Consider the following 57,671-nt stretch of genomic DNA (forward strand, 5'->3'; position numbering starts at 1 on the left):
CACTCTCGCTCGATATCACTCGATCAAGTACCTGAGAGGTATAAAGTGGCAAAAATAACATTAACGCATTAATCCCTGAGCTAAACCAGAAAATGAACCAAAACGCACTCTTGCACTTCTCTAGACAAGTATATAGTATACTTTGCTTTAATTCCTTTTTTATTGACGGAGTGATTTCCACAATCTTCCTTTTATTTAATTATATGTACCATATATAGTTTTTATTTCAAAAGTATTAACAGTTATTGCCTTACCATATCATTAATGTAATAAAATATTAATGATATGCGAATATAAACTTTTTCATGGAAATTTAGCAAGGCTATCTAATTTCTTCTCTACTATAACCTTATACGATAGCCTTGCCAATTGTTCTACGTTTTTCTTATCTACTACTCAATGACAGTTCTTACTATCACTCCTCTGAAAGTTGATGCTATCAGAGTCAGTGACTACAATCTGCATCTATTTTCCTCTTTCTATATGATCAGGAAGTATTACATATTCCAATGATCTAGCTGTAATTGCTCTTTTTCTCACACAAGATGGACTTGAATATACCCTTGGTCTATATCTTTCGAATTTAAAACAGTCAACAGTAATCCCCTCCTCAAAGTTAGAAAGTATTAGAGATGGAGATTTACTAACTTCCTTATCACTCACAGGATTATTTGCACTACCATAACTCACATGACGCGCTGCACTATGATTGTTACCACACTCTTCTCTTGAGGTTGAACTGCTTGGATTAAAAGGAGTCGAAAATATTGAATACCCATTGGTATCACCAAATCGTTTTATCAACCCACAGTTTTCTTCATTCATTTTTGTAATATTCTCGTGATTAGCACCTTCTGATAAGCTTGATGAAGCGATAAGATCTTCTTTTTTCTTACTAAAGATATTGCCTATTTTTAGCTTAGTTGCAACATTCTTGAATTTGTTTTTCGGAGCTTTTGGTTTAATTTCTGAATTCTCATTTATAGTAATTACACATGATGGATTATCTAACTTGTCCATTGTATTTTGTACTCTACTGTTGCGTCTTGAACACAGACTAAGTTTTGCTGTTAAATCATTCAAAACAGGTGAACTTTTTCTACCTTCTAAAGACTTATTCGAACATAGTAGTGCACTACCACCCCTACTCATTTTCTGAGGAGAAATATTGAGTTTGTCTTTACTCTCTAATCTAGTTTCATGCGTAAACTTGTAAAGTTCATTTTCCAATCGTGAAATATCTTCTGCATTCTTTATTAATAGTTCCAATATTGAGTTGTATTCCTCCAAATCATGATCCCCTACTTTTGTCTTAGCTAACTTTCCTGTAGCCTCTTCAATTCTGTTCATTTTTTCAGTATAGTTTTCTATCTTACGTTTAACAGGTTCTTTTTGAAGGCCAATCACTAAGTTGTATAAGATAAGTAAAAATGATATCGAAGAAAATGCAATGGAAATCCAGGTAGGAATTTCTTCCTTTTCAGATTCTGCATTATTATACTTAATGCAAACAGAAATAATCACACTTGATATTGACATGGCCAGATTATAGTAGTCTAGAAGCTTTTTGCTTCTTTCTTGATCTTCCATATTAAGTTTATCATATTTCCTTTTTTTGTTTTCCCTTATTTCATAAAAGAAATCTAAAAATAACCTCAAGATATTTGTGTCACCATGTTTAAAAGCATAATCTAAAGCTGTTTTTTTTGCATTATCCTTTATATCAAAATTTATCTTTTCATTTAAAGTTTTCTCTCCGGTGCTGATTGTTAGGTAGAATAAGGCTTTAATAGCTTTTTCCCTTAAGTGCTCATTTTGTTTACGCTTTTCTAAAACTAACTTTTTCAAAAATTGACCTTGCTTAAAATCCTCATTTATAGTTTTTTCAAAATCATTATCACTCATTACAAGATAGTGTAATGCTGTTCTTCCAGATTTAGATACAACATTTAACATTTTCTTATTATAGGGGTAATGATTATCTTTCATAAAATATTCTATTAACTCAGCATTAAGGCTCATGGCAGCTAAATGTAGAGGTATAAGCCCTTGACTGTTTGTGTTAAAAAGTGGTACTGTGTTCCTAATAGTTGACTTAGCAATACTTTCAATAACATACTGAGGGAATTCTATGTCGTTGGCAAGAGCAGCCATGTGTAACGGTGTATTGTCATTTTCATCATATAACACTTTGATGCTAGCAGCCACCTTTTTACCTACAAGTTCTTTTGACACAAATTCAAGACATTCCTTATTGCCGCTCAAAATAGCTGCAAATAACAACTTTTTTTGTGTATTTTGTTCTAAAAAAATACCCTTTGGGCTTTTTTTTACCAAATACTTAACGCATTCTACTCTTCCACTGAGGATAGATAAGTGTAGTAAAGTTTGTCCATCCTTATTTTTCTTACTTAATATTTCTCCCACTCTCTCTTTTTTAAAAAGGTGCTCAAGGCATGATTTATTACCAACACGTGCTGCCATATGAAAGACGGTGTCACCGTTGCTATTCTCACGCAAAACCTCTTGATAAACGTCAAATTTCTTCTCTTCCAACTTTTTTTCTATCATGCTTAAAAACGATAAATCAAGTTGGGCAGCAAAATGTAAAGGGGTGTTTCCTTCATTATTACTCTTATTTACTTGCATGCTTCTGTCTATTAATAGACTCACACATTTTTTTCTTAGTTCTGTTTCTGTATTACTCGATAGAGCTAAGTGTAGGGCCATATTTCCTTTGTGTGTTTCTGTGCTTAAATCGTAATCAGGAAATTTCTTGAGTAAAGATGTTAGACAATCATACTTCCCGTACATTGCAGCTAAATGTACAAGATCTCTTCCATAATCACCTTTGGATTGAAGTATGCTATTTCCTATATTTTCATAAAATAGGTCTATACAATATGAATTACCATGTATAATAGCAATATGTAAGGGGGTGTTACCTTGTTTATTCTGAACAATTTTTGCACCTGATTGAGTAAACAATTTCATTAGCTGGTTATTTCCATGTTTTGCAGCTATATGCAATGGGGTGTTACCATCTACATTTTCTTGATTAATTTCACTTTTTCGTCTACCTAAAAATTTTAGATGCTCTATAAGAAAATTTATGGCATTTTCTTGAGTTTCTGAGTTACCTACAATCTTATGAAAAGGATTCTCATTATATTTATTTTTTAAAAATTGTACTTGATTATCAATGAAGAATTTTATGCACTCAGCATTTCCAGATTGCACAGCATAGTGTAATGCGTTATTTCCATATTTATCTGTTTTAATTTTCTCCCTATCAAAAATTCCTTTTGCTGTCAATATTTCTTTTAAATATTCTAGGAGGTTAGGACTTCCGCTTCTGGCAGCATAGTGTAACTCGGTTTTATTATTGGTAGTGCAACTAAAATCTGCTTCATTTTCTATGAGAATTTTCAAGCATTCTTTATTGCCAGATTTAGCCGCATAGTGTAGTGGTGTTTTACCATCTCTATCTTTATTCCTTACTGCTTCTTTAATGTCAAAATTAGAATTTTCTATCACAAAACATAAAATATCTTCTTTACCCGACTCAGCTAAATAATGTAGAAGTGTTTTATCATTACTATCTGCAAAATTCTCCAATTTTATAATCAATTCTCTGCCCATACTAAGAATTAGAGATACAGCTATTTCAACATGAATATCATAATTCCTATTTTTCTTTTGTTCTTTCCTAATTCTTTCAATAGCCACTGTTAATAGCGAAGAACCATCATTACTTATTATATTCCATCCATCTTGACGAAATTTTTCAGCTAATGAATCACTTATATTTTCTGCTAAAATCCTGCTTTTTATACAATCAAGATTATTAGTACATATATTATAGTTTTCTTCTTGAGTTACTTTATTAATATAATCATATATGATTATTAGGTCTTGCTTATTGACTTTATCTTCTGAATTGCCTTGTAATGAAGAGAGGTCTATCTCACTAATTGCTCTGGCCATAACAACGTTTCCCGCAACAAATAAACCTGAACTGAGTGTCTTTGCGCTTGTACTAGATTTAGCTTTGAAAACACTAATAACTGTGTCAAATTTATTTTTGAACATACTGTACCTCATAAATAATAATGCCGGTAAGGCTTTAGTAGATACCACTGTAATTTTTAAGCCTACAAAAATTCACCAGCGGCCGCATTATATAGTAGATAATTTTTTGTGCTAGTAATATTTTTCTAATTCCCACTTTGGCCTTGGTGCAAAGTCAAGAGAGTCTACATAGCTTCTCTGTAACCTTTCAATTCCTGTCCATCCAACCATCACTGCATTGTCTGTACATAAATTGCTTGGAGGAGAAAGCACGTTCAAGTCTATGTGCTTTTTTAATCTCTCTTTCAGGAAATTATTTGCTGCAACTCCACCAGTAATTACAAAATCATTGATTTTAATATTTAAAGATACAGCGATACCAATAGCATTTCTGACTCTATCGAGTAATATGTCGCTAATACACTCTTGAAACGAAGCACACATATCACACACATCCTGTTCACTCATTACAAATTCTCGTGCTAAGTTTTTTACCGCTGTTTTAATTCCAGAAAATGAAAGGTCACATCCAGAACGTTTTATCATTGCTCTTGGCAGCTTAAATCTCATACCATCACCTTTTTTAGCTAACTCTTCAATTAATGGACCTCCCGGATAGCTTAGACCCAGCGTTTTAGCGACTTTGTCAAATGCTTCTCCTAATGAGTCATCAAGCGTTTCTCCAAGTTTGATGTATTTACCTACATCCTGTGCAATTAAAAATTGGCAGTGACCACCTGATATCAGCAGGACTAAAAACGGAAATTCAACCTCATATAGTAGCCTAACAACTAACGCATGTGCTTCTAAGTGATTAACTGCAATAAACGGTTTTTGTGTTACGTGTGCAATTGCTTTAGCCATCATTGTACCAATTATTAATCCACCTATGAGTCCTGGTCCTGATGTTGCTGCAATTGCATCTAGATCACAAAAGTTAAGGTTAGATTTTTCCATAGCACTTTTTATTAAACCACTTAAATGCTTCATATGAGCACGTGATGCTATTTCAGGAATCACTCCACCGCACTTTTTGTGCTCTACCTGAGAAAGAATTTCGTTAGCAAGCACTTGCTTATCACTATTTACAATCGCAACTGCAGTTTCATCGCAACTTGTTTCAATCGCTAAAATGGTTTTCATATATATTTGAACTCTTTAAATTGCGAGAACTATAACTTGAAATGTTGAAGAAGTGAACTTTGTTCTGCTGAGCTAATTATCATCTTCAAATATAGAACCAATTTTTTTGCTTCCAGGAGAAAATTTATTAGTCCAACTGCTTTGTACTTTGTTTATATCTTTAAAAGCAGTTTTATCGCTATATTCCTTTACTTCTTTATCTATTCTCTCCATTATTTGTAGATCCAGGTAGCTCTTTTTCCATTGGTTAGTAGCAAGAAATACTCTGTTTAAATCTTGAGTGCGAATTAGATATTCTTTATCTTTAGGATAAACTTCCTGAGCCCAAGCAAACAGCTCAAAATAGCGTGCGAATAACTCAGACGCACGTGATTTTGGAGTTTGGTAAACTTGTATCTCCTTAAATATAATTTGACCAATAATTTTTTGTACCAGAATATTTGACTGCTTTAAGTTCTGCTCAATATCCTGATAAACTTTATAGAGAAATTCTTGCTCTAAGCTTAAGTTCAGTTCATTTTCAACCATATGTGAAAGTTCATGTACTATGATGTAAGGATTTGACCTTCTTAGCACAATAACATACTTATTTAAACCAGAAGAACGAATTGTCTTACACACTCCCTCTTCCATATCCACTAATCCTTCTTGATATATTTCAAACGAGAGTCTAGTTTGCTTTATTATTGACAAAGTGAGGTTTAATGTATTTCTAAACTTCTCAAATTGATAGAGATATTTGACATATTGTATTACGTTTTCACTATTTCCTACTTGAGTTGCTTGTTTTATTAAGTTCCTGATTAGCATGCTTCATTATTAAAGGAATTTTCTTTATGCTCAAGAATTATAAAGTGTTTTCAGGAAGTATAGCTAAAAAAGTTTAATTTACTTACATTCCGCTACTTATTATTAGCCAAGAGGTATCACGTCAGTATGACTTAGGAATGTACTAGATATAAAAGTGCAATATCAAATATATTTTACTAAAAATCAATCAACTTTTCACATGTTTGCTCTTCATAAAAGAAGCTCAATGTTATCGTAGTACCAAGTTTTGCTTCACTTTGAATGTTGAAAGTCCCACCCATTAACTCTACTAATTTCTTGCTTAGAGGTAATCCGATACCTGTGCCTTCGTTTCTATATCCCGAATCTGCTTGGCCAAAAACGGACATAACTTTATATATGTCCTGCTGCATTATCCCTATTCCATTATCATGAAACTCAATAGTTAATAAATTTTTTTCTATATTCTCTTTAATAATCATTCTTATTAAACCACCTTGAGGAGTGAACTTGATTGCATTTGATAACAAATTTATTATAACTTGCTTCATTCTTTTGGGATCGGCGATAACTAATAATTGTTTATCAGATATCTCTTTCTTTAAACTAATCCCTGTTTCTTTTAGTTTAGGTGATAACATTTTTAAGCACGAATCTATTATCTTATTCAGATTAAACTTCACTTTCTCTACTGTTAAACTACTTGATTCAGCTTTAGAAAAATCGAGCACATCATTAATCAAAGCAAGTAAATGTGTACCAGCATTATATATATCGTCTACGTATTCCTTGTATTTAGAGTGATCTACAGAACCTAAAGTTTCATTTTTGATCAACTTTGCAAATCCAATAATAGCATTAAGAGGTGTACGCAACTCATGTGTAACACTTGCAAAAAATTTTATCTTATTTGCATTTTCTTGCTCTAATGCCTCTTTAACCCTTTGTAATTCAATATTAGTTTTATGCTGCTTGGCTAGCATTTGGGTATTGGAAAAGTGCAAATAAAGCATTATTAGTATTAAGATAACCAGTAATAAGCCCATTAATATTGAAAATAGACTATATACCATAATATAAGAGTCATTATAGCTTTGAATGATCTTCAAAAAAAATGAAGGCTTAATGTCATCTTCATGAAATATAGGGAAAGTAGAAGTTAATGTATTTCCTGTAGCGTAAAATATTTCTTGATTGCTTAGCAATTTATCAATTTCATCATTTGTAAGCAACTGGTCATAGTCATGACCTTGAGTATTAAAATTACTGAAAATTACTCTGGCATTTTGATCATACAGTATTAAGCTAAAATTTCTTACTTTGCTTACTGATTGTAACAATTCAGCACGCAATTTTACCAACTGGTTTATGTAATCAAAACTGTTATATTTAATATGATGTTTTTCTATTAGTAAATAATGATATTTTTTTATTATACTATTTTCCAATAGATCTTTTAAGTTTGCATTTGAATTACGGTAAAAAGAAAGAAAATTATTCTTTAATGAATAACTGCGGTATATTGTGCCCAATAAAACCACAAAAATTAATAAGAATAGCGAGATAATTTTTGTATATCTATTTGTTTTTAGTGTAGTAAAAATTAATTTACTTAATTTATACATATTCTTCTCATTGTGAAATAACGTCTTTTATGGTATTAATAAAAAATTAGCATATCATACTTTTATGACAATTTCTCCTATCTTGCCAGTTTATTCTCCTATTAACATAAATTTTTCTTATGGCAAAGGTATTTACTTGTATGATATCGATAATAAGCGCTATATAGATTTTCACTCTGGAATAGCTGTTAGCAGTTTAGGTCATGCCAACCCACGATTAACTGATGTCCTAAAATTACAAGGAGAAAAACTATGGCATATATCAAATACCTATAATATATCTACTGCCAACAAATTTGCAGAAAATTTAATAAACAACAGCTTTGCTAATACTGTATTTTTTGCAAATTCTGGATCAGAAGCAGTGGAATGTGGACTTAAAATCGCTAGGGCCTATCAAAATGGAAAAGGTAATAAAAATCGCTATAGAATTCTAACATTTCATGGTGCATTTCATGGAAGGACATTTTTAACTTGTGCAACAAACGATAGACAGAAATTTTCTGAATTACTGAATCCTTATATTGACTGGTGTGATAACATAGAGCCCAATATTGAGAGTGTAAAGAAAGCAATTTCTAATGGCATAGGTGTTATATTAATAGAACCAATACAGGGACAAGGTGGTATTAAAGTAATGAGTGAAGTCTTCATGAAAGAGCTAAGAGAACTATGTAACGAAAACGACATACTGCTATTTTTTGATTGCGTTCAGTGCGGTGCTGGCAGGACAGGAAAGTTATTTGCATCTGAACACATAGGAATTAAGCCTGACATATGTGCTCTTGCAAAAGGAATAGGAGGAGGTTTCCCTCTGGGGGCTTGTCTTGCAACTGAAAAGGTTGCTAAGTACATGGCGGTCGGTATGCATGGTTCTACTTTTGGTGGTAATCCACTTGCAACTTCAGTAGGTAATGCTGTATTGGATGAATTGCTCGGCCCTGGCTTCTTAGAAAATGTTGAAGTTAGAGGTAAGTCTTTAAAAAACAAACTAGAGGACTTAGCAAGCAAGTTTCCAATGATAGAAGAAGTGAGAGGAAAAGGGTTGATGCTAGGAATAAAAGTAAAAATGAATAACCAAAAATTTGCAGAAGAGCTAAGTCACCGTGGTTTACTCACTGTTGGAGTAACATCAGATAACGTTGTAAGAATCTTGCCTCCACTCATTATCACTGAAAAAGAGATTGATGAAGGCATTGAAATCCTCACTCAGTATTTATCTGAAAAGTTCTAGTTAAAAACTAAACCTTCCTGCTCACTAGTTGTTGGCTGTATCAAAATTGCAGATAAAGCAGTAGATACAACTTTATCAGCTACTTCATTTGTACACTTTGCCTTTTCCTGTTCTCTTATCAGTGTAAGCTCATTTATATCACTTAGTGAGTCAAATTTTGTTATATCCTCAAATATAAACGATTGCACGATGTCTTTCGGAATATTGAGAAAAGCCGAGTTACCAAGCGATAATGTCATATCTAACAAACTTTTCATTGAGCCGTTTCTCAAAACACATTTAGACAGTTCTCCTAAAAGAATTGGCACTCCAAAAATAAAAAATGCTCCTCTCACTAAATAGGTCGTTATTTCATATAACAATGCACCACACAAGAGTGCCAGTGGTCCAAATACTATAAAACCGCAAAGTAAAGGCAATTGCATGGTCTGACCTGATGATATTCTACCTATAAGCTCCATTGAAATTATAAACCCAATAAGTAACATAGCTCTACCTAGATATGTCCTTTCTTTAGAGCGTTTGTTAAAGTTTTTCTCACGTAACTTAGAAAAATCATTATTGACTCTTACGTCAAAAATATTATGGCCATTTTTTAATTTGAGCTCCAAGTTCTCTATTCCATGACGCCACTTATGGCACCTTACAACTTCATTAATTACCATACTAATTCGATCATTGATCTTGCATAATTTGCTTTCTTGATATAAATCTCCTTGATAATACTTTTCTCTAAATTTCACACAGTCTAATTTCTTTAAATCAGATAAAAAATCTTTAATTTCTTGTGCCATTTTATCAGTATCACCTCTGTAGCCTACAGCTTTCAAAATTGCTGCTAAGTGTTCATTTTCAATTTGAGCAATTGTTCTATCTAATGCACGTATATATTGCTTGGATTGAAAATATGAGATGATTTTTTCTTTACATCTATCCTCATTGCCTTCGTACAAACTATTTCTTTTGAAACTGCTGTCATGTTCTTTGGCAATTTCTAATGCATGAACCAATACATTTTGCGCCTTCACACTACTTTCACAGTGACAGTTTCTGATTATGTGTACATACGCTCTTGCACTGGTATCTCCAGATTTATCTATATTGTACGCTTTAGCCAAAAAGACTAAATAGTCAAACCCTGCCCAAAGATAATACATTACCTTTGTTATAGCACTCCCCACAGAAAATAAAGCTGAGCGTGTGCAAGATAATTTACCGTTGTTTTTAATTCTGTTCTCATATGAACGAAGGTATGCCTCTGTACTTTTTAAAATCCTATGTAAATCTTGTTCTGTCTTTTTGACATCAAAATCATTTATATCATGAACTTTTTCATACGTTTCTTTTATCAAATCACTAGAAAACTTCTTCAGAGCTGAATCATCAATATTTCCTAATGCATCAATATTTTTACTAATATAGATTTCTATTTTTCTTCCAAGTTCTTCTCCCATTCTATTTTTTAGCAACTTATTGTATTTATTAGTAGCTGGAAACAAAACTTTCTGACAAAATTTCTGTGGTTCCTTTTTAAAATTTGCTAAGATCTTATTCACAAATAGCTCAACTTCTTCACCTGCAGCAGCGAAAAACCATGATTGTCTGCTCTCATTACGCTCTCTATTTCTTCCAAGATTCTGTAGGGCTTCAGATGGATTATTGAACTGACTAACCGAATCTGCAAATATTGATGCAACATGATTATATTCACTATCAAATCCACGACCTTTCGATCCATCTATAACCGTTGTCAACGCATATTTAGCCAATGAATCAAAATCTCTTTTTTCATAATCACAATAAATAGTTCGATATTTACCTATTTGATTACGTATTATCGCTGAAAAGGGTCTATTTTCTCCAATACCAAGATCATTTTTCCCAATTCCTGCAAAGATACATTTATTTTGTTTGCAGAAATCAATGAGACTATGTAGTATACCTTCCTCTCTTTCCATGAGGTCATGGAGCTCTTTGCTTAAGCGCCAATTATCAACTATTAAGCTGCATTGCTCATTATCACTTTTACTCAGTGCTTCAATTACTGTCTTTATTTGCAGTAAGAGCTCATCTCTAGCAAATTGCTCACTAAAGCCTTTTCTCTCTAGGTAGCTTATAATATTGTTATCATTAGTGGTGCTAACATTCTTTTTAACATCTTCTATCAATTCACTCAAACCTTCTCTTCTTTTTTTATCTAAAGTAATATTATCACACTTCATTAAATATGAGAGAGTAAGATCGATCATTGAATGCATTACTCTATATTTTAGATATTCAGCAGTACTACTGAAATCCACCTTTTCTTTTAATTCAGATATCTGCTCTTCTGTCAGACTAGGATGTTGCTTTTTAACGCAGCTTATAAAGTTCGCTTCGCGTAACTTGAGCCTATAGTCTTGATAAGACATCCCTTCAGGCTGAAATTTATTATACACTTCATAACGTGTACTACCTTCATATACTAAATTATCTCTACCCTGCAACGCAAAGTTAAGATTAACTATACTATTTACATCATCAGCTAAAAGCAGAGCACTTTCTCCAATTGGGCTTTGCACATTCCATCTTATAGAAGTTAATAAATCATCGGTATCAACAAGCTTATTGTAATTAAAAACTTCTTCGCTCTCTTCAACATATTCATGAGCTGGGCTCGATTTTTCTCTAGTAAATAAGCTACGCACGTTAGCAAGAAATCTAGAAAGCAGTTCTTTTGACTCTACACCAGTTGCTTTAGTTAGTACCCACCAAATTGGCAACATTACTATACCAAATATAAACATAGAAATTGTATAATATAAGTTTCCAATCAAAGCAGAATACAGCCAATAATCTGAAGTGAGACCAATTACGGCAGCAACATTACTATTTATAATAGGAAACAATATAGCTAAAGATATTATGGAGGTAGTAACATTAACTGCAAACGCTTGATTGAAATTTGCTCTTCTATTGGTTTTTGCAATAACACTTGCTGTTTCGATAGCGTTTGCAATACAACGTCTACTCAATCTTGTCGGGCTGATAACTTTTCCGCATCTATTTAAAATCCTTCTCTTTGGTGTTGCAGTGAGGTAAGTCGTAGGATATTTCTCATCAAGCTTGCACATGTTCTCAAAATCCTGCTGCTTATTAATACTGTCTGCTTCATCAACACTAATCCACAACTTGGTATTTTGGTCTTTTAATTTCCGATCATTTTCTTGCTGTAATAGCAGGTCATGTGTTATTATAATTATTGTAGGTTCAGTTTCCTGCAGTGCATTTTTAATTTCCTCAGCAGTTTTGGGTGTCCTAATGTTTACAGTAAATGCACTACTCATCATTTTTTTAGCTTGGTTTACTAGATCACTGTTTGGTACTGCAACCAGATGATGAAACCCTGCTTGGGCTAGTACATGGCTCCACATTCCAATATCGTAAGTCTTGCCAAACCCAGTTTCTGCATCGATCAGAACATTACAGTTAGTAGTAGAAGGGTTGCGTAAATGTTCTAATGCCTCTTCAACAACAGGTTTACGACGTGCTACTATTATAGATTCCTTTGTATCATCAAGTTTTATAGATTCACCTTTTAGCTTGCAGTTGATTTTTTCTAAGCTACTTATAATACTTTGCTTTTCTTGATTGCTGATGGAACTCACACATTACCCGCTATAATTATTACAATATTAATTGTATGTTAATTCAGTAAATTGTCAATTCTATGGACAAAAAGCTGATTTCAACTATCATATTAATATGAATATATGCCTCGGAATAATTACTTCTCCTCATGGAATCAAAGGAGCTGTCAAAATAAAAACCTTTACTGAAAAGCCCGAAAATATTTTCCTATATGGTGAACTAATAATCGGAAGTGAAAATTATAAAATAAGCTTGGTGTCTGTTGTCAGTAATAATTTAGTAATAGCAACAATTAGCGGTGTGAATTCCCGTAATGAAGCAGAGCTTTTAAGAAATAAAAAGTTATATATAGAAAGAGATAAGCTACCACAGTTAAATGATGAGGATGAATTTTACCAAGATGATCTTGTGAATATGGAAGTAAGACTAGAGAGTAATGAATTATATGGCTATGTGAAGTCTGTGAATAATTTCGGCTCGGGGGATATATTAGAAATTTTGGTTATCAGCACAAAAAAAAACATTATGTTATCTTTTACTAAAGAAGTATTTCCATACATCAACATGAAGGAAAGGTATATAGTAATCAACATGCCAGAATTCATTGGCCAATAAAAATTTTGATATTTGTATAAAGTTATTTATAATAATCAGACCAAATTAAAAGTGTAATTATGGCAGAAAGGGCTAATGATATCAGGCCAGGTCAGGTACTAGAACATAACGGTGGTTTATTTTCGGTTATAAGTATTATGCATACTCAACCTGGTAAGGGTGGTGCTTACATACAAGCTGAAATGAAAAATATCAAAACTGGAGCAAAGCACTATGAAAGATTCCGCTCTGATGCAACAATCAGAAGGGCAATTTTAGATGAAGAGGAATATGTTTATCTCTTTACTGAAGGGAATATCGTAAATCTTATGCATCCAAGTAATTACGAGCAGATTGTTATAAATTTAGACTTATTAGGAGAAAAGAAGTCTTATTTGCAAGATAATATGAAAATTAAAGTAGTAACTTATCAAGATAAAATAATTTCTGCACATGTGCCTGATCACGTTACACTAACTGTAAAAGAAACAGAGTCTGTTATCAAAGGTCAGACTGTTACTGCTTCTTATAAGCCTGCAATTTTGGAAAACGGAATACGCGTTAACGTGCCTCAATTTATAAAAGAAGGTGATAAAATTGTAGTACATACTCCTGATAACAGCTATTACGAAAGAGTGAAAGAGTAAATGGCAATTTCATCACCACGAATCAATGTGATGCTTGATTCTGTACGCAGTGCCTCCAAGCAGCTTATACGTGATTTTAATGAATTGCAAATTTCAAGCGTTAAGTCAGCAGACTTTATCAATAAAACTTATTCAAAATCCAAGCAACTTATATACGATTGCTTGAAAAACTACAACCAGAACTATGACTTTATTTTTGAAGACGATGTGGGCCAAGATCTAAAAGACGGCGGTTATACTTGGTTTATTATGCCTATAGAAGGCAAGGAAAACCTTTTTAGTTGTATGGTTTATTTTGCAGTATCAGTTTGTCTCATTCATAAAAACAGAGTTGTAGCAGCTGTGATTGATGCTCCAGCCCTTAGAGAAACTTTCTGGGCAGAGGAAAAGAAAGGAGCTTTTCTTGAAGATTTCAAATCTCGCCATGTAAAAATGCGGATGAAAGCTCGTGAAGGGGGAATAATAGACATAAGTGGTAATTTGTTAAATAAATTACCACTTGACAATAATAATCTACGCTCCCTTGGCTCAACGGTACTAGGTTTTGCATATCTTGCTGCCGGAAGATACAATGGAATAATTTACTCTGGAATTAATAAATATAAAACTTCACTCGGTAGGCTTTTTCTGCAAGAAAGCGGTGGGAGATTAAGGGAAGATAACGCGCTTGTCATTGCTGGAGATATAAACTAAAGTTCATTCAAAAGAGCAAAAGTCACGTAGTGAAAATAATAAATGGTCTTACCTACCCCTCATTGCAGCAGGGTAGCAAAATAAGATAGACGAGAAAAGACAACTATAGGAACAAATAGTCAGTGTGTGACAATGGCATCTAGTCCTTTTGCACAAAAAATGTTGTAAAGTAACTTAGTTGGATCCCAGTGTTAGCTACTTTCATGACAAGAAATAAAGCACTGATTTTGTACATTAACCATGCTTTTAAATAGATACCTTATTCTTGGCAACTTTAAACTCAACAACAGACACAAACAGATAATTTCTCAAAAACTTTTACAAGAGATTTTGTTAAATGCTCTATCATTTCATTTGTATGGTAAGGCGTAGGAGTAATACGGAAGCGCTCAGTCCCCTTTGAAACTGTTGGGTAATTTATATGTTGTACATATATTCCATACTCATCAAATAACAATTTTGATGCTTTTTTGGACAACTCAGGATCGCCAATTATGATTGGAATTATATGAGTTTCTGTTTGCATAAAATTCACTCCTGCATTTCTCAGTGAGTCTTTTACTTTCTCAACCACCTGCTTCTGCTTTTCTCTTTCAATGTTGCTTGATTTTAGATGCTCAACGCTTGCCTTTGCTGCTGCTGCTAAAACGGGCGACATAGCAGTAGTAAAAATAAATCCTGGGGCTGAACTTCTTATTACATCCACCAAGCTCTTTGAAGACGCTATATATCCACCCATCACTCCAAAAGCCTTTGATAATGTACCCTGAATAACAGTTATTCTATCCATCAAACCTTCTCTTTCTGCAATTCCGCCACCGCGCGGTCCATACATGCCAACTGCGTGTACCTCATCCAAATAGGTAATTGCATTATACTGATCTGCTAGATCACATATCGCTTCAAGCGGTGCTACATCACCATCCATTGAGTATACAGATTCAAGTGCTATTATTTTCGGCGTTTTTATATCTATAGACTTTAGCAACTGCTCTAAGTGATCAACATCATTATGCCTAAATATGTGCTTCGGTCTTTTTCCTGATTTTATACCTTCTATCATTGAAGAATGGTTTTTCTCATCTGAAAAAATTACCACGCCCGGAATAACAGACGATAAAGTACTAAGTGTAGTTTGGTTGGCAAGATAGCCACAAGCAAAAGTTAAAGCAGCTTCTTTTTGATGCAAGTCAGCCAAAGATTTCTCGAGCTCAACAACTTCCTTTGTTGTACCTGATATATTTCTTGTTCCTCCAGCACCAACAGATGAATTTTGAATAGCAGCAATGACACTATCGTTTTGTGACATTCCCAGATAATTATTACTGCACCAGACAATAACCTCTCTATTTCTTTCATAATCCATAATATAGGGAAGTTTGCCAGGTAATGACGCAAAATGCGTAAATTCACGATAGCGCCCTTCTTCTTTTATATCTTTGATTTTATTTAAGAATATTTTTTCGTAGTCTACCAAGTTTTTATCTATTAACAATCAATATAATTATAATAAATTATTAAATGATAGACTACTATATTTATTACTTAGACTGACATTCTTCTGTCTGCATAACCTTTGTGACCTGATTATCCTCAACTAAGCTTTTAGGCCTATAGCAGTACGTAATTGTAGCTGCAATAAGACAACAAACTGCAACTGCTATTCCTATTGCTAACATTTCCAAGTAAACTGCAACAGCTGCTCCTAAGGCAATAACAGTTATTGCAAGCGCAGAAGCAGCTACGACATACTTTTTTGTGTTTTGTGGATCATTCTTTGAATTGCTTGGTACGGTTGCTGAATAGCCTAAAGATGACATAAATTCCAAAAATCCCTTATTTCCTCGCTTTTTTGCCATATCTAAAGAGCTTCCTTTCAAAAGAGTATCTGATGGTTTATTAATAATTGGATCGTTTTCTAAATACGGGCTTGTACCATTGTCTATTAGCAATTTTGCAGATTTTTTATGCCCTTCATTTATTTTTCGATTATAAGCTATAACATGTAGCGCAGTACCAATATCCCTACTTTGTGTATTAACATACTTTTTTTTATCTTTTGCTGCACCTATCAAAATGGCAACTACATCAGAATGACCATTATCAGCAGCTAAGTGCAATGCAGTTTCACCATTATGATGTTGTAAATAAAGATCTGCCTTTTTTTTTAAAAGTAATTCCACCATTGCCGAATTACCTTCTGCAGAAGCATACATCAAAGGAGTAAGATTATATCGTTCTTTAGCATCAACTGTTGCGCCACGCTCTATTAGCAATTCTGCAACATCTGAATGTCCACTATATGCTGCTTCATGTAAAGGAGTTACTCTGCTGCCTGTACTGCTTACTGAATTAACATTTGCGTCATTATCAAGTAAAAGCTTCACAAAATCTTTATGACCACTCTTGGCAGCTAAATGAAGTGCAGTGTCACCACCTACTTTTGTTTTTGATTTAATCTCAATATTTGCACCACATTCTAGTAAATGCCTGCCAAGCTCAACATTACCTTTTTGTGCTGCAACGTGTAAATGAATAAATCCATCATTATCATAATCTGTGAAACGTTCATTAATATCGTCTAGTAAACTTTCCCTACCAGCTTTTAATTCCTCAGAAATGATAAGTGTTACTTTACCATTTTCATACTCTACTTCACCATTATGAAATTTAAGTGTGAACTCTAAAATAGCATCAACCCTGCATATTTCCCTATTTGTATCAAGTTTCCTGACAGGCATACTTGGACAATACTGAACATTGAGAGAACCTTGGCTATTATATACAATACTTATCTTTCTATCATTGGCATGAGGCAAGATTAGTTTATGCTTAGAGAATATAGGAGAGAGCTGCATTAACAAAGAGCCATCATACCCAGCTTGATTGCAACTAGTAATTAACTCTTCCAGTATATAGTCATTTGGAACCTCTGCTTTAGCATGTTTAAAAATTTCCGTAAAAACATACTTTGCAAACAGACGTTTATCATCTCCCTCATTATATTTATCATATAACCCTTTAATGAAACTATTATCTATAGTGCGATCATTGATTACAAAAAAATCCGTTCTATATAGGTCTTGATAAGCTGTGTTACCAGACTTTACATCTTCATTATTCTCATCTGCCTTTACTTGACCCAGCAGAGATTGTGTTAGCTGAAATTCTAACGTAGTTACTGCACTAGATTTAGTATCAGAATTATTAACGCCAGATTCCTCTTGACTTTCATTACCTGAATCCTCAGAACGACGGCGCTCTTTTTCCTCTCGTTCTAAAATTTCAAACCCTTCTTCAGTTCCCGAATCCCTAGAATCTGATTTCTTTAAAATTTTGTTTGATTCCTGTGATACAAAATCTGAACCTAACATGTTTTTCCTCACTAATTAGTAGCTAAGCTAAGTGTAGCATTAAATGGCAATTTTGTCAACTTAGCAAGCATCTCTTCGTAGTCTACCAAGTTTTTATCTATTAATAATCAATATAATTATAATAAATTATTAAATAATAGACTACTATATTTAGTATACAGACCTTTCCTTGAACACAATCTCTGCAGGCTCACCATTCTCAATTAAGCTTTTAGGTCTACAGCAGTATGTAACTGTAGCTGCAATAAGACAACAAGCTGCAACTGCTATTCCTACCGCTAACATTTCCAAGTAAACTGCAACAGCCACCCCTGAAACAATACCGGCTATTGCAAGCGCAGAAGCAGCTACAACATACTTCTTTGTATTTTGTGGATTTTTTTTGAGGCCACTTTTGCTGCTTTGCTCATTAATTCTTGGCAATTCTGTTTTTGGCTGTCCATTTCCGTTAGCAACTTGTTCTACATGCTCAGTAGGTTGATTAACGTTAATATCATTATTAACATCTTCAATTTCAATCGAAAGAAATTCATCTTCATCATCACTTGTTAATTCTACTCTTAAAGTACAAGGAACAGAATTACTAGAAACAGTACCATTAGCTGTTGCTTCAGCTTCCACTGTGTCAATTACAGATATTCTTGTTTCATGACCTTCTTCACTAATTTTTTCAAATGGAGAATTACTATTAGAGTCTGAGGAAGTTCCGGCAGAGCAATCACTTTTATTACCTTCAAGTTTAGAAAAATCATCCTCCTCAGAACTCAGTGATGGTGAGCTTTCTTTAGACTCTACCAAAGGAGCTTCTTGGCTACTTGCAGCAGCTTCTACATTGTTGTCTACTGGTAATGTAGCAGCAGTGTGCTTGAGCTCATTTTCAAGAAATAGTATTATTTGTTCAAGAGCCTCTTTTTGCTCACCCTCTTCCAAATTTGTAATTTTGTCATTTGCTTGGTCCAAGAGCTTCTGTACAGTAGGTTCATATGTGCTGACTTCTAATTTCTTTAATAAATGTATCAAACGAGTAAGATTGATTCTATCGACAGCATTAGACAATTTTTCTCCTATAATTTTTTCATTTCCAGGCATTTTACCCTCCTCACAATTATTACCTATAGCTTCTTCTATTGAAGCCTCTTCATTATTCATAATATTCTCTACTTTATCAACAATGTTTCTTTGCGGCTGTTGATTATCAATATTTTTGGATTCTGGATCTTTTTTAATATTTAAATGCAAAGGTGTTTTATCATCTAAACCTTCAAGAAATTTTGTGATTTTTGATTCACTAGAAGATTTTTCCCTGTTTTCTTCCCTTACCAAATATAAACTTTTCGTTCCTACCAGATCTAAAGCTGTTTTGCCATCTCTATCTTGAATGTTCCAATCAGCTCCCTTGTTTACAAGTAATTTTACTATTTCAAATTTATCATGGTAAGCAGCCCAATGTAAAGCTGTTCTGCCATGCCTCTCATCTTGAATATCAATCTCAGCGCCATTTCCAATAAGCAAGCCCATTAATTCTAAATTATTACGTGCCACAGCCCAATGCAAAGGTGCAATTCCAGAATTATCTATACTATTAATATCAACAACTTTACGATTAACAATTACCTCTGCCGCTTTACTTTCAGGAGCTAAGTGTATAGCATAGTGCAAAAGTTTAGATGAAAAAATAATTCTACCTTCAGCCTCAGTATTCTTAAACCTATTTAGTATCACTTCCACGCATTTCTGATTACCAACAAAAGATGCCCTTTCAAGTTTTTTACATATATCATCCAAAAACATAGTATGATTCGGCTTATCCAAATGCTCTAATAAAAACTTAATATAGCATTGTCCACCAACACCAATAAGTGGCCTATCGAGCTCTTCATCTTGCGTAAATAATATACTTTTATGCGTTTCTGCATATCTTTCCACAAGCGTATCATTAGCTGCAATGGCTAGTAGTGAAAGCTCTTTTACTGAATAATTATAATAACCATTTGTTTCATCATAGCTATTATTCAACAGCACATTGTGCATATGATCAGTCAAATTAAGCTGTTGAGAGCAAAAATCCTTCAAATTACCACAATTTAAATCAGTAATAAATCTATCGCTTTCCTCTATATTATTTATAGTTTTATCTAAATCTGCATAATCACCATAATTTTTTGCTTTATTTATAACGTCTATTAATCCATCAAAGGTTAAATTTTTAGGGGTAATGGTAAATTCTTCTTCATTATGCCTTGGTTCTATATTAACCTGATCTTGAGGCCAAAATAACTCTGTTGCTACAACTGCTGTAACTTCTGCAACACCTACCAATACATTCGCAACATTACCTAAAATGCCTGGATCAGTAACTACTTTGTTTGCTACTTCACTACTATCAGATGAACTCTCAGTAATAGACAAGTCTTCAGCAGCAAATGACTTAGGTCCTTCATTCATATTTTTCTCAAGAGTCTCTGTAATTCTATTATCCTCATCTTCGAAATGCCTATTTATTTCATCTAACAAACTTTTGCCATCAACTTTGTAATTCTCTAATTGTTCAGGAATAGCAAGTGTTACTTTGCCGTTTTCATACTCTACCTTACTATCTCGAAACTTAAGGGTGAACTCTAAAATAGCATCAACCCTGCATATTTCCTTATTTGTATCAAGTTCTCTAACAGGCATACTTGGACAATACTGAATATTGAGAGAACCTTGGCTATTATATACAATACTTATCTTTCTATCGTTGGCATGAGGCAAGCTTAGTTTATGCTTAGAGAATATAGGAGAGAGCTGCATTAACAAAGAGCCATCATACCCAGCCTGATTGCAATTAGTAATTAACTCTTCTAATATATTGTCATTTGGAGTTTCTGCCTTAGCATATTTAAACATTTCTGTGAAAACTTGCTTAGCAAACAGGCGGTAATTTGCATTTTCACTCGAAATTAAGTGATTGTGCTGGCAATATAACTCGTGAACATACGCTTTGCTTATTGTTTGCCCATTAATTACAAAATCCATTCTTTCCAAATCAAGTTGTGCTTGCTTGCCAGAATTTGCATTCCTATTATTCTCACCTGCCTTTACTTGACTTAGCAAAGATTGTGTTAGCTGAAATTCCAATTCAATTGCTCTGTTAGTATTTTGTCCTTCCTCAACCTCTGAACAATTGCCTGAATCTCCAGAATGACGATGCTCCTTAATTTCTTCTTGTTCTAAAACTTCAAATTCTTCTTCAGCACCTGAATCTCTGGAATGGCGACGCTCCCTTTCTTCTGCAGTATCTACTGCTGGCGGCATGAGCCCACCAAGTAAATTCCACCCCATGTTTTACCCCCTAATTATTAGCTAAACTAAGTATAGCATTAAATAGAAATTTTGCCAAGCAAGTTATTGAGCCTTTTAGCAAATAGACTTACGTCTTCCATCTCTTCACCTTCCACTATACAAGCTTGATAGAACAATAAGTAAATCATATCTCCAAGTGTTGGATTTTCACCATTTTTAGCGTGAGATTCCATTATGTTTCTTATCAAAGGATGCTTAATGTTAATTTCAAGTACTTTTGGCGTGCGGTAATTTAGCTGCTTCTGTTCACGTAAAAAACGCTCCATACGGAGATCCATAGTTCCTTCATCAACTGCTAGACACACAGGACTATCGGTTAATTTCTTAGAGATCTTTACACTTTTTACTAAGCTTCCAAGAACCTTGGTGAAGTATTCGAGTATAGAATCCGCGTTTTCTTCGCTTTTGTTTTCATCTGATTTATTTTCTTCATCTTTCTTGCCTTCTTCTGAAGAAAATTTTTCTAAATCAACATCAGCGCGGGTAACAGACTTAAATTTTTGATCTTTATATTCATGAATCACGCTAGTCCAGAAATCATCAACTGGATCAACAAATAGAAGCACTTCCAATCCTTTGCTGACGAATCCTTCAAGTTGTGGACTGTTTTTTACTGAATCGAGACTATTACCTGTGAGATAGTAGATATGTTCCTGTTCAGGCTTCATTCTGCTTATATAATCATCAATGCTAACTAGCTTACCATCACTGGTGCTATGAAATCTGCAAATGGAAAGCAATGCTTCTCTTTCATCAGTTGGCATAGCTTCGCAAAGACCTTCTTTTAACACCGCACCAAAATTGCCCCAGAATTTTGTATATTCCTCTAAATTCTCTTTTGCTTTTTTGCCGAGCTCTGATATTATGCGCTTAGTTAAAGATTTCCTAATCTGCTCAACAACGCGATTGTTCTGCAGTGTTTCTCTGCTGATATTGAGAGGCAAATCCGGTGAATCAACCACACCTTTCAAAAAACGCAAGTACTGCGGTATAATCTGCACATTATCTTCAGTGATAAACACTTTATTTACATACAATTTTACAGAGCAGCGTCTATCTGGATGAAATAAATCAAAAGGCTTGATAGAAGGAACATAAAGCAAGTTCGTATACTCTATTGCACCTTCATTTTTATTATGAAATATCATCCAAGGCTCACCGCCCACATGTGCAACACCACGGAAGAAGTCGTTGTGCTCTTCTGGAGTAACGTCATTTTTTGGCTTAGTCCAAATTGCAGCTTTGCTATTTAATTTTTCACTTTTTCCTTCTTCATTTACAAACTCAACGGGAAAATTTATGTGGTCAGAGTAAGTAGTAACGATGTTTTCAATACGGAATTTGTCTAAAAATTCGCTTTCTTCAGGACGCATGATGAGCGTAATTTTTGTGCCACGAGAGATTTGACCATCTAATTTGCTGATTGAATACTCTCCATCTCCTTTAGATTTCCACACCCAAGACTCTTCTTCTCCGGCTTTCCTTGATTCTACTATAACTTCTGAAGCAACCATGAAGCTTGAATAAAAACCAACACCAAACTTTCCAATCAGCTCTACAGCTTGGCTCGAATCTTTATTATTCTTAATTGCATCCAAGAATTTTTGCGTACCAGAACTTGCAATCGTGCCAAGATTATCTATTAAATCTTGCCTGTTCATTCCAATTCCATTATCGGTTATATACAGCTCATTCTTATCTTTATTGGAGCTAATAGTAATCTTCAACTCATCACTTGAATCTAATAAATCAGCATTTAATTGTGATTCATAGCGCAATTTATCACATGCATCTGATGCATTTGATATTAACTCACGCAAGAAAATATCCTTATTAGTATAAAGTGAATGAATTACTATATTTAGTACTTTGCCTACTTCAGCGTCAAATTTTAAACTTTCAGTTTCTTGTATGTTGTGCATTTTGAGCTCCATTATTAGCCTACTACTCTAATAATTTAAGTATTGCACTGCGATCTTTCAAGGTCACACATGCTAAAATTTATGTGGGCCAACTTATGGTTCCAATGCTAAACTGGAATAAGTACAACCATTGTGTCATGCAAATTAAGAAGAAAGTGCTAGAATATAATATCTCTTATTTGCTTCAAAGATTTGTTAGTCTTTGATTCTTTTTTTTTAAAAGTAGTCTCAAGAGAGATTTTAAGCTTTTTCCATTCTTCTTGACCATTTGGCATTAAATCACTCTCAATCTTCTCCAGTACTTTCTGAGGTGATGAATATAATTCCTCGTACAAATCAGTGTTTACTGACTGTAGTATTACTAAAAATGTAAATAAATTCGGATCAAGTAATTCTTCTTTTGCATGGTTCAAAAAACATAGCTTTATTCTTCTTATACAGTATTGTATTGCCTGCAGTGATAATGAGAAGCTTTCTGCATAAAATATAAAGCTATCTATAATTAAGCTCTTTGATTTTTTCGGTAATTCAGAACTTTCAAACAGTTTTCTTATAAACTGCTCTGTTGGCTGTTTTGGCAAATGCAAAGAGAGATCAGTAAAAGATTTTAGGCTAAAATTTGGTCCAAGTATTGTGCTAATTGCTCTTTGCACATTACTCTTATCTTGGCTAACAGAGATAATGAAAACCAGTCCCTCAACATCAAGCATGTACTTTATGGATTCTAAAAAATCGACAATGAATTTAGGGCGACATATATCAAGATCATCCACCATTATATAAATGTTTTTGTCTTTCCTGATTTTATTAACCACATCTGCTAGTTGTATTTTAAAATCTCTAATGTTCTCTTTTCTCCTTTGGAGAAGATTTAACTCACCCAAGACAAAACCAATGTCTTTCTTATCAGCCTCTTTTGCAGCATCGAGAAATACTGAAAGCATAGCAAGTGGAGATTTACTGATCAGCTTTCCTAATGTATTGAGAGAAAATAGTTCTTGGTTTATGTTTTTGAACTGCTGTATAACACTCCTTTTTACTTTGTATGATGCGAATAGATCCTCAAACAAGAAATGCAAAAAAGAAGGCAATGGTTGATCTAGCGCACTAATATCCCATGCGCTGTAATAAGCTGCAATTTCATTTTGCTGCTCTAGATCCTTTACCCATTCTTTCAAAAAAAATGTCTTACCCCACTTATCATATCCTTCTAAGGATACGATCGAAAAAAACTGATCAATTGTCTTAATTATATTACTAAATCTACTTGCAACTTGTTTATAGCCTAAGCAATCATTCTCCCAAGTTGTTACCTTAGGCAATTGCTCCTCTTCTTTTTTTTTTAATGTTATTAGCGATATAAGTTTTTTTAAGCACATACCTTCTTTTGTATTTACTCATACTCTTGTCTTGAAGTAAGCGCTATCTTCAGAGTCCCTTCATCTAGGTAGTCAATTTCTCCACCTATCGGTATACCACAAGCAAGGCGCGATATTTTTACATTCGAATTCTTTAGCAATTCAATTATATATTGCGCAGTAACTTGGCCTTCTAATGTCGGATTGATTGCAATAATGACCTCTTCAATTTTAAATTCTGTAACTCTTTTGGGAATGTTATCAAGATTCAGTTCTTTTGGACCTATGCCATTTATTGCTGATAGCCTTCCACCCAAAACATGATACATACCTGAATATATATTCCCTTTTTCAAATGCCCATAGATCACCCAATTCTTCTACTACACACATTAACTTGGTGTCACGCTTTGGGTTAGTACAAATAGAACACGGCGATTTAGTATCTAGGTTTCCACAAATTTTGCACTCTATTATAAGATCCGCTAGCTCTCTAATCAAAGATGCAAGCGGTAGCATGACTTTCTCTTTATTTTGGAGCAAATGTATAACTAATCTTCGTGATGATGATGGACCTAAACTTGGCAATTTAGAAAAAGCATGAACTAAATTCTTTATATTAATGTTCATTTAACAAATTCAGGATATAGTTTATAAAATGATAACATCAAACCTTTCGTAAAGAAAGCTTAGTTTGATTGGCTATGAAAAAGATTTCCCACTTTTTTTAGAACTGTCTTGAAAAAATTAATGTAATCACAATCTACTGTAACCTAACTCTGATTCAGGTATAACTGAAATTATCTCACACATTTGCGTAGTTACTACGGTACTTCTTTTTTGAAAATGACGTAATTTATTTTTCAACATATTTCTTTCTTCTACATAACTGTCTGACTCTTTATTCAAACTAGAATTTTTTTCTTCATACTTGGAAAGTATTGTATCGATCAAATAATTAAAAAATAATATTAGACCTGTAGTGTTGGCAAGCAATGCAAGAGAATAATATAACATATCTTCACTCACTTCTTCATTTATTATGTCATGGGAATTTCTATACATTCTAAAACAAGAGCCGAAGGCTGCTAAGCATACACAAGTAAGTTTTGTTTTGTTTAGGACGCACTTAATTCGTGCTAGTTTTTTATTATTATCTTCTAATTTTATACGCAACTCACTAATTTTACTACTATAGTGCTGAATAAACAATTCTATGGCCTCTTTGTTATTAGCATAATTATATGCTTTGTAAGATTCCTTATCTATGAGTTCAGTATCTATATCCTTTGATTTGAGAAGCTCTTTGATTGCTTCATTTTTGTTAAGAAGCATAGCTTCGTGTAGAGGTGTGTACTCATTTTCAACATCTTTTCTTCTGTTAATATTTTCACGAGTTAAGTAGTTAAAAAGAGCTGAAATGCATTCTGAATTATTGCTTTCAATAGCCAGAGTAATTGCATCTTTTCCATCCTTGTTATTAGTATTAATAACTTTGAAAAGCGGCTTTTCATTCTCTTGCTTATGTTCAAAATATTTGCGTTTGTAAAACTCACTTGAACAGTATGGTTCCTTAAGAATACACAAAAGTTTTTCTACAAAACAAGTACGATTTCTTTTTATAGCTACATGTAAAGGTGTGTCATGATTCTCCTCGTCTTGCAACAATAAGACATCATACAAATAACCCTCTTTATATAAAAAATTAATCTCTTGATCAAAAGAGATATCTTCTTCTCCTTTACAGATATTTAGTAGCCGTAACCCTATACTTTCTGTAGTACTGTAATCAATTGCAGAGCTACGTTGCACTTTAGATTGATAAAGGGTTACGTCCATACTATTCCTACCTTTAAACAACCCAGCTATACCTCTAAATATTACAGCTATACCTGATTCACTCCGAGCAGCACAAGGTGTTTCATCTGGAATGTTAATCTCAACATTTTCACTAGAAAAAAGTTCTAAAACATGCGAGTTGCTTTTTCTACTGGAAAAAGGCACATCGTTCCTTTTATCTTTAATCTCAGCACTCTTTGCATTCAAAGAATTTAGAGAGTTAGCTAAACAATCAAGATCTGTAGCATTTTTAGACTCAAGGTCTTCTGCTTGAAAATTTGCTGCAGTGTTTATTTCACCTTTCATATTTCTTTATTTTACAGGGATTGCATTTCAGGTAGGGTATCTCATCTTTAAAATTTTTCAACTCTATTTAAATTTTTTTAAAATAGTTTTTGATAAAAATACTTATGAAACTAACTTCTGTGTTAATTTTTTAGAAGATTTTATAGCTAAAAAATTACTTCCGCATATTTTAAATCTGATTACAATTACAGTTAGAGATATTTATTGAGCTCAAAAATCTATCTTCGGTCTGCAGACTTTTAAATCACACTCACTAAAAATGTAGCGTATCCTCTTCAGAGCATATCTGTCGTATGTGCACTGCATTTTTTCTAATCTTTTTTATACAGGGGGATCTTATGTTCAGAATTCCAGATACTTGACCTTTAATTTAGCTAATAAAAACCAACTGGTACCTGCGGTTTTTATAGCTACGTTTTCTCAAATAAGTTTTAAATGAATAGATTTCTTGCATAATAAGATGTCATCCCAGTGCTTGACACTGGGATCCAATAAGAAAAATGCGCTGGAACTTTCGAATTCCAGTTATGCAAGAAATCTAATGTTAAAAAACTCACAGTTATCCTAGTACTGCTTTATTATCTACAGTCTTTTCATACTTGACAGAAGAGAGTTGAGGATTAACAGCTTCTTCTATTGATTTAGCCTGTTTATAGTCTTGACTTAGGAAATATATAGCCACTCCAACTGCTATTCCAGCAACAAGAGCAGATACTGCGAGTGTGCATAATATAATAGTCATTGAAGGGACTAAAGCACTACCAACACCGAGTCCAATGCCAAGAAAAACGCCAGGTATAATGCCAATCAAACTATTACATCTAGCACTTTCTTTTTTCGATTTAGCTTGGTCTTTCATAGATTTAATGAGTGCTTCTCTTGTTTTTTCTTCTTGATCTAAATCTAATGGGATTTTCTCTTCTTTATTCTTTATCAAAGGGCTTGCACCATATTTTAAAAGGGCTTCTATTGCCTCAGTGTTATTACTTATAACAGCTTGGTGTAATAATGTATTTTTACTACTTTGATCTTGAAAATTTATCAATTTGTAGAAATACTGAGGAGTAATAAACCTATTCACAGTTTCATCTAAAATCTTCATCACGTCTTGAAATGATAATTTCTCTTTTTTCTCAGATATTGCACTATTGTATTCAATGCAGTGGTGCAAAATAAGATACACCATCTTTTTTCTTATATCTACAGCATCCTTTATAGATAAAGCTGATTTAAATAACTCTTTGTTAATTAATATTTCGTTATTCTCACCAAGAAACCCCTTCAATTCTCTAGTTTTGTCTTCATACCCTATCCCTTTCTTACAGACGATTTCAAGTAAAGTAGTCATATTATTTACCCATTCTAATTATATCAATAATACAATAAATTCTAATAAAAGTCAAGTTTTTTAATTAAAAAATTAATAGAACTTATTAGCAATTCCTACAAATGTCAAATAAATTCAAAAGAAACTCACAGGATCAACATCTATTGTTACTGCAATATTTGAATTCAAGTTGTAATTTTTAATCCAATATTTTAGCTTTTTCTTTATAGATAAACTATGTTTATTGTGTATTTTGAGTAACACTCTATACCGATATTTATTATTTAAGAAATTTATTGCTGCTGGTGATGGGCCAAAAATTTCAAATTCTTTCAATGTCAAGTGCTGAGAGGTAGTTGAAAATTGATTATGTAAAAAGCTTGTTAACTCACTTGCTGCTTTCTGCGTTGCAAATTGATCCTTACCACAAACTATAAGCGCTATTAATCTACTAAATGGGGGCATTTTAGCTTTGCTTCTTGACTCAAGTTCAATTTCATAAAACAAATCCCTTTTTTGCTGCTGCAATGCTTTTATTATCAAACTTTCAGGATTATTAGTTTGCACTATTACCATTCCTTTTTCATTAAACCTTCCCGACCTTCCTGCAACTTGATGCAATAATTGATATGTCTTTTCTGCTGCCCTGAGGTCAGAATTTTCAAGGCCTAAATCTGCGTTTATCACTCCAACCAAAGTTAACTTAGGGAAATTATGCCCTTTAGCAATCACTTGTGTACCGATTATAATATTCACTTCTTCTTTGAGCACTGAGTCAATTACGCTACCAAGCGACTTCTGGTCGCTGCTAATAATCGCAGTCTTTGCGTTTGGTATTAATTTTACTATTTCTTCAAGTAACCTCTCAATTCCTATACCACAAAGGGATAATGACTGCTGACTTTGACAATTCGAGCATTTTTCTGGAAGTTTTGATTGATAAGAACAATGGTGACACAAAAGGACGTTCTTCTTTTTGTGGTATGTAAGCCAGACAGCACAATTTGAGCAGGAAATTTTGTATCCACACTTTTTACAAACTGTAAGTTGTGCGTATCCTCTGCGGTTTAGAAAGAGCATAACTTGCTGTTTTTTCTCTATGGTTTGTTTTATTCCTTCGAAAAGTTCATTGGAAATCCATTGCTTATTATTTACTACTTTTATTTGTGGCAATTCTGCACCACCGAATCGTTTAGTCAATTTTACATGATTGTAATTCCCTTTTTTAACATGATAAATTGTTTCAAGCAGCGGAGTGGCGGATGATAAAATAATCGAAATATTTTCGAGCTTGGCTAAGATAATGGCCATATCTCGAGCATTATATATAATCCCCTGTTCTTGTTTAAAGGATGAGTCATGCTCTTCATCGACGATAATTAATTTTAGGTTTTTATAAGGCAAAAAAAGTGATGACCTTGCCCCAATAATGATCTGCGCACTTCCATTTGCTATATTGAGCCAATTATTTCGGCGAGCTTTTGGAGTAAGTCCTGAATGCCACTCAGCTATATTTCCAGATATCTGACTGTGAACACGATTTACCAATTGTGAAGTTAGAACAATTTCTGGCAGAAGGATAAGGACTTGTGCATCGTTTACGATTTCAATTAACCTTGCAATCACAGAGAGATAAACTTCCGTTTTTCCAGACCCGGTTTCACCGTCAAGCAAAGTCACTGAATACTCATTCAAATTACTTATTATCTTATTGCGAGCTGCTTGCTGCTCAGGGCTTAATTGGCAATCTATTTCACTTATTTCCTGCTTTTGCTTAGTGAAAACTAACTTATCTATCTGATTTACCTTTAATACTCCTCCCATTATTACTTTGGCAAGCATACCGATAGGTATTACATTATACTGCGCAACCCACTCTGCAAATTCGATCAGTTTTGGTCTGATACTCGGTAACTCGATCTTTTGTTCAATGCATTTTAATTCTCGATCACTCTTGCCGCTATATTTCCAAACTATTCCAATCAAACGCTTTCTGCCAAATGGTACCACTACGTAATCTCCAATTGAAACTTCAGTATCTTCCTCAACTGCATATGAAAATAGCTGATCAATTGGAAGTGGCAGTAATACGTCAACTGTTCTTGTCATAAGTTAGCGCTGTTTTTAGATACATAGAGAAGCCTTAATGCTTTTTTCATAGTACACAATTTATAATCATAAATACTGGAAATGTGAGGAAATTCTGTATGTTTAGCGATAAAATAGTCCTAGACTGTGAAATAGAAAAAGGTGACCGAATAGATCGGTGTTACTTCTCTACACGCATCAAACTTACAGATAAGAGCAAGAGTTTTCTACGTGAAAAGCTCGGTAAACCTAACAATTTAGATGATTACTTTAATCTTAATCCTGAGAATTTTTATATTTATTACAACAAATATAGTGGGCACTATGGTATAAATGAGCTGTATGTCAGAGATAATAATGGTAGATATTTAGCTACTAAACTTCCACTTGATCAGAGCGGATTTTCGATAGAGTTATCATTCGACGAGGTGAATTATGGCTTTTATCCTATGTATGCAATCTATAACCCCACTCAATATGACAAAAAGCAGGAAAAGAGCTTTGAAGATAATGGTGAATTGCAGCCGTTTGTGTCAATTGTATTGGATTACTTTCTAAATGGCTTAACCGTTCAAGATATGTTTTTGCAAATACAAAATGAGCTTGTTGAAAAAGAAACAAAATTAGAAGAAGACAGAAGAAAAGCAGAGGAAGAATTAAATAAAAAGAATGAAAAGTTAAGGGAACTCATAGAAAATGATGAGATTAAAGTACTTAAAGTAATAAAAGGCCATAGTATTGGGAATGGATGTTCAGCGGCAATTTTGCAGCTTGATGGTGATCTTGATGCAAGTAAGTACTACATAGCAGAGTATGAAGGCAATGAATACTTACATTGTACGAGCTCTGGTTATGACATACTGCTTGACCAGAGCGATTTATTTTTTGTTCTCAATAGCAGCTCTTATCTTGAACTTGAAAGCGGTTTCTACTCAATACTTGCTGGCAACTATGCTAAATATCTCGATACTAAGAATCGGCTTTTCAGCGATGATCAACTATCTCAGCAGTTGTGCAAAAACAAGGTAAAGGCTGAATCTACAGTTAACGCATTTTTCTCAAGACTTATTTATAGTGAAAATTTTTAAGAGGTGGATATGAAATTTAAAACAAATTCTGAATATGATAAATCACAAACTTTGATTAAAAAATTATTTCCAAATAAAGAAAGTATAGTAATAAACGATCAGCTTACAATAGAAGTAAAATATGGGGGATTAGCTAGTTATACCCCTGAGTATATAAAACAAACTGTAAAAGATGCTTACGGAGCCTGGTCTGATAATTTCTATTCACAAAAAAGCGTTCATTCTGGTCCAGTAAAATTGCAGCTTTATGTGCTGAAAAATTACGATGATTACAAAGCTCACATCAAGGAACTTTCAGGTGGTAAGGACCATAGAGAATTATGGGGTGGTGGAACAGTAAGAGCACACGAAGCTGACGGCACGATAGCAAAGACTTTTATTGTTGGAGATGTAAATGGCTTACTTTGTGCAAAATCTAAAATTTTAATGGAAAAAATGAGCGATGCATTTCTTGAGTACTCTACCGGTAATATGGATACAGTACCTGAAGTTTTACGTACCGGTATGAAGCTTTTCATGTGGAGCTATGATGCAGCTAAAAAAGAAAGCACTCGCGATATGCATTATACAAAAGAAGCATACAATAAAATGCATGAATCTGGGCATGATACACCATATAAAATAGCAAGTATGTCTAACGACTATAGAATATCAGATTGCTTAGTGACATTCCTACAAGAAAAACATCCTCAATTCATAAAGCAATTGCTTACTGAAATGTCCTTCGATAGAGTACAAGCGATATCAAAATTCAAACATCTTTTGAATAACTCAGAAGTTGAAAAAGAATTTAAGCAGTGGATGGATGTAAAAAGTGGCGATAAAATTGTGGCAGATCTTGTGCCAGATAGTGAAGTTATGACTTTTGGCGAACACAAGCTTCAAATAAATATAAAATATGATGATGAGGAATTAACTCAGAGCAAATTGAGTAGTGTAAAAAATGCCATCGAGAGTACTATAAAAGATTTTGATTCAGCATTTGGCATTAATAATTCTCAGCCTTGGCACAACATACCAAATAAAGTTAATGTTTTCGTATTTAATACAAAGAGTGACTACGAAAATTATCTTAAGGAGTTGAACGTTAACTATAAAGGCGCTTCTGGCTTAACAGTTCAAGGGCGTGGCTCAGAAGTTCATGTTTATTTTTATCTACAAGACCAATTTGATGACTCGTGTAAAACTTTAAAACACGAATTGGGGCACGCCTTAACTATCATTAATTCCTATTATGGTACAGGTGATGTCTTATCTAAGGCCATGCATGAAGGGGTTGCTAACTATATGGCAAGTTTAGAAGATGGTCGGCATGTCAATGACCACGGAGATAAAGAGGCCTTGATTGCAATAAAGAATAAAGGTCTCAAACCAGATGAAATATTGCGCAATAATATTTGGAGTAATAAAGGGGAACATTATCATTCGGATGCTGAACAAGTGATCAAATTTCTTGAAGATAAACATCCAGATATGATTGATAATTTGCTCAAGAGCCTTTCTAAATCTGGTGCAAATAGGTCTCAAGGTAATAAATTATTTGAGGATTTTTTGACTGAGCTGAAAGGTTATGATCAAGAATTTAAACAATGGGTTAAGGCTGAGCTGAGTGGTGAACAACATATGGAATATAATGTTGTTGAATCTAACAGTGTTGAAAGTTCAACAAGCCAACAAAGTGCAGGCAAGGGTCTATATGGTTATAGCCCAGTACATAATGTAAGTGGTGATAAAACCAAGATAGAAAGTGTCAGTAGAGAAGATTCTATGCAACCTGCTAAAAAAGTGAGTGAAGACGAACAAGGAAAAGCTGTTACAACAAAAGTTATGAAGTATAATAAACAGCCTTTCTTAAAGGTGAATATTGATGACAATAATGTAGAAAACACTATAGGAAAAGTAAACGAGATAAATAAGGTAACAGGTGCGACGAGTTTACATTTTGCTGCTTCATTGGGAGATTTAAGCAAAGTAGCAATGCTACTAAAACACAATTCATATACTGATACAAGAGACCATAATGGACAAACGCCACTACATTATGCCATTCAGTCAGGAAATACGGAAGTAGCAAAATATCTTATTGATCATGGAGCAAATCTTAATGTTCATGACAATTATTATCAGAAAACTAATACTAAATATGTGTATTATAAGACACCTTTACACTATGCTATTGAGTCTGGAAATATAGAGATAGCTAAATACTTAATAGATCGTGGTGCAAATCCTAATATTCAAGATGCTTATTCCAAAACGCCATTATACAGTGCTATTTATTCAGGTAATACAGAAATAGTGAAGTATCTATTAGATCATAACGCAGATCCTAATAGTAAAAGTTATTATACTTTTCCGTTACTTGCTGCTATTAAGCTAGGGAATGCGGAAATAGTTAAGAGTTTAATTGAGCATGGCGCAGATCTTGGTATCAAAAACACGTCAGCTCAAACACTGCTGCACTATGCAATTGAGCTAAAACATACGGAAATTGCTAAATACTTAATAGATCGTGGTATAGATGTTGATACCCGTGATATTAGCTCTGGTAAATCTCCACTACATTTTGCCATGTACATGAAAAATATGGAAGTAGTTAAATATCTCATAGAGCATAATGCGGATATTGATATTCAGGATAGCTACGGCTTAACACCTTTGCATCTTGCTGTTGATCTTGGGAATAAGAAGATGATAGAGCAGTTAGTTGAAAAAGGTGCGAATATTAATGCTCAGGATAATGATGGTTGGACACCTTTAGTTCATGCAGTGAGGCATGGAAAGTTAGATACAATAGAATATCTAATAAAAAACAAAGCTGACGTTGACGTTGTAGGCAAAGATGGCAGGACACTTGTTGAACATGCTGAGTTATGGGCAGAAGAGAAAGGACTAGCAAGAGATGTAATAGATAGCAAAGGCGGTAATGATTCTTATTATCGTGAGCTTTCAAAAGAAGCTGCAACTTGGGAAAAAGCTGGAAAGGATATGCTTAGCTATCTCAAAAAAATTACTATGCAAGAAGAAGAATCTAACGATATAGACCAAATGCCAGCAGATCAACCTGCGAGTGAAGAAAGGAGTAAAAGATCGATAAGAGGAGATGAAGAGAAGCAAGAGGAAACAATTGTTATAGATAATGTGAAACAACATCCTTTAAAAATCAAAGTGGGTGAGGCTGTTGAAATAGGGAAATATAAGGTAGAACTGCAAGTTACGTATGATGATGTAAGAAATTTTTATGACACTATACGTGGTAAATATCATGATGGTAGTGGATACAATTATGAGCAAGTAATGGTTTTGTACAATGAAATTGTTAGGCCAGCATCACAGCATCATGATGAACCATTTACTCTTGCTGAGTCCTATATTGCAGATGGGCATCTATTTATTAAAAATCAAGATTTTGGAATTTTGGGGAATGTTCAAAAAAGTGTGTCAAACCGAAAAAAAAGTAATAAATTGATATAAAAAATGGAGGTTTGATATGAGTCAAGCAAATAGAACTACTGGTTTGGTAGATTATAAAGAATTAGAAACAAATATCCTGTCATCTATACGAGAAGGAAGACCATTGACAGGAAGAGATGGAGCATTAACACCGTTTATAAAAAGGCTGCTAGAGGCAAGTCTGGAAGGTGAAATAGAAAGCCACATGTCAGCTAAAAGTGAAGAAAATAACCGAAGAAATGGAAGGAATGCAAAAACTTTACGTACAAGTTCAGGCTCATTTGAACTATTAACACCAAGAGACAGAGAAGGAAGCTTTGAACCGCAAATAGTCAAAAAAAGGCAAACAAGCCTACATCCAGAACTTGAAGCAAAGGTCTTAAGTACATACGCCAGTGGCATGGGATACAGAGACATAGCTTCACACGTTGAGGAAATATATGACCATAAAATATCAGCAGCAGAGATATCCAATATTACTGATAAACTGCTACCAATAATCAATGAATGGCGCAGCCGTCCATTGCAATCAGTGTATCCAATAGTGTTCATGGATGGCATGTTTTTTAAGGTCAAGGAGGACGGACATTGCGTAAGTAAATGCATGTATAATATATTGGGTATAAATCAAAATGGCAGAAAAGAAGTATTAGGTTTTTATCTGGCTGAAAGTGAGGGAGCTAACTTCTGGTTGGGAGTTTTAAATGACCTCAAAGAAAGAGGAGTAGAAGATATTCTGATTGCATGTGTAGATGGGCTAAAAAGCTTTCCTGCAGCCATCAACAGTGTATTTCCCAGTGCAGAAGTGCAGCTATGTATAGTACACCAAATAAGAAATTCTCTGAAATATGTATCCAGTAAAGATGTAAAAGTTTTCATGAATGATCTGAAAAAAATATATCGTGCTTCAAGTAAAGAAATTGCTGAGAATTATCTGCTTGAGCTGGAAGAAAAATGGGGAGAAAAGTATCCTTTAGTTATAAAATCCTGGCAGAACAATTGGGAAAACTTATCCAGTTATTTTAAGTATTCTGGGCCAGTTAGGAAGCTGATTTACACCACTAATCCAATTGAGGGGTTGCATAGACAAATCAGGAAATTTACTAAAACTAAGGGTTCATTTACTAGTACAAATGCCTTGTACAAACAGGTATATTGTGCTATAAAAAAGGTAGAGCAAAGGTGGATTATGGCTCTCCCTAATTGGGCTTTAACTATGTCTCAACTTGATATTTTCTTTCCAGATAGATTGAAAATTGAGTTGAACTAAAAATGCGGCTTGACACACTTTTTTGAACGTTCCCGAATTTTGAATGATTTTAATGAGATGTTCTATAAAAGTGATGAGTTTATGTAATGTAAAAGGTGGATGAGAATTAATTGATATAAGGAATTAGATCTTTCACTGTCATCCCAGTGTTTCTTTCCCCTGCCATTCCGGCGTTTCCTTCTCCTGTCATCCCAGTGCCCCGACACTGGGATCCAGTGTTCATATAATCTCATCACAAACGTTTATTTTAATTTTAGACCAATACCCAATTTAGAATCAAAATTCCTAGATTCCAGTGTCAAGCACTGGAATCTACTATGCAATTTACTTTTTTATATAACAAATAATATTAATTTATTAATTGACAGGTGGCGTGGGTTATACTATTATTAAGATATATAGTTAATATCTTAATAATCAATATGCCAAAATATGTTAATCGCATTGCTCAATCTATTGTATTAAAAGTCTATACTGATAAGGAACATCCTAGAGTTAAAGTGTTTTATAAAACTGAAGATAGAGAAGATGGACAAGTTGAAACAAGACTCTCAAAACAGGAAATTGCGGAGTTTTTAAATCAATTTGCCAATAAAGGAAAGCACCAAATTTCTATCAGTAAAAATGTAGAACAAGGTATAATTAAAGATATAGAAGGTATACGTAGAGAAAATGGTAGATATGTATACAAAGCACCGGATTTATCAGCTGAAGAACAATATAATAAATTATTTGAAAGTGAGAAAGCTATTCAATTTAATTTGAATACTTTTATGTCAGATAGTATATCTAAAATTGTACAATTAAAAGATAGATTTGAAGAAATTTTAGGTTTTTCTCTCGAAAGAGGGGTATGTCACTCATTAAATTACTTTGTTACTTTTCTAAAATTAGAGAATAGGCAAGATTTTGTTGGATTTCTCGAGTCTGATAATATTATATCTGAACAAGATTTTATGAATTATATTGATGGAAAAAAAGAACAAACGAAAAAGTTATTAATGATGCAGTTTTTATCGCAATTCTTACCTATTCTTGATATTCAGAGCATTGAAAAGCGAGAAGGAGATCCATTTTATTATGATGAGATAATATATAAGCAATTATGTAACGATCTATCTTCAACAAAAGTATGGGTCTATACTAACCAAGAACAAATCAAACGTTTCTTAAATGATGTGAAGATAGGATGCTACTTAGAATTTAGTTATTTTTGCTATGCTTGTAATGAAGAAGATGTCATTGAGGATGAGGGGCATTCTATGTTGGTGTATAAAGCAGAGAATGATAAATACATATTTTTTGACCCTAATAAAGGAGCGGTTGGCTTTTGTCCTGATACAGGAGCTGCCAATTTTACATTAGAGGAAGTTTGTAGGGTAATGGAACTTGCTGTAAACCGTTATTCATATGATATGTATGTTGAAAATTTTGCAGATTATTGCGAAGTTCGTATTGGACTTAGAAATGCAACACTGATTTCAAAGAAAGCTGAAAAACTTTATGAAACAACAGAAAGAACAAATTCAAAAATAATTGATATATCAGTTGATAAAGGTATGAATAAATTGTTGCTCACACCTGCAAGTCTGTGAAAGGACATAACTCGATCTTTTTGGCTATTTACCAAGTATAGACATCAGCTCATTCCATTCTCTTTTACCAATGCCACTTTCTTCTCTCGCAACATTTTCTCCTTTTATTAGCTTGCGAATTATTTCAAGACCAGTTTTTGAAATACAGGCTGATTTTAAGGAGTATTCAATGAAAGCATTATAGGCCAGCGGGACCCATTTCTTTACTATGTCCAACATAACTTCTGCATAGACTCTAATTTCATATTGGGCGTGCTGATCAGCTCTAAGCCTTAAAAAGTGAAGAAGGTTGTGTAAATCTATTTTCCAATAAAACTGAGTATAGTAATTAAGTGTTAGATTAGTTCGGGCAATTTCCCTTGCAAGGCCCTGTTCAATAAATTTCTCATAATGAGAATATACTAAATTAGAATCATTTATTAGAGAATCTATTATTTCTTTTGAAGTACTTGAGTCAAAAGCTTCACCGCTGCCTTGTTTATTATTATCAGATTGTTTTGCAACCTGTTCTGGTATATAAAATTCATTATCAAGTATCGAATACCTTCCGGAATATTCATTCACATTTGCAGTTCTGTGTCTTATCCACTGTCTTGCAATAAAAATTGGAAGTTTCACGTGAAACTTAATTTCACACATTTCAAATGGAGTTGTATGATGATGCCTCATCAAATACTTTATAAGCGCTTCATCTTGATTTATCTGTTTTGTTCCCTTTCCATAAGAAACACGAGCAGCTTGAACTATGGCGCTATCAGAGCCCATATAATCAATCACTCGAACAAATCCATGATCTAATACTTTATGTTCTTCGTATAGAATGTCATCTATTTCTTTTACTGTAGTTCGCTTAGTTGTCTCATTCATAATATATCCTCAAGATGAAACGAAAATATCAGCCCCGCATGAATTGAGTTTTTCGTCCATTGCTTCATAGCCTCTCCATAAATGATGTGAGTTATTTATTGTAGTTTCTCCTTTAGCTACCAAAGAAGCGAGAATTAAAGCTGCTGTTGACCTTAAGTCATTAGCATGCAGATTAGCTCCAGATAAGCTCTTTATTCCACTTATAGTAGCTTTATTTTTTTCGATGCTGATATTAGCACCTAATTTTCTTAGCTCATTTGCATGTGCAAATCTACTTTCAAAAACGTTCTCTTCAATGATTGATATTCCACCTGCAATTGACATAGCAGACATTAGTTGTGGTTGCATATCACTGGGAAAGTTGGGATATGGATTTGTTGCAACGTGAGCAGATTTAATAGAGCCATTTTTTCTAGAAATAATAATACCATCATCATGTAACTCAACTCTGGCTCCTATAGTCTTCAATTCATTTGCAATACATTCTATATCAGACAAACTTACTCCTTCTAACTTTAGCTCGCCGTCGGTAATGATAGCAGCCAAAGCATAAGTACCGGCCTCTATGCGATCTGGTATGATTGTGTGGACACATCCGTTTAATTCATCAACGCCTTCTATTGTGATTTTTGTGTTGTTAACTTCAATATTGGCACCCATAATCTTCAGAAACTCTATTAAATCAAGAACTTCCGGCTCCGTTGCGGCATTGTTTATTGTTGTTACTCCTTCTGCAAGTGTTGCTGACATGATTATGTTTTCTGTTGCGCCAACACTTACTTTTTCAAATGTTATTTCTTTGCCTTGCAATTTTCCCTTTGTTGTTGCAGTTATATTACAGCTATCAATTTCAATTTTAGCTCCCATTGCTTCAAGTGCCTTGATATGAATGTCAACAGGACGTTTTCCAATATTACATCCACCAGGAAATACTGTTGAAACTCTACCAAATCTGCTGAGCATTGGACCTAGCATTAAAAAAGATGCTCGCAGTCTGCTTGCAATTTCATGTGATATTAAATGGTTATTGATATTGCTACAGTCAATTTCCAAAGTATGATTTGCTTTATAGTCTTTATTGCATATAAAATTTACTTCTGCACCAAGACTCTTAAGCAGCTCAGACATCAAATGCACGTCAATTAAATCAGGTACGTTATGCAAAGTTATTGAAGAATTACTAAACAAGCTTGCCGCCATTATTGGCAAGACTGCATTCTTTGAACCATTAATCTTGATTTTTCCAATCAAGGGCTTATGGTTACTTCTTACTAATATTTTATGCATTTAATCAAGCGATAGAACTTATCAAGTAAGTATAATAGGTTAGCGGTAAAAGGCAAAATTTTGCTTTTTCTTCTTCAGTCATTCGAGTAGCTGACACTGGGATCCATTTCTTCATCATCATCAAAATGTTATATTTCAACATTACTTTTATGCTGACCAATTTAACTGGATTCTAGTTTCAGCTACTCGAATAACATTTTCGTAGTCGATTCAAAATAGCATAATTAACTACACCTTTCCAAAGATGAGAGACGCGTTGGTACCACCAAAACCAAATGAATTAGAAAGCGCATATTGAATTTTATGCTCTTGAGCTTTAAGTGGTACAAAATTTAAATCACACCCTTCTGAAGGTTTGTGTAGATTTAAAGTTGGTGGAACAATTCCATTGTTTAATGCAAGGATACTAAATATTGCTTCAACACTTCCTGCGGCACCAAGTAAATGTCCTATAGAAGATTTAGTTGAGGAAACAGGTATTTTATAGGCATAGTCACCGAATAACTGCTTCATTGCTATTACTTCAACTTTATCCCCAAGTGTTGTTGAAGTCCCATGTGCATTGATATACCCAATTTGACTTGGGCTTACTTGTGCACTCCTTAAAGCAAGTTCCATTGCCTTAAGTGCGCCTCTTCCTTCTGGATGTGGTGCTGTGATGTGGTGCGCATCTCCTGTGAGTCCATATCCAGTGAGTTCCGCATATATTTTTGCTTTTCTTTTTTTTGCATGTTCATACTCTTCCAGCACTAATATACCTGCTCCTTCGCCCATGACAAATCCATCACGTTCTTCATCCCATGGCCTTGAGGCCTCTTCAGGCTTATCATTGAATTTAGTTGATAGCGCCTTCATCGATGCAAAACCTGCAATTCCAACTCTGCATAACGCGCTTTCTGCTCCGCCTGCAATCATAATGTCAGCTTCACCGAGTTTTATAGCTCTTGCTGAGTTTATAATCGCATGCGCACCTGTTGCACATGCAGTTACCGCTGAGTCATTTGGACCTATAAATTCGTATTTAATAGAAATATGACCAGATATCAAATTTATTAGACTTGCAGGAACAAAAAATGGGCTAACACGTCTAGGCCCCTTCTCCTGCATGGTAATTACATTTTCCTGAATTGACGGAAGACCACCTATACCAGAACCAATAGCTACACCTATTCGCTCTTTATTAATATTTTTATTTTCCAAAATTAGTGAATCTTCTACTGCCTGAACAGCTGCTGCAATTCCGTAGTGAATAAAACGATCTGTTCTTTTTAGGTCTTTTTCAGAAATATAATCTGGTGGATTAAAATAATGCTCAATGTTATCGGATTGCATAGGCACCTGCCCTGCAACCTGACAAGCAAGATCAGAAGAGTCGAACCTATCTGTATTGATTGCTTTGATGCCAGATTTACCTTCTTTCAGCTTTGACCAGGTGTTATTAACATCTGCTGCTAGTGGAGTAATTAAGCCAACACCGGTAACTACTACTCTTTTGCTCATTCAACATCAATTGTTTGCTTTGTTTACTACATATTCAACTATCTGTTCCATAGTTTCCATTTTTTGCGCATCTTCATCAGGAATCTCTATACCAAATTCTTCTTCAGCTGCCATGATTATTTCAACTGCATCTAAACTATCTGTGCCATGGTCTGAAAGCTTTGAAGAACTACTAAATCCCTCTACATCCTTACTGATGTGCTCTAGTATAATCTTCTTTACTTTTTCTTCTATATCTTCTCTAGTGCTTTTTGCCAATTCGTTCATTTCTTACTAAAAAATAACCTATTCTCTGATGTTATAAGAAATTTTGATGTTTGCAATAGCTTTTATGATTATATAAACTATTAAAAACTTCCTATCTCTTAGCACTCGATAGTTAATAAATTTAAAAATGCTAGACGAAACAACAAAAAATTTGCTTGTTGTAGAAGTGAATAAGCTCTTACCTGAAAATAGCGAGAATAAACTTATATCAGCTATGCGTTATGTACTTCTTGCTCCTGCAAAACATATACGTTCTTTTTTAGTTATAGCATCTTCGTCGATATTCAACATAAAGGTTGAAAAAGCAATAACAGCAGCAGCAGCAATTGAATTTATTCATGCTTACTCCCTCATTCACGATGATCTGCCATGTATGGATAACAGTGACACCCGCAGAGGCCAGCCAAGCTGCCACAAAAAATTTGGTGAAGCAACAGCAGTACTGGCCGGAGATGCATTACTTACCCTGGCTTTTGAGGTATTATCTTTGTTAAATTGTGAGATCATAAAAGTGCTCTCTCAAGCAATAGGAATGAAGGGAATGGTGGGAGGGCAGATTTTAGATATAGGTGCAGATTTTGGCAAAATAAAAGAAATTCATTTGATGAAAACTGCAAAACTATTTGCAGCTTCATGTGAAATAGGGGCTATAATAGGAGGCGCTACAGACAAGGAGCGGGAAGCATTATATAACTATGGAATAAATCTAGGGCTTATTTTTCAAGCCAAGGATGATATCGAAGATTATGAGCAAGATAAAACAAACAATTTAATGTCCGTGCTTGGAAAAAATGAAATGGAAAACTATATAGATAGTCTCTTTAAACAGGCCTCAGATAATTTAATTACGCTTTCAGGGAATACTAGTGACTTATATGATTTATTGAATCAAGTAAAAAAAGATGGTTAGAAAAATTATATTACAAATGTTTATCTCTGTAGTAATGATTCTCACTTTAGCTTCTGCTTTTATAATTACGATTGTTTATATAAACAAAGATAAACCAGAGAAAAGGGAAAAGCTTTACGAAATAAATGCTACACATGGTGGTTTGACACAGATGATAGCAAGTTATTTGGTCAGGCCGATACTTGAATCAGCTCTTGATCGTTATATTGAAAAGCATGGGTTAGCAGAATATTTAGAAGAAATAACACAGCAAAAAGAAGAAGAGATGATAAACTTTTATGAAATTACTGAAGGCAGTGGCAGTAAAGTTTTCTGTGGCCAAGAAGTTCTGCTACAAATGTACAAAGTCTCCAACAACCTAGCAACGCTACTTCCGACTGATGTCAATTTGAAAATAGGTCAGGATTACTTAAAAGAAGTGAGTTTAGGGGTAATAGGTATGAAAGAAGGTGGAGAGCGTGTAGTTACTATTGCCGCTGATGACAACAAAATGAGTTTTAACTCTTATTACATCAAACTGATTGAAGTAAAAGATAAATATCCTGATTCAGTAAATAACCTAATGATTTTTAATGACTTAATTAACAAAACTGGAAAACGAGTAAAATGTGGCGATGAGATATCAGTTCAATATAGCATAAAGAGACATAATGGTGAGTATATAATCAAAGATCAAATAGTGCAGTTTAAGGTTGGTGACAAAAAAATACCACTTGCTATAGAACTTGGAGTTGTGGGAATGAGAGCTGGTAATAAAAGAACAGTTCTTTCTTCACCTGATCTTTTAACTGATGTGTTAACAAAAGGCATAGATTGTGATATTGCAATAATTGATTTAAGCTTGAATTCTACTATTGGAAAATAGCTTGAAGAATTACGAAGTAAGAAAAAATAAAACCTCTTGAATGCTCTATATTACTTAAAGTAGGCTTCCTCTAAAGTATAAATTTAGATAAATCAAGCTGCTTTGAAATTGACTCTAGTTTATCTCTTACATATTTGCTATCTATAACAAATTTTTCACTATTTTTTTCAGAAGCGATAAAACTTATTTCATCCAAAAGCTTCTCCATGACAGTATGAAGTCTTCTTGCACCTATATTTTCCACTTCTCTATTAACTGTAAATGCTATTTCAGCTATAGTCTCTATACCATCATCAGTAAACTCAAGTGTTACATTTTCCGTTTTCATTAACGCTATATACTGTTTTAACAAACTAGATTCTGGTTCCTTTAATATTTTTATTAGATCCTCTTGAGTAAGCGCCTTAAGTTCCACTCTAATTGGCAATCTACCCTGTAATTCTGGTAAAAGATCAGATGGCTTAGATAAATGAAAAGCACCAGATGCAATAAATAATATATAGTCTGTTTTTACGGGGCCATACTTAGTTGAAACAGTTGTTCCCTCAAGTAATGGTAACAGATCGCGCTGCACTCCTTCTCTGTTGACTTCACCTTTTATTTCTGTACGTGCTGCAATTTTATCTATTTCATCTAAAAACACTATGCCTTCATTGCTAACAAGATCAATCGCTTCTTTGATTATCTTGTCTTCATCCATTAACCTTTCGCTTTCTTCATTAATCAATATTTCACGTGCTTCTTTCACTTTAACTGTAATAGTTTTTGTTTTTTTGTTCCCATTAAACATCTTACCCACTATTTCTGTTACGTTCATCACGCCAATTTGCCCACCTGGCATACCAGGTATATCAAAAGTGGGTAGCATACCCTTGCTCTCCCTGACGTTAATAGAAACTTCTCCATCTTCAAATTCCTTATTTCTCAGTCTTTCTCTGAAAACTTTTTTGCTTTCCTCGGTTGCATCTTCACCAACCATGGAGTTGACTATTATCTTTTCAGCCAAACCTAAAGCTTTTTTAGTTAAGGCTTTACGTGCTTTTTCCTTAACTAAAACTATTGCTGCGTCAACTAAATCACGTATTATCGAGTCAACATCACGTCCAACATATCCTATTTCAGTAAATTTCGTTGCTTCAACTTTTATAAAAGGTGCACCAGCAAGCTTTGCTAAACGGCGAGCTATTTCAGTTTTACCAACTCCCGTATGGCCTATCATGAGTATATTCTTAGGTATAATCTCTTCACGTAGTGGAAGTGGGACTTTATTTCGACGCCAACGATTTCTGAGTGCAATAGCAACAGCGCGCTTTGCATCATTCTGCCCGATTATAAATCTGTCTAATTCTTTAACTATCTTCTGTGGTGGTAGATCATCTAATAAAGCTTGTGAGCTTTGAATGCTGCTACTTCCTGTACCTTCATTTTCATAGAGGCTATTTTTCTCATTATAGTCATCATTATTATCAAATTGACCCACTACAGATTGACTAGAAAAATTGGCACACAAAGTTCTTGACATATTACTCCTCTATTTTTTCGATAATTAGATTATGGTTTGTATAAACACATATATCAGCAGCTATCTTCATAGCCTTTTTTGCAATCTCCTCTATTGATATTCCTTCAACGTCAATCAAAGCTTTTGCTGCAGATAAAGCAAAATTTCCTCCAGAGCCAATGGCTGCAATGCCATCTTCAGGTTCAAGAACATCACCCGTTCCTGTAATGACCAATGAAATGGACTTGTCTGCCACGATCATCATAGCTTCTAATTTTCTTAGATATTTATCCATTCTCCAGTCTTTTGCAAGTTCAACACATGCCCTCATTAACTGTCCTGGGTGCTTATCAAGTTTAGATTCTAGCCTTTCGAAGAGAGTAAATGCATCAGCTGTTGCTCCAGCAAAACCGGCAATTACGGAATCACCAGAAAGACGCCTAACTTTTTTTGCTCCAGATTTTATAACGGTATGGCCTAGCGAGACTTGCCCATCACCTATTACTACTACATTTTTGTCTCTTCTAATTGACAGTATAGTAGTACCATACATTTTACTGCTGTCATGATGAATCATTTTTTTGTTATTTTAATTCGTTATATTATATTAAGATTATAACTTATAATATAGTACTTTTCTTATAACATTTAAAGTGTAGATGCAAAACATAATTCATCCAAATCTGGAAAAAGATATAAATAATTGGTTCAAAACAAAATTTAATGGTTTTACATTACCATTTTATAGCTCCATAGATCTTAGGAATTCAGGCTACAAAATTGCTCCAGTAGACGCCAATTTATTTCCTGCAGGGTTTAATAACCTAAGTGAAGTATCAAAAGCGATAGCAGCAAAATTGATAAAAAGCTACTTCGAAACAAAACAATATAAAAAGGCCCTTATAATACCGGAGAATTACACACGAAATAAAATGTATATAGAAAATGTATTTGCTATAGAAAAGGTACTGCAACTCGCAGGTTTTGAAACTAGAATTGGCCTCTTTCATAATGAAACGTACAATTTAATAGAACAGTATGAAACTGTTGTGAAAGAAAACTCTTTGCTGAAGACAACTTCAGGATTTGTGCCTGATATTATTATACTGAACCGTGATATGACGAGCCACATTCCAGACACGCTAGAAAACGTAAAACAAGAGATAGTGCCAAGTCCATTATATGGCTGGCACAGTAGGCAGAAATTTCAATATTTTGAAATCTATCAAAAATTAGTGTCCGAATTTTGTGGCGAATTTAAAATGGACCCATGGCTTATTTCTGTGCTTACAGAAAGCTGTAATGGAGTTGACTTTAATGATGATTCATCACTAGGAGCAGTAGCGACTAAAGTTGACCAAATATTATCTCTAGTGCAAAAAAAATATGAGGAATATGAAATAAAAACACAACCTTACGTTTTTATCAAAGCAAGCAATGGCACATATGGAATGGGCATTATAACAGCAACAAGTGGAAAGGAAATATTAAATCTCAATAAAAAAAAGCGTCATAAAATGAAAAAGATAAAAGAAGGAATAGCAATCAATAGTGTTATTATACAAGAAGGTGTACCAACTATTGACATATTTAAAAGTAGTTCTGCAGAACCGCTAATATACTATATAGGAGATACTCCAACATGTTACTTATACCGATGTAATAGCAGGAAAGATGTATATTCTAGCTTGAATTCCACTGACTGTGAATTTTATGACATCAGCCAAGAAAATAAAACTTTGCCACTTTGGAATATTGTTAGCAAATTAGCAGTGCTAGCATTGGCAGTAGAAATTAAGTCTTTTCATCTCTAATAATTAATTTCTACAATGCTGCCATTATGCTGAATATGGTGAGCGTCATCAAGTCCAGTAGAAGGATCAGTACCATTATTAGGTTGATTGACAAACTTATCGATGTTTGATACTAGATATGCTATACTTAGTATCAAACTAACCGTAACAGTTAAGTTGAAATTATAGATTATGCCACCACCCAAGTCTATTGGTATGGTTGGAAGTTCCATTCTTTTTAATATGAAGCTTAACAAGCCCAATGACAAAGTGAATGTGCTAAAAATAACTTCTTTGCCATATTTAGCAGACTTTTCAGAATCCTTATTATCTAGATACTTCTTCCATGTATAATAACAGTTTATGCATTCTGAAAATAGAAATAGAACTGCTGATGTTAAGCTAATATAACTTATTACATCCTTGTTGTTTCTAGCTAAGAAATGAATGATTTTTGTCTGCATCAATATTCCTATGACACAGTTTGCCAAGAAGGCTAAGCTACCCACAACCTGTATTGGTTTTTCAGGTTCATTTCCCCCTTTACCATTCTGAAGTTTTTTAGATTTATATCCAGCTAAATTGAGACCAAAATGAAGAGCAAATATTATTGATGTTGGTAGTTTTATGAACTTAGAAATATCTAATACAGTGCAAATATTGGATCTGTTGTTATCAATAAACTCGCAACAGAATTGCAATGAAATTTTACACAATATGCCTGTTAAACCTACTGCAATACAATACATCTTTCTAATATCATGATTGTGAGCATCATGTATATTTTCTATAAATGTATTTGGCTTACCTTTTGGCATAAGTAGATAATAAAATAATAACTTTTTAATATTATACTATAAAAATCTAAAAAGAAAAGTGCTATAAATCAGTACTTTGAGAGTGATCTAAACATAAATCGGCCAAGCACTTGATAAATAAGAGATCAGTACTGAGAGTTGGTACGCGAAAGTAATATCCGTCTTTGATAATTGCTTTATACTCTATATCAAGTTCAACCAGTGTTTCAGAATGCTCAGAAACAAAAGATATAGGTGATAAAACTACAGGTATATTATCGTCTTTTGCGCGTGATAGCTCACTTTCAGTGCTAGGCTCCAACCATTTTACAGGGCCAACCTTACTCTGATAACATATTCCCCAATCAAGATCTTCAATATTCAATTTTTTTACTATTAATTTTACTGTTTTTTCTATCTGTGAAGCGTAAGGGTCGCCTTTTTTAATGATACTAAGAGGTAAGCTATGAGCCGAGAATAGGACTCTTGGCTTACCGATTTTGCTAGCTAATTTATAATATTTAGACGTCAGATTAACATGAGCTTCAATAAAGTCTTCATTGTCATAATAATGGTGAATTGTTTTTGTGTTACATTCCAGTTTGGCATTTTTTTGCCAATTCTCGATGGATGATAGAGTTGTGGTGGTTGAATATTGCGGATATAGTGGTAACAGAATGATTTCGTCAGGGTCGAATTGCTTTACGCTTTTAACAACTTCATCAGCAAATGGATGCCAATAACGCATGCAGATGAATATCTTATATACATGGTTTCCATTTTCATTTAATTTTAGTTCTAAAGCATCAGCTTGTGCTTTCGTATTCTCCAAGATTGGCGATTTACCTCCAATGTGCTCGTATATTTCTTGTGCAGTACTTTCTCGCCTTTTGGAGATAAACTTTGCTAAAAGGAAGCGAAAAGGATTTGGTAGATTTATTATTCTTTTATCGTAAAAAAGATTAAATAAGAAAGGACGGACCGCACTTAGTGAATCAGGTCCGCCTAGGTTAAATAAGATTACTGCCTTCTTCACTGACAGCACCTTTCTTCAGGTTTGCCTATAAAATCAGCTACACACTCATCAAGTTTAGTTACAGGCACTAAATTTCTCACACTAGCATACAATAGATGGCCAGATCTCTTCACGTTACTCTGTGTAGATACAAAGTTTCTATCAAAAACCACATCAACACAAAAACTTGGCACTGTTTCAAAAAGTTCAACAGCAGCCAAAGATATCATTATACAGCTTTGTAGAGCCTTCAGAAAAATCGTAAGGGGAAAAAGTAAAACCCTAACAAAGAGAGAGGGAGGACTTTTCATTAGTTGTCTTTGATTAGGAGAATTATACTCAATATGCTGTCTGTTTTTATCAAAGATAGGAAATTTTATAATGTCTTTCTTAAATTCCTGCTCTATTTGTTTCTTGGTATAATTTTCATTATTAGTCATTTTTTTCAATAACTTTTCACGCAAGTGAAAGGTTCTTACAACAAAACATGTTGCAACCATCAGTGCAGCACATATAAGTGCGCACTCGATAAGGCTTATGTTGCCTACCATAGCTGGTAATACAAAGCAAAAAAACAGCGGTATGGCAATCATTTCACCAAATGGAACAACGTTCCTTTTCATCCCAAAAGCGGCACCTTCTTTTAATTTTGTATTATTGTGTAAGCTATACTCTAAATAACTTAAAAATGCCAAATTAAAGGTTAAAAAACCTTTTGTTCCGCAGAAAATTGATGATTTAAGATTATTCACTAGTTTCTTACGACAGTAAACCATAAACTACCCCTTGATGTTTTATTCTTGACTATAAATAAAAAATCTCTTTGATGGAACAAAAATTCACAATAAAGTAAATATACGATCTTAATATAAGGGAATGATATGGCAATTGAGAGAACACTTTCGATATTAAAACCTGATGCAGTAAAAAATAATATTACAGGCAGTATAAATTCTTACATTGAAAAATCTGGACTAAAAATTATAGCACAGAGAAAGATGCTGCTGACAAAAAAACAAGCAGAGCTGTTTTATGAAATTCATAAGGATAGGCCTTTTTTTGGAGAGTTGGTGGAATTTATGACTTCTGGGTCTGTGATAGTTCAAGTTTTAATCGGTGAAAATGCAGTCAGTAAATACAGACAAATCATGGGTGCTACAGATCCAAAACAGGCAGATAAAGGTACAATTAGGGGTGATTTTGCTAATGATATTAGTGAAAATAGAGTGCATGGTTCTGATAGTCTAGAGAATGCTCATAGAGAAATAGCTTTCTTTTTTGCTGAATGTGAATTGGTGTAGTTTTACCTTTTTACATATTAAATTTCTGAATTTTATGTTGAACTGTATAATACTAGCCCAATTTTTAGTTTAAGCAATATTAAGGGAAAGCTTTTTCATGCACAGTATAGATAATATTTAAAATGGATCATGTTGTTAACGCTTATAATAGATCTGAAGCTTCTATAGTTAGAGGAGAAGGAGTATATCTCTTCGATAAGGATGGTAAAAAATATTTAGACTTTGCTGCAGGAATTTCTACAACCTCTCTAGGGCATTGTCATCCATACATTACAGATAAACTGAAGGAGCAACTGGATTCATTATGGCACTGCTCTAATATTTTTACTATTCCTCAGCAGGAAAGGCTTGCTCAGCGTTTAACAGAACTTACCTTTGCCGATAAAGTTTTTTTCTGCTCAAGTGGACTTGAAGCAACAGAAGCTGCAATTAAATTTATTCGCCGCTATTTCTACTTAAATGGACAAGAAAAGCGCAGTCACATCATTACAATTGAAGGAGGTTTTCATGGCCGCAGTATTGCTGCAATTTCAGCTGGGGGAAATGAAAAATCACGCGAAGGTTTTGCTCCACTCCTTTCTGGTTTTGATAAAGTTCCAAGAAATAACATTGAAGCATTAGAAAAGAAAATCAATAGCGAAACAGCTGCCATATTTTTAGAGCCCATACAAAGTGAAGGCGGAGTACATCCATTGGACGTAGAGTATCTTAAAAAAGTAAGAGAGATAACAAAAGCTCAAGGAATAATTTTATGCTTTGATGAAGTGCAATGCGGATATGGACGAATTGGCTCTCTATTTTACTATCAAAATATAGGAGTTGAACCTGATATGCTCACTTGTGCGAAGGCTATGGGTAATGGATTTCCTCTGGCTGCATGTTTAGTAAAAGATTATATAGCAGAAGCAATCACTCCAGGAACTCATGGGTCAACTTATGGAGGTAATCCACTTGCCATGACTGTTGGTAATGCAGTACTCGATGTAATGCTAAAGGAAGGCTTTTTTGACCATGTTAAGAAGGTCAGTAAATATCTAAAAGAAAAGTTGTTGCCTTTGACTGAAGAATTTCCGAAGATCATTTCAGAAGTTCGTGGGGAGGGTTTATTGATAGGGATAGAGCTTAGAGTACCTTTGGCTGATAAAATTGTTAAACAATCTCTTGACAAAGGCTTAATAATGACTAATATTTTAAATAATAAGGTAATAAGAATAACTCCTCCACTTGTTGTTGAGAGTATGCATGTGAATGCAGTGTGTGATATATTTCATGATTTATTTTTTTATATTAAAGATATATAGACTTGCAAATGCTTCTTACAACATATAAAATCAACTCTGTTTCTATATCGCAATAACATCATACTTTAATGGATTGGTTATTGATTTCAGTATTGTCAGCAATTTTCTTCTTGTTGATCTTATCGTTTTTGTTTTCAGGAGCAGAAATAGGGTTAACCTCAATTAGCCGCTCCCGAGTTAATAAACTAAAGCTAGATGGCAATAAAAGAGCTAAGATAATAGAACGCTTGTTGAATACAAAAGAATTAACAATAGGAACAATATTACTGTGCAATACAATTATTAACATTACTTGTTCCGCTTTATTTACAGCAATATTTATACATTTCTTTGAAAGTGAAGGCATCTTTCTTTCAACATTCATGATGACGTTTTGTATTTTGCTATTTTGTGAAGTTTTACCAAAAACTTACGCCATGCAAAATCCTGAAAAATTTACATTGCTTTCTTCTTATTTTATGCTGTTTTTTGTCAAGATTCTTTCTCCATTGACATTAGGCATTCAGTTTATTGTCAATCTCATTCTGAAGTTATGTGGGCTTCATAAGAATAGGGAGGTAATATCTGCAGCAGATGCAATGCGTAACATGATTACTCTTCATCGCAGTGAAGGAACTATGTTACAACAGGATTTAGATATGCTAAGTAGTATACTTGATTTGGCTGAGACAGAAATATCACAGATTATGACTCACAGGAGAAGCTTATTTTCTCTTGATATAGATCGAAACAAAGAGGATTTAATAAGAGAGATTTTAACCAGTAGACATAGCAGAGTACCTTTATGGCAAAAAGAACCAGATAATATTGTTGGAGTGGTTCACGTGAAAAATCTAATAAATGCCTTGCGTGAAAAGGATAATAAAATAGAGATTGCCAAAGTTATGTCAAAGCCTTGGTTTATACCAGAAAGTACGCCACTCAGTGTACAACTTCACAACTTCCGTAAAAACAGGAAACACCTTGCATTTGTTATTGATGAGTATGGAGCACTACAGGGAATCGTAACTCTTGAGGATATACTGGAAGAAATAGTTGGAGAAATTTCAGATGAACATGATTTGATCACAGAGAATTTTATAAAAAAGATATCCGATAATATGTATCACATAGAAGGAAAATCTACTATTAGGGATATTAATAGACAGTTACATTGGGATCTTCCTGATGAAGAAGCTACAACTCTAGCAGGTATGATTGTAAACGAGATAGAGCGCATTCCTGAAGAAAATGAAGAGTTTTCCATGTACGGTTTTTACTTTAAGATTTTAAAAAAAGATAAAAATATTATTACTATGATTGAAGTACAAGTAAAAACTGATAATACTGTAGTAGCAATTAATTAGTTGGGTTCTATGGAAGATACAGTAAAAATAACGGCTGAAGATTTGAAGAGCTATATAGAGAGAATCGAAAAACTTGAACAAGAAAAGAGGGATGTGCAAGATCACATTCGTGATGTATATGCAAAAGCTGCAGATGAAGGTTGGGATATAAAAGTGATGAAACAGATTATTAGGCTAAGAAAGATGGATGATGATGACAGGGAGGAACAGGAAATATTACTTGATACCTACAAACGTGCATTGGGAATGAATTACGAAGGTGAATAGTAGGATTGTAATTGGAATAAGTGGAGCATCTGGTTCTATTTACGGTGTACGGATTCTAGAGGCACTAAAAAATACCAATCATGAAACTCATTTAGTGATCAGCAGTGCTGGAAAAATAACTATAGCTCATGAGATTAAAGAAAAACTTGAAGATATTATATCGCTTGCAGATTTTTACTATTCTGAGGAAAAAATAGGAGAAAAAATAGCAAGCGGCTCGTTTAAAACCTCAGGTATGGTTATTGCTCCATGTTCTATGAAAACAATGTCTGAAATAGCATCGGGGGTGACTTCCAATCTATTAACAAGGGCTGCAGATGTAACTCTAAAAGAAAGAAGAAAATTAGTTCTTATGGTGAGAGAATCTCCACTACATCTTGGACATCTCCGAAATATGTTAAAACTAACGGAGATGGGAGCAATTGTTGCTCCGCCGATGCCTGCTTTTTATATTAAACCAAAATCTTTGGATGATATTGTAAATCATGCTGTTGGTAAAGTATTGAATTTATTTGATATTGCATTACCTGACTTCAAGGAGTGGCAAGGAAATGTCAATTATTATTAACGGTAAAAAAATAGCAAATGATCTCTGTGAGGAGCTATCAAAAAAAATTGATATTTTAAAGAAAGAGTATAATGTTTTTCCTTGTCTTAAAGTAATTCTTGTGGGTAGCAATCCAGCAAGTCAGGTCTACGTTCGTAATAAACAAAGAAAAGCAGAATTAATAGGCATAAGTTCTGAAACTATTGTTTTGCCTGATAGTATCTCAGAAGACGAATTGATTGAAAAAGTTAATACATTAAATGAAGATTCATCTGTGCATGGAATTTTAGTGCAGTTACCTTTACCAAAGCACATCAGTGCAAGCAGAATAATTAATACAGTAAGTGTTGAAAAAGATGTAGATGGCTTTCATGATGAAAATGTTGGCAGGTTAGTTAAAGGTGAAAAAAATTGTCTGATACCTTGTACTCCCAAAGGTTCTTTGCATTTAATTAAGTCAGTTGAAAATAATCTGTCCGGTAAAAATGCGGTAATCATTGGCAGATCAAATATTGTGGGTAAGCCAATGTTTCACCTATTGTTGCAAGAAAATTGCACTGTTACCATCTTGCATTCACAAAGTAGGGATTTAGCTGATTATTGCTCTAAGGCGGATATAGTAGTTGCAGCAGTTGGAAAGCCAAATTTTGTTCAATCAGATTGGATAAAAAAAGGTGCAATAGTGATTGATGTTGGCATAAATAGCATTAACATAGGAAGTCAAAGTAAGCTTGTGGGTGATGTTGACTTTGAGGGAGTAAAAGAAAAAGTCAAAGCTATTACTCCAGTGCCTGGTGGAGTTGGCCCGATGACAATAGCATTTCTTATGATCAACACTTTAGTTGCTGCTTGCTTACAGAAGGGAGTTGATCCTTCTGATTTTATTGCTTAAGGTTTAGCTTAATGTTAGCATAAACAGAATACCTTTGCAAATAGCACATATATAGCACCAAGCATACAACTGTGTATAGGGATTCAAAGTGTTCATAGCTTAAAAATTATAACGTATACCTACTTCTATGATTGCATCTGGTTTTTTCATCGGTGGTTTAAAGCCACTTAATTGACCGCTTGCAGCAATAGCAACTGTGCCAATTATCTGCGGAATAATTTCACAATCAACACCTAACTTTACTTTATAGGCAATAGTACCCAGTATTTTATCTAGTGTTTCATTTTGACCTGCGGCTGCGGCTACAGTTGCAGCTGAATTTGGAGTGTTAACTGCATTTGTATCCTCACCAAGACCAAAAGATGGCAATATTCGAATATATCCACCCAGTCCTATACTAGCATATAATTTAATGGGATCAATTTCAAGATCAGGATAGTAAAGGTAATTTGCCAATAAACTAGCTCCTACTTTTCTTTTTGCTTTATCAGTTATATCACTTATGTCAGCAAGAACCTCAAGTTCAAACTTAGAATTTTGGTTATGATGATAACCAAAAACAACGCTAGGTTTCAATTGAAAGCTTTCACCCCATCGAGTTCCAAAGTTTAAACCTACATAACCTACATAGTACTGATCTTCGTACTGATCTTCATATCGATCTTCGTATTGATCTTCACAATGATCTTTGTGTTGATCTTCATACTGATCTTTGTACTGGTCTTCATACCGATCTTTGTACTGATCTTCTAACTCACTTGTACCATTACTAGCTGTACTTGCTAAAGCAATCAACACAGCGAACACTTTCATCGTTCTCATATAATTCATACACATTACTTCCTTAAAACAGACTGGAATAAGTGTTCAAACATGCTAGCAGCAAGTTTTGAGCATTGCTTATGGTTACACCTAAACATGTACACAATGCCATCCAGCATTAAAAACTATAACGTACTCCTACTTCCAGCATAATATCCGGTACTGTCATTGCTTTTAAACCACTCAGTTGCCCGCCTACGGTTAAAGCAGCTGTACCAACTATCTGTGGAGCAACTTCATAATCAACACCAACCTTCAGTTTGTACGAAATAGCACCCAGTATTTTATCTAGTGTTTCACTTTGAGTATCAGCTGAACTTATAACTTCAGTTTTAGGGTTAGATTCTGCACTTTCAGGTTTAGGTGGTTTATTTTCAGCTGTACCAGAGCCAAAAGGTATTACTTGGAGATATCCACCTAAACCTCCACTGACATATAGTTTCACAGGATCAATGTCAACGTCAGGATAATAACGGTAATTAGCTAATAAACTAGCTCCCATTTTCTTATCTTCTGCACCAAACATATCACTTACGTCAGTGAGAATCTCAAGTTCAAACTTAGAGCTTTTATCATAATTATAACCAAAAACTAAGCCAGGTTTTATTTTTAAGCCAGCACCCCATCCACCACCAAAGTTTAAACCTGCGTAGTACTGCTCTTTTGCACTATTACTAGCTGCTTTATTACTAGCTGCACCTGCTAGAGATGAAGTGAGCAACACAGCTAAAACACACAATCCTTTTATTTTCATATAACTACCCATACAAAAAAATATATAATGCACAAGTATATATCCTTTATATTAAAAAAGATATAACCTCATATCAAAAAAAGTATACCTACGAAATTAGCGACATGCTACTCAAAATTTTTATATAACTATGTTTACTATCTTATTTGGTACAGCATATATAGTGCGAATTTTGCTTTGATCGATTTTGTTAGATACAGAATCTGTTGCTATTTTCTTCAATTTTTCTTGAGGTAAATCAGTTGCCACTTCAATGGTCGCACGTAACTTTCCATTGATCTGCACTGCTACAGTCACCATATTATCAATTAGTAGTGATTCATCAGCTTGTGGCCAAGGCTTTAGATATAGCATGCCTTCACCTCCTATTTCTTGCCATAAATTTTCAGCCAGGTGTGGCATGAATGGCTCAATTACTCTGATTAGTATGCATATACCTTCATCAATAAGAGATTTTCCAGTTTTTACGTCTATTTCAGCTATTAAATTTGTCATTTCACGAAACTTTGCTACCACACAGTTTAATCTGCAGTTTTCCAAGTCATCTGTAAGTCCGTGTAAGAGTTTGTGGATTTTTTTTCTGTACTCTAGGAGTTTACCTACAATGTTTTCATTATCATAGTGTATGTTTACGGTCCTAAGTTGCACTACCATACGCCACAATTTATTTATGTAGCGAAAACAACCTTCCACTCCATCATCAGACCATTCCATATCTTTTTCCGGAGGAGTGTCAGATAATACAAACAAACGAGCAGTATCAGCACCGTATTTTTCTATGATAAAGTTTGGGTCAACTGTATTCTTCTTTGACTTACTCATCTTTTCGACTTTTCCAACTTGGATCTTAGCACCCTTCGCAATCAACTCTTTTGCTTCTTCGGGAAAGAGCCATTTGCCATTCTCATCTTTATAAGTTATATGGCAGACCATTCCTTGAGTGATTAAAGTAGAGAAAGGCTCTTTAACGTCAAAATAGCCACATTTAGTTAAAGCACGGCAGAAAAACCTTGAGTAAAGCAAATGTAGAATTGCATGTTCTATTCCACCTATGTAATAATCAACAGGCATAAAACGATTACAAGTATCTTTATTAATCGATTTATTTTCACTGCAAAATGCAGCAAAATACCAAGAAGATTCAAAAAAAGTGTCAAATGTATCAGTTTCACGTTCTGCTTGCTTTCCGCACTTTGGACAATCAACAAATTTCCAGGTTGGGTGCTTATCCAGGGGATTACCACCACTTGTAAATTCTACATCCGTTGGTAGAACAACAGGGAGGTCTTTTTCTGGAACTGGAACAATTCCACAATCTTTACAATGTATAATAGGTATAGGACATCCCCAATAACGTTGCCTTGAAATTCCCCAATCGTGTAGACGATAGTTTATTGTTTTCTTACCTATTCCTTTTTCTTCAAGTTTTTTTATGATTACTTTTTTTGCCTCATTAATCATTAGTCCGTTTAAGAATTCAGAATTGAACATCACTCCATCACCGAAGTACGGTTCTTTTAAGATCTCTGTGCTCTCTTCACAAACTACAGGAATAATCGGTAAACCATACTTCTGTGCAAATTCAAAATCACGCTGATCATGTGCAGGGCAACCAAAAATCGCACCTTCTCCATACTCCATCAACACAAAATTCGCTATATAAAGTGGTAATTCTTTATCAAGAAATGGGTGTTTTACGTTTAATCCAGTGTAAATTCCTATTTTTTCATCATTCTCCCCCTTTGCCTTCATATTACCAATAAAGTCTCTTATTTCTTTGTCCTTAAGGTCTTGTACAATAGGGTGCTCTGCTCCTACTGCAAGAAAAGAAGCTCCAAATAAAGTATGAGGAGAAGTTGTAAAAATCTTTAACTTCTTATTCAAGCCAAATATTTCAAAATCTATAGTTGCCCCTTCAGATTTTCCTATCCAGCGCTCTTGCATAGTTTTGACTTTTTCTGGCCAATTTTTTAAACTTTGCAAACAATGAAGCAAATCTTCAGCAAAATCAGTAATCTTTAAAAACCATTGGAATAACTTACGTTTTTCAACAACTGCACCTGATCGCCATCCTTTTCCATCAACCACTTGCTCATTTGCAAGCACTGTTTGGTCCACTGGATCCCAATTAACCCACGACTCTTTTCGATAGGCAAGACCATGCTTTAAAAAATCCAGAAAAAATTTCTGTTCGTGTTTGTAATAATCAGGCTCACATGTGGAGAGCTCACGATCCCAATTGTATGAAA

At 34.1% G+C, this 57,671-nt stretch carries 44 protein-coding genes (2 of these 44 cut by a window edge); 17 read left to right on the forward strand and 27 right to left on the reverse strand.

What is annotated here, in order from left to right; translation table 11 throughout:
• From OPR35_RS00290 to OPR35_RS00310, 5 genes are all read right to left on the reverse strand, one after another.
• On the reverse strand, positions 1 to 181 hold the beginning of the coding sequence (locus OPR35_RS00290; protein ID WP_017532259.1) for a type I secretion system permease/ATPase. The gene continues 1,565 nt to the left of window position 1, outside the view; the window shows 181 of its 1,746 coding nt (coding positions 1–181); the start codon lies at positions 179 to 181; the stop codon falls past the left edge of the window.
• 284 nt (positions 182 to 465) lie between these two features.
• Positions 466 to 4,092: an ankyrin repeat domain-containing protein gene (locus OPR35_RS00295; protein WP_264376655.1), complete on the reverse strand. Its 3,627-nt coding sequence runs from the start codon at positions 4,090 to 4,092 to the stop codon at positions 466 to 468.
• A gap of 111 nt (positions 4,093 to 4,203) precedes the next feature.
• A complete protein-coding gene (gene tsaD / locus OPR35_RS00300) occupies positions 4,204 to 5,214 on the reverse strand; it encodes a tRNA (adenosine(37)-N6)-threonylcarbamoyltransferase complex transferase subunit TsaD (protein ID WP_007302199.1) in 1,011 nt (336 codons plus the stop codon).
• A 72-nt stretch (positions 5,215 to 5,286) separates the two neighbouring features.
• Complete coding sequence (locus OPR35_RS00305) at positions 5,287 to 6,024, reverse strand: WD_0702 family putative metalloprotease (protein WP_012481913.1); 738 nt, start codon at positions 6,022 to 6,024, stop codon at positions 5,287 to 5,289.
• A gap of 176 nt (positions 6,025 to 6,200) precedes the next feature.
• Entirely contained in the window at positions 6,201 to 7,628 is a 1,428-nt protein-coding gene (locus tag OPR35_RS00310; RefSeq protein ID WP_265024861.1) for a sensor histidine kinase, read from the reverse strand.
• A 64-nt stretch (positions 7,629 to 7,692) separates the two neighbouring features.
• On the opposite strand from OPR35_RS00310, the gene OPR35_RS00315 reads away from it, so the two are divergent.
• Positions 7,693 to 8,862, forward strand: coding sequence for an aspartate aminotransferase family protein (locus OPR35_RS00315; protein ID WP_052264687.1), 1,170 nt, complete (start codon positions 7,693 to 7,695; stop codon positions 8,860 to 8,862).
• On the opposite strand, the gene OPR35_RS00320 is transcribed toward OPR35_RS00315, so the two are convergent.
• Positions 8,859 to 12,509: a DEAD/DEAH box helicase gene (locus OPR35_RS00320; RefSeq protein WP_265024862.1), complete on the reverse strand. Its 3,651-nt coding sequence runs from the start codon at positions 12,507 to 12,509 to the stop codon at positions 8,859 to 8,861. The two genes, OPR35_RS00315 and OPR35_RS00320, sit on opposite strands and share 4 nt — an antisense overlap.
• A 97-nt stretch (positions 12,510 to 12,606) precedes the next feature.
• Here OPR35_RS00320 and rimM point away from each other — a divergent pair, with 97 nt between their 5' ends.
• The 3 genes from rimM to OPR35_RS00335 are packed head-to-tail and all read left to right on the forward strand — an operon-like array spanning position 12,607 to position 14,426.
• Positions 12,607 to 13,107: a ribosome maturation factor RimM gene (gene rimM, locus OPR35_RS00325; RefSeq protein ID WP_006014540.1), complete on the forward strand. Its 501-nt coding sequence runs from the start codon at positions 12,607 to 12,609 to the stop codon at positions 13,105 to 13,107.
• A gap of 59 nt (positions 13,108 to 13,166) precedes the next feature.
• On the forward strand, positions 13,167 to 13,733 hold the full coding sequence (gene efp, locus OPR35_RS00330; RefSeq protein WP_264336298.1) for an elongation factor P: 567 nt from the start codon (positions 13,167 to 13,169) through the stop codon (positions 13,731 to 13,733).
• Positions 13,734 to 14,426, forward strand: coding sequence for an inositol monophosphatase family protein (locus OPR35_RS00335; protein ID WP_007302192.1), 693 nt, complete (start codon positions 13,734 to 13,736; stop codon positions 14,424 to 14,426). It begins immediately after the preceding gene.
• 280 nt (positions 14,427 to 14,706) lie between these two features.
• Here OPR35_RS00335 and hemA read toward each other — a convergent pair whose 3' ends face one another.
• The 9 genes from hemA to priA form a co-directional block, all read right to left on the reverse strand.
• Positions 14,707 to 15,903: a 5-aminolevulinate synthase gene (gene hemA, locus OPR35_RS00340; RefSeq protein ID WP_007302191.1), complete on the reverse strand. Its 1,197-nt coding sequence runs from the start codon at positions 15,901 to 15,903 to the stop codon at positions 14,707 to 14,709.
• Positions 15,904 to 15,967: 64 nt separating this feature from the next.
• A complete protein-coding gene (locus tag OPR35_RS00345; protein WP_264685542.1) occupies positions 15,968 to 17,800 on the reverse strand; it encodes an ankyrin repeat domain-containing protein in 1,833 nt (610 codons plus the stop codon).
• A 150-nt stretch (positions 17,801 to 17,950) separates the two neighbouring features.
• Positions 17,951 to 21,124 carry an ankyrin repeat domain-containing protein gene (locus OPR35_RS00350; RefSeq protein ID WP_265024863.1) on the reverse strand — a complete coding sequence of 1,058 codons (3,174 nt, stop codon included), beginning with the start codon at positions 21,122 to 21,124 and terminating at the stop codon, positions 17,951 to 17,953.
• A 38-nt stretch (positions 21,125 to 21,162) separates the two neighbouring features.
• Positions 21,163 to 23,067, reverse strand: a complete 1,905-nt coding sequence (htpG, locus tag OPR35_RS00355) for a molecular chaperone HtpG (protein ID WP_026097246.1) — start codon at positions 23,065 to 23,067, stop codon at positions 21,163 to 21,165.
• Positions 23,068 to 23,225: 158 nt separating this feature from the next.
• Positions 23,226 to 24,446, reverse strand: coding sequence for a KAP family P-loop NTPase fold protein (locus OPR35_RS00360; protein WP_096097163.1), 1,221 nt, complete (start codon positions 24,444 to 24,446; stop codon positions 23,226 to 23,228).
• Between the two features lie 14 nt (positions 24,447 to 24,460).
• Positions 24,461 to 25,048, reverse strand: a complete 588-nt coding sequence (recR, locus tag OPR35_RS00365) for a recombination mediator RecR (protein ID WP_180708353.1) — start codon at positions 25,046 to 25,048, stop codon at positions 24,461 to 24,463.
• Positions 25,049 to 25,180: 132 nt separating this feature from the next.
• A complete protein-coding gene (locus OPR35_RS00370) occupies positions 25,181 to 26,569 on the reverse strand; it encodes an ankyrin repeat domain-containing protein (RefSeq protein WP_007302183.1) in 1,389 nt (462 codons plus the stop codon).
• A gap of 559 nt (positions 26,570 to 27,128) precedes the next feature.
• The gene (locus OPR35_RS00375; RefSeq protein WP_096097162.1) at positions 27,129 to 27,917 is read right to left on the reverse strand and encodes an ankyrin repeat domain-containing protein; all 789 of its coding nucleotides are present in this window, start codon (positions 27,915 to 27,917) and stop codon (positions 27,129 to 27,131) included.
• Between the two features lie 114 nt (positions 27,918 to 28,031).
• On the reverse strand, positions 28,032 to 30,005 hold the full coding sequence (gene priA, locus OPR35_RS00380) for a replication restart helicase PriA (RefSeq protein ID WP_265024864.1): 1,974 nt from the start codon (positions 30,003 to 30,005) through the stop codon (positions 28,032 to 28,034).
• 98 nt (positions 30,006 to 30,103) lie between these two features.
• On the opposite strand from priA, the gene OPR35_RS00385 reads away from it, so the two are divergent.
• The 4 genes from OPR35_RS00385 (at position 30,104) to OPR35_RS00400 (ending at position 37,390) form a co-directional block, all read left to right on the forward strand.
• Entirely contained in the window at positions 30,104 to 31,072 is a 969-nt protein-coding gene (locus OPR35_RS00385; RefSeq protein ID WP_265024865.1) for a hypothetical protein, read from the forward strand.
• Positions 31,073 to 31,081: 9 nt separating this feature from the next.
• Positions 31,082 to 34,546, forward strand: a complete 3,465-nt coding sequence (locus tag OPR35_RS00390; protein WP_265024866.1) for an ankyrin repeat domain-containing protein — start codon at positions 31,082 to 31,084, stop codon at positions 34,544 to 34,546.
• A 16-nt stretch (positions 34,547 to 34,562) separates the two neighbouring features.
• On the forward strand, positions 34,563 to 35,795 hold the full coding sequence (locus tag OPR35_RS00395) for an IS256 family transposase (protein ID WP_265024688.1): 1,233 nt from the start codon (positions 34,563 to 34,565) through the stop codon (positions 35,793 to 35,795).
• 422 nt (positions 35,796 to 36,217) lie between these two features.
• The gene (locus tag OPR35_RS00400; RefSeq protein WP_019236757.1) at positions 36,218 to 37,390 is read left to right on the forward strand and encodes a hypothetical protein; all 1,173 of its coding nucleotides are present in this window, start codon (positions 36,218 to 36,220) and stop codon (positions 37,388 to 37,390) included.
• A gap of 24 nt (positions 37,391 to 37,414) precedes the next feature.
• Here the strand turns inward: OPR35_RS00400 and thyX are convergent, their stop codons facing one another.
• The 4 genes from thyX to acpP form a co-directional block, all read right to left on the reverse strand.
• Complete coding sequence (thyX, locus tag OPR35_RS00405) at positions 37,415 to 38,257, reverse strand: FAD-dependent thymidylate synthase (RefSeq protein ID WP_007302176.1); 843 nt, start codon at positions 38,255 to 38,257, stop codon at positions 37,415 to 37,417.
• 9 nt (positions 38,258 to 38,266) lie between these two features.
• The gene (gene murA / locus OPR35_RS00410) at positions 38,267 to 39,544 is read right to left on the reverse strand and encodes a UDP-N-acetylglucosamine 1-carboxyvinyltransferase (RefSeq protein ID WP_264684912.1); all 1,278 of its coding nucleotides are present in this window, start codon (positions 39,542 to 39,544) and stop codon (positions 38,267 to 38,269) included.
• A gap of 228 nt (positions 39,545 to 39,772) precedes the next feature.
• On the reverse strand, positions 39,773 to 41,044 hold the full coding sequence (gene fabF / locus OPR35_RS00415) for a beta-ketoacyl-ACP synthase II (protein ID WP_265024867.1): 1,272 nt from the start codon (positions 41,042 to 41,044) through the stop codon (positions 39,773 to 39,775).
• A gap of 6 nt (positions 41,045 to 41,050) precedes the next feature.
• Complete coding sequence (acpP, locus tag OPR35_RS00420; protein WP_007302173.1) at positions 41,051 to 41,311, reverse strand: acyl carrier protein; 261 nt, start codon at positions 41,309 to 41,311, stop codon at positions 41,051 to 41,053.
• A 127-nt stretch (positions 41,312 to 41,438) separates the two neighbouring features.
• Between acpP and OPR35_RS00425 the strand changes: the two genes are divergently transcribed.
• Together OPR35_RS00425 and OPR35_RS00430 are read left to right on the forward strand one after the other, a co-directional pair.
• Positions 41,439 to 42,221, forward strand: a complete 783-nt coding sequence (locus tag OPR35_RS00425) for a polyprenyl synthetase family protein (protein ID WP_265024868.1) — start codon at positions 41,439 to 41,441, stop codon at positions 42,219 to 42,221.
• Complete coding sequence (locus OPR35_RS00430) at positions 42,214 to 43,086, forward strand: FKBP-type peptidyl-prolyl cis-trans isomerase (protein ID WP_052264717.1); 873 nt, start codon at positions 42,214 to 42,216, stop codon at positions 43,084 to 43,086. The genes OPR35_RS00425 and OPR35_RS00430 overlap by 8 nt, the downstream gene beginning before the upstream one ends.
• 70 nt (positions 43,087 to 43,156) lie before the next feature.
• On the opposite strand, the gene hslU is transcribed toward OPR35_RS00430, so the two are convergent.
• Positions 43,157 to 44,608 carry an ATP-dependent protease ATPase subunit HslU gene (gene hslU, locus OPR35_RS00435; RefSeq protein WP_265024869.1) on the reverse strand — a complete coding sequence of 484 codons (1,452 nt, stop codon included), beginning with the start codon at positions 44,606 to 44,608 and terminating at the stop codon, positions 43,157 to 43,159.
• Between the two features lies 1 nt (position 44,609).
• Positions 44,610 to 45,164 carry an ATP-dependent protease subunit HslV gene (gene hslV / locus OPR35_RS00440; protein ID WP_010406442.1) on the reverse strand — a complete coding sequence of 185 codons (555 nt, stop codon included), beginning with the start codon at positions 45,162 to 45,164 and terminating at the stop codon, positions 44,610 to 44,612.
• Between the two features lie 82 nt (positions 45,165 to 45,246).
• Here hslV and gshA point away from each other — a divergent pair, with 82 nt between their 5' ends.
• Complete coding sequence (gene gshA, locus OPR35_RS00445) at positions 45,247 to 46,401, forward strand: glutamate--cysteine ligase (protein ID WP_010406439.1); 1,155 nt, start codon at positions 45,247 to 45,249, stop codon at positions 46,399 to 46,401.
• On the opposite strand, the gene OPR35_RS00450 is transcribed toward gshA, so the two are convergent.
• The 3 genes from OPR35_RS00450 to OPR35_RS00460 form a co-directional block, all read right to left on the reverse strand.
• Positions 46,398 to 47,198: a hypothetical protein gene (locus tag OPR35_RS00450; protein ID WP_019236750.1), complete on the reverse strand. Its 801-nt coding sequence runs from the start codon at positions 47,196 to 47,198 to the stop codon at positions 46,398 to 46,400. The two genes, gshA and OPR35_RS00450, sit on opposite strands and share 4 nt — an antisense overlap.
• A gap of 61 nt (positions 47,199 to 47,259) precedes the next feature.
• Positions 47,260 to 48,213: a ferrochelatase gene (hemH, locus tag OPR35_RS00455; protein ID WP_007302167.1), complete on the reverse strand. Its 954-nt coding sequence runs from the start codon at positions 48,211 to 48,213 to the stop codon at positions 47,260 to 47,262.
• The gene (locus OPR35_RS00460) at positions 48,210 to 48,968 is read right to left on the reverse strand and encodes a hypothetical protein (protein WP_052264714.1); all 759 of its coding nucleotides are present in this window, start codon (positions 48,966 to 48,968) and stop codon (positions 48,210 to 48,212) included. The genes hemH and OPR35_RS00460 overlap by 4 nt, the downstream gene beginning before the upstream one ends.
• Before the next feature lie 105 nt (positions 48,969 to 49,073).
• Between OPR35_RS00460 and ndk the strand changes: the two genes are divergently transcribed.
• The 6 genes from ndk (at position 49,074) to folD (ending at position 53,846) form a co-directional block, all read left to right on the forward strand.
• Positions 49,074 to 49,493: a nucleoside-diphosphate kinase gene (gene ndk / locus OPR35_RS00465; RefSeq protein WP_007302165.1), complete on the forward strand. Its 420-nt coding sequence runs from the start codon at positions 49,074 to 49,076 to the stop codon at positions 49,491 to 49,493.
• Positions 49,494 to 49,615: 122 nt separating this feature from the next.
• A complete protein-coding gene (locus OPR35_RS00470; RefSeq protein WP_007302164.1) occupies positions 49,616 to 50,794 on the forward strand; it encodes an aspartate aminotransferase family protein in 1,179 nt (392 codons plus the stop codon).
• Between the two features lie 68 nt (positions 50,795 to 50,862).
• Positions 50,863 to 52,140, forward strand: coding sequence for an HlyC/CorC family transporter (locus OPR35_RS00475; RefSeq protein WP_265024870.1), 1,278 nt, complete (start codon positions 50,863 to 50,865; stop codon positions 52,138 to 52,140).
• 9 nt (positions 52,141 to 52,149) lie between these two features.
• Positions 52,150 to 52,407, forward strand: a complete 258-nt coding sequence (locus OPR35_RS00480; RefSeq protein ID WP_006014634.1) for a DUF2312 domain-containing protein — start codon at positions 52,150 to 52,152, stop codon at positions 52,405 to 52,407.
• Positions 52,400 to 52,975, forward strand: coding sequence for a UbiX family flavin prenyltransferase (locus tag OPR35_RS00485; protein ID WP_264336354.1), 576 nt, complete (start codon positions 52,400 to 52,402; stop codon positions 52,973 to 52,975). The genes OPR35_RS00480 and OPR35_RS00485 overlap by 8 nt, the downstream gene beginning before the upstream one ends.
• Positions 52,959 to 53,846, forward strand: coding sequence for a bifunctional methylenetetrahydrofolate dehydrogenase/methenyltetrahydrofolate cyclohydrolase FolD (folD, locus tag OPR35_RS00490; RefSeq protein WP_052264712.1), 888 nt, complete (start codon positions 52,959 to 52,961; stop codon positions 53,844 to 53,846). Before OPR35_RS00485 ends, folD begins: the two co-directional genes overlap by 17 nt.
• 99 nt (positions 53,847 to 53,945) lie before the next feature.
• Here folD and OPR35_RS00495 read toward each other — a convergent pair whose 3' ends face one another.
• The 3 genes from OPR35_RS00495 to leuS form a co-directional block, all read right to left on the reverse strand.
• Positions 53,946 to 54,683, reverse strand: coding sequence for a hypothetical protein (locus OPR35_RS00495; RefSeq protein WP_052264711.1), 738 nt, complete (start codon positions 54,681 to 54,683; stop codon positions 53,946 to 53,948).
• A 103-nt stretch (positions 54,684 to 54,786) separates the two neighbouring features.
• The gene (locus OPR35_RS00500; protein WP_052264729.1) at positions 54,787 to 55,422 is read right to left on the reverse strand and encodes a hypothetical protein; all 636 of its coding nucleotides are present in this window, start codon (positions 55,420 to 55,422) and stop codon (positions 54,787 to 54,789) included.
• A 120-nt stretch (positions 55,423 to 55,542) separates the two neighbouring features.
• Positions 55,543 to 57,671, reverse strand: the 3' portion of a protein-coding gene (leuS, locus tag OPR35_RS00505) for a leucine--tRNA ligase (protein WP_265024871.1). The gene runs 331 nt beyond the window's last position; only the last 2,129 of its 2,460 coding nucleotides appear in the window; its start codon lies beyond the right edge, outside the window; it ends in the stop codon at positions 55,543 to 55,545.

The organism is Wolbachia endosymbiont (group B) of Protocalliphora azurea (genome assembly GCF_947251865.1).
Classification (GTDB): Bacteria; Pseudomonadota; Alphaproteobacteria; order Rickettsiales; family Anaplasmataceae; genus Wolbachia.

Coding starts and splice junctions, on each gene's coding strand:
- folD (WP_052264712.1), top strand. CDS start 52,959: ATGTCAATTATTATTAACGGTAAAAAAATAGCAAATGATCTCTGTGAG.
- OPR35_RS00310 (WP_265024861.1), bottom strand. CDS start 7,628: ATGTATAAATTAAGTAAATTAATTTTTACTACACTAAAAACAAATAGA.
- OPR35_RS00475 (WP_265024870.1), top strand. CDS start 50,863: ATGGATTGGTTATTGATTTCAGTATTGTCAGCAATTTTCTTCTTGTTG.
- OPR35_RS00295 (WP_264376655.1), bottom strand. CDS start 4,092: ATGTTCAAAAATAAATTTGACACAGTTATTAGTGTTTTCAAAGCTAAA.
- OPR35_RS00315 (WP_052264687.1), top strand. CDS start 7,693: ATGACAATTTCTCCTATCTTGCCAGTTTATTCTCCTATTAACATAAAT.
- OPR35_RS00450 (WP_019236750.1), bottom strand. CDS start 47,198: ATGCCAAAAGGTAAGCCAAATACATTTATAGAAAATATACATGATGCT.
- gshA (WP_010406439.1), top strand. CDS start 45,247: ATGCAAAACATAATTCATCCAAATCTGGAAAAAGATATAAATAATTGG.
- OPR35_RS00360 (WP_096097163.1), bottom strand. CDS start 24,446: ATGTGCTTAAAAAAACTTATATCGCTAATAACATTAAAAAAAAAAGAA.
- OPR35_RS00390 (WP_265024866.1), top strand. CDS start 31,082: ATGAAATTTAAAACAAATTCTGAATATGATAAATCACAAACTTTGATT.
- murA (WP_264684912.1), bottom strand. CDS start 39,544: ATGCATAAAATATTAGTAAGAAGTAACCATAAGCCCTTGATTGGAAAA.
- tsaD (WP_007302199.1), bottom strand. CDS start 5,214: ATGAAAACCATTTTAGCGATTGAAACAAGTTGCGATGAAACTGCAGTT.
- OPR35_RS00460 (WP_052264714.1), bottom strand. CDS start 48,968: ATGGTTTACTGTCGTAAGAAACTAGTGAATAATCTTAAATCATCAATT.
- priA (WP_265024864.1), bottom strand. CDS start 30,005: ATGACAAGAACAGTTGACGTATTACTGCCACTTCCAATTGATCAGCTA.
- OPR35_RS00470 (WP_007302164.1), top strand. CDS start 49,616: ATGGATCATGTTGTTAACGCTTATAATAGATCTGAAGCTTCTATAGTT.
- fabF (WP_265024867.1), bottom strand. CDS start 41,044: ATGAGCAAAAGAGTAGTAGTTACCGGTGTTGGCTTAATTACTCCACTA.
- OPR35_RS00500 (WP_052264729.1), bottom strand. CDS start 55,422: ATGAAAATAAAAGGATTGTGTGTTTTAGCTGTGTTGCTCACTTCATCT.
- OPR35_RS00395 (WP_265024688.1), top strand. CDS start 34,563: ATGAGTCAAGCAAATAGAACTACTGGTTTGGTAGATTATAAAGAATTA.
- thyX (WP_007302176.1), bottom strand. CDS start 38,257: ATGAATGAGACAACTAAGCGAACTACAGTAAAAGAAATAGATGACATT.
- OPR35_RS00370 (WP_007302183.1), bottom strand. CDS start 26,569: ATGAAAGGTGAAATAAACACTGCAGCAAATTTTCAAGCAGAAGACCTT.
- OPR35_RS00430 (WP_052264717.1), top strand. CDS start 42,214: ATGGTTAGAAAAATTATATTACAAATGTTTATCTCTGTAGTAATGATT.
- OPR35_RS00375 (WP_096097162.1), bottom strand. CDS start 27,917: ATGACTACTTTACTTGAAATCGTCTGTAAGAAAGGGATAGGGTATGAA.
- OPR35_RS00335 (WP_007302192.1), top strand. CDS start 13,734: ATGGCAATTTCATCACCACGAATCAATGTGATGCTTGATTCTGTACGC.
- efp (WP_264336298.1), top strand. CDS start 13,167: ATGGCAGAAAGGGCTAATGATATCAGGCCAGGTCAGGTACTAGAACAT.
- hslU (WP_265024869.1), bottom strand. CDS start 44,608: ATGTCAAGAACTTTGTGTGCCAATTTTTCTAGTCAATCTGTAGTGGGT.
- htpG (WP_026097246.1), bottom strand. CDS start 23,067: ATGCACAACATACAAGAAACTGAAAGTTTAAAATTTGACGCTGAAGTA.
- OPR35_RS00425 (WP_265024868.1), top strand. CDS start 41,439: ATGCTAGACGAAACAACAAAAAATTTGCTTGTTGTAGAAGTGAATAAG.
- OPR35_RS00350 (WP_265024863.1), bottom strand. CDS start 21,124: ATGGGGTGGAATTTACTTGGTGGGCTCATGCCGCCAGCAGTAGATACT.
- OPR35_RS00305 (WP_012481913.1), bottom strand. CDS start 6,024: ATGCTAATCAGGAACTTAATAAAACAAGCAACTCAAGTAGGAAATAGT.
- rimM (WP_006014540.1), top strand. CDS start 12,607: ATGAATATATGCCTCGGAATAATTACTTCTCCTCATGGAATCAAAGGA.
- OPR35_RS00480 (WP_006014634.1), top strand. CDS start 52,150: ATGGAAGATACAGTAAAAATAACGGCTGAAGATTTGAAGAGCTATATA.
- OPR35_RS00495 (WP_052264711.1), bottom strand. CDS start 54,683: ATGTGTATGAATTATATGAGAACGATGAAAGTGTTCGCTGTGTTGATT.
- acpP (WP_007302173.1), bottom strand. CDS start 41,311: ATGAACGAATTGGCAAAAAGCACTAGAGAAGATATAGAAGAAAAAGTA.
- hslV (WP_010406442.1), bottom strand. CDS start 45,164: ATGATTCATCATGACAGCAGTAAAATGTATGGTACTACTATACTGTCA.
- OPR35_RS00345 (WP_264685542.1), bottom strand. CDS start 17,800: ATGTTAGGTTCAGATTTTGTATCACAGGAATCAAACAAAATTTTAAAG.
- OPR35_RS00400 (WP_019236757.1), top strand. CDS start 36,218: ATGCCAAAATATGTTAATCGCATTGCTCAATCTATTGTATTAAAAGTC.
- ndk (WP_007302165.1), top strand. CDS start 49,074: ATGGCAATTGAGAGAACACTTTCGATATTAAAACCTGATGCAGTAAAA.
- OPR35_RS00385 (WP_265024865.1), top strand. CDS start 30,104: ATGTTTAGCGATAAAATAGTCCTAGACTGTGAAATAGAAAAAGGTGAC.